54 protein-coding genes and 1 riboswitch (2 of these 55 cut by a window edge) are annotated in these 57,671 nt (G+C 49.5%); of the genes, 38 read left to right on the top strand and 16 right to left on the bottom strand.

Annotation, left to right across the window (positions count from 1 at the left end; translation table 11 throughout):
• Positions 1-410, bottom strand: the 5' portion of a protein-coding gene (locus ACKA06_RS00575) for a MarR family winged helix-turn-helix transcriptional regulator (RefSeq protein WP_411158823.1). Its footprint begins 28 nt before the window's first position; the window shows 410 of its 438 coding nt (coding positions 1-410); it begins with the start codon at positions 408-410; its stop codon lies off the left edge, out of view.
• A 165-nt stretch (positions 411-575) separates the two neighbouring features.
• On the opposite strand from ACKA06_RS00575, the gene ACKA06_RS00570 reads away from it, so the two are divergent.
• The gene (locus ACKA06_RS00570; protein ID WP_411158822.1) at positions 576-863 is read left to right on the top strand and encodes a hypothetical protein; all 288 of its coding nucleotides are present in this window, start codon (positions 576-578) and stop codon (positions 861-863) included.
• Positions 864-966: 103 nt separating this feature from the next.
• Positions 967-2,061, top strand: a complete 1,095-nt coding sequence (locus ACKA06_RS00565) for a flavin monoamine oxidase family protein (protein WP_411158821.1) — start codon at positions 967-969, stop codon at positions 2,059-2,061.
• Positions 2,062-2,121: 60 nt separating this feature from the next.
• Here the strand turns inward: ACKA06_RS00565 and ACKA06_RS00560 are convergent, their stop codons facing one another.
• A complete protein-coding gene (locus tag ACKA06_RS00560; protein ID WP_411158820.1) occupies positions 2,122-2,301 on the bottom strand; it encodes a hypothetical protein in 180 nt (59 codons plus the stop codon).
• Positions 2,302-2,536: 235 nt separating this feature from the next.
• Here ACKA06_RS00560 and ACKA06_RS00555 point away from each other — a divergent pair, with 235 nt between their 5' ends.
• Positions 2,537-2,773, top strand: a complete 237-nt coding sequence (locus ACKA06_RS00555) for a glutaredoxin family protein (RefSeq protein ID WP_064567661.1) — start codon at positions 2,537-2,539, stop codon at positions 2,771-2,773.
• A 38-nt stretch (positions 2,774-2,811) separates the two neighbouring features.
• Entirely contained in the window at positions 2,812-3,945 is a 1,134-nt protein-coding gene (locus tag ACKA06_RS00550) for an MBL fold metallo-hydrolase (RefSeq protein ID WP_411158819.1), read from the top strand.
• 273 nt (positions 3,946-4,218) lie between these two features.
• Here the strand turns inward: ACKA06_RS00550 and ACKA06_RS00545 are convergent, their stop codons facing one another.
• A complete protein-coding gene (locus tag ACKA06_RS00545; protein ID WP_411158818.1) occupies positions 4,219-4,791 on the bottom strand; it encodes a TetR/AcrR family transcriptional regulator in 573 nt (190 codons plus the stop codon).
• A 162-nt stretch (positions 4,792-4,953) separates the two neighbouring features.
• Here ACKA06_RS00545 and ACKA06_RS00540 point away from each other — a divergent pair, with 162 nt between their 5' ends.
• Entirely contained in the window at positions 4,954-7,011 is a 2,058-nt protein-coding gene (locus ACKA06_RS00540) for an efflux RND transporter permease subunit (RefSeq protein ID WP_197670136.1), read from the top strand.
• A 2-nt stretch (positions 7,012-7,013) separates the two neighbouring features.
• Positions 7,014-8,804, top strand: a complete 1,791-nt coding sequence (locus ACKA06_RS00535; RefSeq protein ID WP_411158817.1) for a YhgE/Pip domain-containing protein — start codon at positions 7,014-7,016, stop codon at positions 8,802-8,804.
• On the opposite strand, the gene ACKA06_RS00530 is transcribed toward ACKA06_RS00535, so the two are convergent.
• Positions 8,797-9,006 (bottom strand): hypothetical protein, encoded by a 210-nt coding sequence (locus ACKA06_RS00530; RefSeq protein ID WP_411158816.1) that lies wholly within the window; start codon positions 9,004-9,006, stop codon positions 8,797-8,799. The genes ACKA06_RS00535 and ACKA06_RS00530 overlap by 8 nt on opposite strands.
• A 144-nt stretch (positions 9,007-9,150) precedes the next feature.
• Between ACKA06_RS00530 and ACKA06_RS00525 the strand changes: the two genes are divergently transcribed.
• The 4 genes from ACKA06_RS00525 to ACKA06_RS00510 all read left to right on the top strand — a co-directional run bounded on the left by ACKA06_RS00525 (position 9,151) and on the right by ACKA06_RS00510 (position 12,091).
• On the top strand, positions 9,151-9,591 hold the full coding sequence (locus ACKA06_RS00525) for a cell wall hydrolase (RefSeq protein ID WP_064567651.1): 441 nt from the start codon (positions 9,151-9,153) through the stop codon (positions 9,589-9,591).
• Positions 9,592-9,755: 164 nt separating this feature from the next.
• Complete coding sequence (locus ACKA06_RS00520) at positions 9,756-10,061, top strand: PadR family transcriptional regulator (RefSeq protein ID WP_214873111.1); 306 nt, start codon at positions 9,756-9,758, stop codon at positions 10,059-10,061.
• A gap of 11 nt (positions 10,062-10,072) precedes the next feature.
• Complete coding sequence (gene chrA / locus ACKA06_RS00515; RefSeq protein ID WP_411158815.1) at positions 10,073-11,281, top strand: chromate efflux transporter; 1,209 nt, start codon at positions 10,073-10,075, stop codon at positions 11,279-11,281.
• Between the two features lie 411 nt (positions 11,282-11,692).
• Positions 11,693-12,091, top strand: coding sequence for a DoxX family protein (locus tag ACKA06_RS00510; protein WP_411158814.1), 399 nt, complete (start codon positions 11,693-11,695; stop codon positions 12,089-12,091).
• 60 nt (positions 12,092-12,151) lie between these two features.
• On the opposite strand, the gene ACKA06_RS00505 is transcribed toward ACKA06_RS00510, so the two are convergent.
• Positions 12,152-12,502 carry a VOC family protein gene (locus tag ACKA06_RS00505; protein WP_411158813.1) on the bottom strand — a complete coding sequence of 117 codons (351 nt, stop codon included), beginning with the start codon at positions 12,500-12,502 and terminating at the stop codon, positions 12,152-12,154.
• A gap of 185 nt (positions 12,503-12,687) precedes the next feature.
• Between ACKA06_RS00505 and ACKA06_RS00500 the strand changes: the two genes are divergently transcribed.
• The gene (locus ACKA06_RS00500) at positions 12,688-13,806 is read left to right on the top strand and encodes an NADH-dependent flavin oxidoreductase (RefSeq protein ID WP_411158812.1); all 1,119 of its coding nucleotides are present in this window, start codon (positions 12,688-12,690) and stop codon (positions 13,804-13,806) included.
• 49 nt (positions 13,807-13,855) lie between these two features.
• On the opposite strand, the gene ACKA06_RS00495 is transcribed toward ACKA06_RS00500, so the two are convergent.
• Complete coding sequence (locus tag ACKA06_RS00495; protein WP_032085701.1) at positions 13,856-14,635, bottom strand: TerC family protein; 780 nt, start codon at positions 14,633-14,635, stop codon at positions 13,856-13,858.
• A 510-nt stretch (positions 14,636-15,145) separates the two neighbouring features.
• On the opposite strand from ACKA06_RS00495, the gene abc-f reads away from it, so the two are divergent.
• Positions 15,146-16,780, top strand: coding sequence for a ribosomal protection-like ABC-F family protein (gene abc-f / locus ACKA06_RS00490; protein ID WP_411158811.1), 1,635 nt, complete (start codon positions 15,146-15,148; stop codon positions 16,778-16,780).
• 269 nt (positions 16,781-17,049) lie between these two features.
• Here abc-f and ACKA06_RS00485 read toward each other — a convergent pair whose 3' ends face one another.
• Complete coding sequence (locus ACKA06_RS00485; protein WP_032085703.1) at positions 17,050-17,757, bottom strand: DNA alkylation repair protein; 708 nt, start codon at positions 17,755-17,757, stop codon at positions 17,050-17,052.
• A 287-nt stretch (positions 17,758-18,044) separates the two neighbouring features.
• Positions 18,045-19,010, bottom strand: coding sequence for a helix-turn-helix transcriptional regulator (locus ACKA06_RS00480; RefSeq protein ID WP_198258773.1), 966 nt, complete (start codon positions 19,008-19,010; stop codon positions 18,045-18,047).
• Between the two features lie 113 nt (positions 19,011-19,123).
• Here ACKA06_RS00480 and ACKA06_RS00475 point away from each other — a divergent pair, with 113 nt between their 5' ends.
• From ACKA06_RS00475 to ACKA06_RS00455, 5 genes are all read left to right on the top strand, one after another.
• Positions 19,124-19,957, top strand: coding sequence for an SDR family NAD(P)-dependent oxidoreductase (locus ACKA06_RS00475; protein WP_197671570.1), 834 nt, complete (start codon positions 19,124-19,126; stop codon positions 19,955-19,957).
• A gap of 441 nt (positions 19,958-20,398) precedes the next feature.
• Entirely contained in the window at positions 20,399-20,827 is a 429-nt protein-coding gene (locus ACKA06_RS00470; RefSeq protein WP_411158810.1) for a DUF6526 family protein, read from the top strand.
• Between the two features lie 60 nt (positions 20,828-20,887).
• A complete protein-coding gene (locus ACKA06_RS00465; protein WP_411158809.1) occupies positions 20,888-21,814 on the top strand; it encodes an ABC transporter ATP-binding protein in 927 nt (308 codons plus the stop codon).
• Complete coding sequence (locus ACKA06_RS00460; protein WP_411158808.1) at positions 21,811-22,902, top strand: ABC transporter permease; 1,092 nt, start codon at positions 21,811-21,813, stop codon at positions 22,900-22,902. The genes ACKA06_RS00465 and ACKA06_RS00460 overlap by 4 nt, the downstream gene beginning before the upstream one ends.
• A gap of 106 nt (positions 22,903-23,008) precedes the next feature.
• Positions 23,009-23,686: a YdeI/OmpD-associated family protein gene (locus ACKA06_RS00455; RefSeq protein WP_411158807.1), complete on the top strand. Its 678-nt coding sequence runs from the start codon at positions 23,009-23,011 to the stop codon at positions 23,684-23,686.
• Between the two features lie 117 nt (positions 23,687-23,803).
• Here the strand turns inward: ACKA06_RS00455 and ahpF are convergent, their stop codons facing one another.
• The gene (gene ahpF / locus ACKA06_RS00450; RefSeq protein WP_411158951.1) at positions 23,804-25,336 is read right to left on the bottom strand and encodes an alkyl hydroperoxide reductase subunit F; all 1,533 of its coding nucleotides are present in this window, start codon (positions 25,334-25,336) and stop codon (positions 23,804-23,806) included.
• A 12-nt stretch (positions 25,337-25,348) separates the two neighbouring features.
• Positions 25,349-25,912 carry an alkyl hydroperoxide reductase subunit C gene (gene ahpC / locus ACKA06_RS00445; protein ID WP_032085709.1) on the bottom strand — a complete coding sequence of 188 codons (564 nt, stop codon included), beginning with the start codon at positions 25,910-25,912 and terminating at the stop codon, positions 25,349-25,351.
• 878 nt (positions 25,913-26,790) lie between these two features.
• A riboswitch (Lysine riboswitch) is annotated at positions 26,791-26,966 on the top strand.
• A gap of 118 nt (positions 26,967-27,084) precedes the next feature.
• Here ahpC and lysA point away from each other — a divergent pair.
• Positions 27,085-28,371 carry a diaminopimelate decarboxylase gene (lysA, locus tag ACKA06_RS00440; protein WP_411158806.1) on the top strand — a complete coding sequence of 429 codons (1,287 nt, stop codon included), beginning with the start codon at positions 27,085-27,087 and terminating at the stop codon, positions 28,369-28,371.
• A 55-nt stretch (positions 28,372-28,426) separates the two neighbouring features.
• Here lysA and ACKA06_RS00435 read toward each other — a convergent pair whose 3' ends face one another.
• Positions 28,427-28,888, bottom strand: coding sequence for a GNAT family N-acetyltransferase (locus ACKA06_RS00435; RefSeq protein WP_411158805.1), 462 nt, complete (start codon positions 28,886-28,888; stop codon positions 28,427-28,429).
• Positions 28,889-29,295: 407 nt separating this feature from the next.
• On the opposite strand from ACKA06_RS00435, the gene ACKA06_RS00430 reads away from it, so the two are divergent.
• Positions 29,296-29,691: a VOC family protein gene (locus tag ACKA06_RS00430; RefSeq protein WP_032085712.1), complete on the top strand. Its 396-nt coding sequence runs from the start codon at positions 29,296-29,298 to the stop codon at positions 29,689-29,691.
• 147 nt (positions 29,692-29,838) lie between these two features.
• Positions 29,839-30,453, top strand: a complete 615-nt coding sequence (locus tag ACKA06_RS00425) for a LysE family translocator (RefSeq protein WP_411158804.1) — start codon at positions 29,839-29,841, stop codon at positions 30,451-30,453.
• 439 nt (positions 30,454-30,892) lie between these two features.
• On the opposite strand, the gene ACKA06_RS00420 is transcribed toward ACKA06_RS00425, so the two are convergent.
• On the bottom strand, positions 30,893-31,084 hold the full coding sequence (locus ACKA06_RS00420) for a hypothetical protein (protein ID WP_411158803.1): 192 nt from the start codon (positions 31,082-31,084) through the stop codon (positions 30,893-30,895).
• 153 nt (positions 31,085-31,237) lie between these two features.
• Between ACKA06_RS00420 and ACKA06_RS00415 the strand changes: the two genes are divergently transcribed.
• From ACKA06_RS00415 to ACKA06_RS00370, 10 genes are all read left to right on the top strand, one after another.
• Positions 31,238-32,485: a M24 family metallopeptidase gene (locus tag ACKA06_RS00415; protein ID WP_214873127.1), complete on the top strand. Its 1,248-nt coding sequence runs from the start codon at positions 31,238-31,240 to the stop codon at positions 32,483-32,485.
• Between the two features lie 206 nt (positions 32,486-32,691).
• Positions 32,692-33,621 (top strand): cation diffusion facilitator family transporter, encoded by a 930-nt coding sequence (locus ACKA06_RS00410; protein WP_214873129.1) that lies wholly within the window; start codon positions 32,692-32,694, stop codon positions 33,619-33,621.
• 129 nt (positions 33,622-33,750) lie between these two features.
• A complete protein-coding gene (locus ACKA06_RS00405) occupies positions 33,751-34,119 on the top strand; it encodes a YkvA family protein (RefSeq protein WP_032085717.1) in 369 nt (122 codons plus the stop codon).
• Between the two features lie 156 nt (positions 34,120-34,275).
• On the top strand, positions 34,276-34,701 hold the full coding sequence (locus ACKA06_RS00400; RefSeq protein WP_214873131.1) for a DMT family transporter: 426 nt from the start codon (positions 34,276-34,278) through the stop codon (positions 34,699-34,701).
• Between the two features lie 18 nt (positions 34,702-34,719).
• Positions 34,720-35,415: a Crp/Fnr family transcriptional regulator gene (locus ACKA06_RS00395; protein ID WP_214873133.1), complete on the top strand. Its 696-nt coding sequence runs from the start codon at positions 34,720-34,722 to the stop codon at positions 35,413-35,415.
• A 12-nt stretch (positions 35,416-35,427) separates the two neighbouring features.
• On the top strand, positions 35,428-35,910 hold the full coding sequence (locus ACKA06_RS00390) for a DMT family transporter (protein WP_411158802.1): 483 nt from the start codon (positions 35,428-35,430) through the stop codon (positions 35,908-35,910).
• Between the two features lie 149 nt (positions 35,911-36,059).
• Positions 36,060-36,386 (top strand): DnaD domain protein, encoded by a 327-nt coding sequence (locus ACKA06_RS00385; RefSeq protein ID WP_032085721.1) that lies wholly within the window; start codon positions 36,060-36,062, stop codon positions 36,384-36,386.
• 181 nt (positions 36,387-36,567) lie between these two features.
• Positions 36,568-37,047, top strand: a complete 480-nt coding sequence (locus ACKA06_RS00380) for a DUF2975 domain-containing protein (RefSeq protein WP_032085722.1) — start codon at positions 36,568-36,570, stop codon at positions 37,045-37,047.
• A 10-nt stretch (positions 37,048-37,057) separates the two neighbouring features.
• Positions 37,058-37,279, top strand: coding sequence for a helix-turn-helix domain-containing protein (locus tag ACKA06_RS00375; RefSeq protein ID WP_071616965.1), 222 nt, complete (start codon positions 37,058-37,060; stop codon positions 37,277-37,279).
• Positions 37,280-37,324: 45 nt separating this feature from the next.
• Positions 37,325-38,146 (top strand): DUF817 domain-containing protein, encoded by an 822-nt coding sequence (locus ACKA06_RS00370; RefSeq protein ID WP_411158801.1) that lies wholly within the window; start codon positions 37,325-37,327, stop codon positions 38,144-38,146.
• A gap of 322 nt (positions 38,147-38,468) precedes the next feature.
• Here the strand turns inward: ACKA06_RS00370 and ACKA06_RS00365 are convergent, their stop codons facing one another.
• Positions 38,469-39,230, bottom strand: a complete 762-nt coding sequence (locus ACKA06_RS00365) for a DUF3891 family protein (RefSeq protein ID WP_032085724.1) — start codon at positions 39,228-39,230, stop codon at positions 38,469-38,471.
• A 166-nt stretch (positions 39,231-39,396) separates the two neighbouring features.
• Between ACKA06_RS00365 and ACKA06_RS00360 the strand changes: the two genes are divergently transcribed.
• From ACKA06_RS00360 to ACKA06_RS00330, 7 genes are all read left to right on the top strand, one after another.
• Positions 39,397-39,621 (top strand): hypothetical protein, encoded by a 225-nt coding sequence (locus tag ACKA06_RS00360; protein ID WP_032085725.1) that lies wholly within the window; start codon positions 39,397-39,399, stop codon positions 39,619-39,621.
• 15 nt (positions 39,622-39,636) lie between these two features.
• Positions 39,637-40,293 carry a hypothetical protein gene (locus tag ACKA06_RS00355; RefSeq protein WP_411158800.1) on the top strand — a complete coding sequence of 219 codons (657 nt, stop codon included), beginning with the start codon at positions 39,637-39,639 and terminating at the stop codon, positions 40,291-40,293.
• Between the two features lie 787 nt (positions 40,294-41,080).
• On the top strand, positions 41,081-48,667 hold the full coding sequence (locus tag ACKA06_RS00350; protein WP_411158799.1) for a carboxypeptidase regulatory-like domain-containing protein: 7,587 nt from the start codon (positions 41,081-41,083) through the stop codon (positions 48,665-48,667).
• Positions 48,668-49,343: 676 nt separating this feature from the next.
• Positions 49,344-50,027 carry a Dph6-related ATP pyrophosphatase gene (locus ACKA06_RS00345; RefSeq protein ID WP_411158798.1) on the top strand — a complete coding sequence of 228 codons (684 nt, stop codon included), beginning with the start codon at positions 49,344-49,346 and terminating at the stop codon, positions 50,025-50,027.
• Positions 50,028-50,203: 176 nt separating this feature from the next.
• On the top strand, positions 50,204-51,250 hold the full coding sequence (locus tag ACKA06_RS00340; RefSeq protein ID WP_411158797.1) for a lactonase family protein: 1,047 nt from the start codon (positions 50,204-50,206) through the stop codon (positions 51,248-51,250).
• A gap of 139 nt (positions 51,251-51,389) precedes the next feature.
• Positions 51,390-52,229 (top strand): MBL fold metallo-hydrolase, encoded by an 840-nt coding sequence (locus ACKA06_RS00335; RefSeq protein ID WP_411158796.1) that lies wholly within the window; start codon positions 51,390-51,392, stop codon positions 52,227-52,229.
• Between the two features lie 159 nt (positions 52,230-52,388).
• Positions 52,389-53,522, top strand: a complete 1,134-nt coding sequence (locus ACKA06_RS00330; protein WP_411158795.1) for a zinc-dependent alcohol dehydrogenase — start codon at positions 52,389-52,391, stop codon at positions 53,520-53,522.
• A gap of 60 nt (positions 53,523-53,582) precedes the next feature.
• On the opposite strand, the gene ACKA06_RS00325 is transcribed toward ACKA06_RS00330, so the two are convergent.
• Both ACKA06_RS00325 and ACKA06_RS00320 read right to left on the bottom strand, forming a co-directional pair.
• Positions 53,583-54,098 carry a DUF3231 family protein gene (locus ACKA06_RS00325; RefSeq protein WP_032085731.1) on the bottom strand — a complete coding sequence of 172 codons (516 nt, stop codon included), beginning with the start codon at positions 54,096-54,098 and terminating at the stop codon, positions 53,583-53,585.
• A 234-nt stretch (positions 54,099-54,332) separates the two neighbouring features.
• Positions 54,333-54,824 carry a lactoylglutathione lyase family protein gene (locus ACKA06_RS00320; protein WP_032085867.1) on the bottom strand — a complete coding sequence of 164 codons (492 nt, stop codon included), beginning with the start codon at positions 54,822-54,824 and terminating at the stop codon, positions 54,333-54,335.
• Positions 54,825-54,948: 124 nt separating this feature from the next.
• On the opposite strand from ACKA06_RS00320, the gene ACKA06_RS00315 reads away from it, so the two are divergent.
• Positions 54,949-55,290 carry a winged helix-turn-helix transcriptional regulator gene (locus ACKA06_RS00315; RefSeq protein WP_032085732.1) on the top strand — a complete coding sequence of 114 codons (342 nt, stop codon included), beginning with the start codon at positions 54,949-54,951 and terminating at the stop codon, positions 55,288-55,290.
• A gap of 405 nt (positions 55,291-55,695) precedes the next feature.
• Here the strand turns inward: ACKA06_RS00315 and katG are convergent, their stop codons facing one another.
• Positions 55,696-57,671 carry the 3' portion of a catalase/peroxidase HPI gene (katG, locus tag ACKA06_RS00310; protein WP_411158794.1) on the bottom strand. The gene runs 247 nt beyond the window's last position, so 1,976 of the gene's 2,223 nt are visible here — the last part of the coding sequence; the start codon falls outside the window, past its right edge — the gene reads right to left on this strand; it ends in the stop codon at positions 55,696-55,698.

Below are 57,671 nucleotides of genomic sequence, written 5' to 3'. Positions count from 1 at the left end.
GCCTCGTGCAGCATTCTGCTTAAGTTAAGGCTGAAATCTCTTCCCAATGTTTCGGAATAATCATCGAATAGTTCCTTGATTGAAACGCGGAACTGGCTGTACATTTCTTCTCCTTCTTGTGTCAGGGTGATAAACGTCTGTTTTCCGGACATCTTCCTTGAGACGAGTTGTTTCTTTTCGAGCTTATCGATGAAGCGGGTGCTGGTCGAAGGAGCAATCGACAGTTTCCGGCACAGCTCTTTCTGAGTGATTTCCGGATGGAAATGAACAACCATGATCATATAAAAATAGGACGGGGCCAGCTCACCGGCATCAAGGAACTTTTCAGCCAGTTTAGTAATATTGCGCGCAAAGCGGCTGGCGGTAAAATATAGACAATGGATAAGGACTTCTTCTTCTTCGTTTTTCAAGACCTTCACCTCTTTCATTTGCATATACAAATTAACATGGATCAAAATACATTGTCAACATGGAAGGTTGATTCCTTCCTCAAGTCTCTACACAAAAACGAGTTTTGAAACTATATAGGGGGAATCAGCCTCCTCCCAGTGGTATGTAGTAGAGAGGTGATTTCCATGTTTAAGAGATATTTACGCTTTAATATAAAATTATTTCCTCTATATCTGGGATTGGCATTCATGTTGATGATAGCCATCTTTTTCGGCGAGGATGGCGGTGAGTTTCTGGAAGGGGCGTCAATCGCCATCGTACAGCTCAGCTTCATTGTCCTTATTCCTAATATTGTTTATATGTTTCGGCATAGGAGGGAATCAGGAAGTTTGATAGGACTGTTGGGGATGATTCCCGTCATTCCGGTGCCGTTTGTCCTGATCGCTATTCTGTTAAAAGTCTTGTATGTATAGATGAAGTGCGGTGGGACAGTTCTCTTCCTTTGTACTTCATAAGGAAATCTGATAATCTGCTTTCATATAAGAATCAGGTAATTGTAAATAAGGAGGTTGGCAAATGAAAGATCCCATCATTATTGTTGGAGCAGGACTGAGCGGACTCAGGGCGGCTTCCCTGCTTATAGCAAAAGGAATCCCATGCCGGGTTTTGGAAGCACGCGGCCGCATCGGGGGCAGGGTATTGAGTGAACCCGCAGGTAACGGTCCTGACGCGGGCATGTATGACCTGGGCCCGACTTGGTTCTGGCCGGAGCATGAGACTTATATTAAGAATTTGATTAGTGAACTGGGCATACCGGTGTTTGAACAGCATACGGAAGGAGCCCTGCTGTTCGAACAAACGGAAAGTCAACCTGCAGAGCGGCATGTGCTGCCCGCTGGTGCTGTTGAAAAATCAATGCGGATCGAAGGGGGAGTGCGGACGCTCATAGAAGCCGTGGCAGAGACCCTTCCTGAGGGAACTGTCGAATTGCATTCATCAGTGAAGGCCGTTCAAATGAGTGAGGAAGGGACTGTCGAGCTTAAAGTGGAGCAGCCTGTTGGAGAGAAGAAGATCCGTGCAGCCGCCGTCATCCTGGCCCTGCCCCCGCGGATAGCAGCCGGGAAGATTGAGTTCTCACCCCCGCTCCCCCGGGATCTTTCAGCCAGCCTGCTGGAAAAACCGACGTGGATGGGCGGTCATGCTAAGGTTGTGGCTGTGTATGACCGGCCATTCTGGCGCGAAGAAGGTTTATCAGGACAGGGCATGAGCTGGGCAGGTCCCCTTCAGGAAATCCATGATGCCTCGCTTCCTTCGGGGAATGGTGCACTCTTCGGTTTCTTTGGGATTCCAGCGGAGACACGCAGGGAACTAGGGAAGGACAGGACGCTCCAGCTTGTTCTTAACCAGCTGAAACGGCTATTCGGTCCGGCTGCGGAAAAACCGATCGCATTGTTATATAAAGATTGGTCCGCTGAGCCGCTGACCGCTGTTGAGGAAGATGCCGAACGGATGGCGGCCTTTCCGGCATACGGTCCCCCGGTGAATGCGGGGATCTGGGAGAAGAAACTATTATTTGCCGGGACAGAAACCTCCCTGGAACACGGCGGGCATCTTGAAGGGGCACTTCGTTCAGCAGAGCGTGCTGTAAAGGAAATAAGGGAGTTGGAATAAATACAAGGGCCTGAACGCAGGAGCATCATCCACGTTCAGGCCCTGCTTTTATGCTGCGGTTCAGAAATGACGAGTGGAACCGGCAAGCTGTTCCAGCCGGTGCACCTTCCGGCTTAATCTATAGACCGTACGATCAAGCTCATGAATCTGTTTTTCCAGCATTTCCAACCGGTAGGAGCAGACATTTGCGGAGTATTGCCTCGTGCATTGAGGTCTGAATTGATAATATTCGAAATACATATCTAATAGTCACCTCACTAATATGGAGTCATCGGTCTTTCTAAAAGGGTATTCAAATTATGGTAAGAGAGTATGGGCATTTAGAGAAAATCACGTTCACAAAATCTTCAACTTAAATCGTTGACATTCTATAAAATACCAAATAAAATACCTGTAGGGGTATAAAAAGAACAGAAAAAATTCCCCGCTTAATGAAGGCTAATGAAACTAATCAAAATAAAAGGAGAGATCCATGATGAATCAAAACGTAACGGTTTACTCGACAAATACTTGTCCTTACTGCACCATGATGAAAAACTTCCTGAGCGGTCAGGGGATTCCATTTAAAGAAGTGAATGTTCAGGAAGACCCTGTGGCAGCAAGGAAACTAGTTGAAACGACTGGGCAGATGGGTGTGCCGCAGACTGAAGTGAACGGACAGTGGGTACTGGGCTTCGATCCTAATAAAGTAATGGAACTGTTGAATAAGTAAATTTTTTTATAAAAAAATATACTGGAGGGGGTAAAATGATGACTGTGAAAAAATGGACGGCTGCAGATGTGACTGAAAAGATGTTGAATAAAGAAAACCTCTTTATCCTGGATGTCCGCAATGTCAGTGACTTCGAGGATTGGAAGATTGAAGGAGAAAACTTCGATTATTTGAATGTACCTTATTTCGAGCTGCTTGATGGTGTGGAAGAAATCAAGTCGAAGCTCCCATCCGACCGTGAAATCCTTGTTGTGTGTGCGAAAGAGGGGTCTTCGATGCTGGTTGCTGACATGCTTGATGAAGAGGGTATCGAGACAGCCTACCTCAGCGGCGGGATGAAATCCTGGAGCGAGCATCTGCACCAAACGAAAGTCTATGAAGATGAAAAGATCAAGGTCTATCAGTTTGTCCGGGTCGGAAAAGGCTGCTTATCGTATATGGTCGTTTCCGATGACGAAGCACTGATTGTAGATCCGGCGAGATTCGTAGATCAGTATATGGAAGCTGCAAAGGCTGAGGGTGCGAAAATCACCCATATCGTGGACTCACACCTGCACGCCGACCATATTTCAGGCGGGAAGGAACTTGCCGATGCAACAGGCGGATCCTACTATTTGATGAAGAGTGAAGGAGCGGTCTTTGATTTCAACCCATTCGAAGATCATGAGAAAATCGTGTTCAAGGACATCGAACTTGAAGTACTCGCCGTGAAGACACCGGGTCATACGCCAGGGAGTGTATCGTTCTTCGTGAATAAGAAACTATTATTCTCCGGCGATACAATCTTTGTCAGCGGGCTCGGCCGACCCGATCTCGGAAACAAGGTCAGGGAATGGGCGAATGACCTGTACAACACGGTCTATACAAAAGTGTCCGGGATTGCGGATGATGTCATTGTCCTTCCATCCCACTATGCAGACTTCGATACGGAACTGAATGAAGACGGATATATCGGCGACACATTAGGGAATATCAGGACGCGCAATGAGAAGATGTTCACCGCTTCCCGGGAAGCATTCCTTGATGACGTGGAGAAATCCGCAAGTTCAGTCAAACCGCCAAACTTCGAAGAAATCATCATGATCAACCGCGGAGTGCAGGATGCTGATCGTGCGCGGAAGCAGGAGCTTGAAATCGGTCCGAACCGCTGTGCGGTTCATCATACGGATTGATTTGGTTGAAAGGAAGAAGGGTGTCCGTGGGATGCCCTTCTTTTTTTTTGGTAAAGATTATTCGACACGAAGGGCGCAATTATTGGCGGGAAGGGCGCAATTTTTTTATGAAAGGCACAATAAAAAAATAAGGGGTGCAATTAATCAAATGAGAGGTAGAATTCCATCGACGAAAGGCACAATTATCTGCAAGTGCCTTCTCCATCGCCTTATTACCGACGTGTGAGGGCCGGTTTCAAAGGCCGGCTGCCGGTTTTTCATGATTCACCGCTCTTACCGCACCCCCGACAACCCCCGATTAATAAAATGATGCAGTATCCCCGCCATCTCCCCGGGTGTTTTATCCATCCCGTTCTCCAGCCAATTTTTAATCACATGAATACTTCCGCTTACCATGAACATATTGATGTATTCATAGGTTTCTTCGTCGATCGTGCCGTCGGTGATCCAGTTCTTGAAGATGAATTCGTGGGTGATCCCCATGCCTTTTTTCAAGAAATACATATCGGTGTTCTCGCTGAGGAGAATCTTGCAGATGCCGTTTCTGTCTGCGAGGAAATCGAATAGTTTTTCGGTCATTTGCAGGGCTTCCTCTTCTTTTGAAAAATTATACCTGCCTAGTGTTGCGACAAGGTCTTCGATGAATTCTTCTTCGATCGTTTCGAGCAGCTCGTATTGGTTCGAGTAGTGGGCGTAGTAGGTGGAACGGTTGATGTCTGCCGTTTCGCAGATTTCTTTGATGGTGATGCTTGAAATTGATTTTTCCTGAAGCAGCTTCAGTAGGCTTTCTTTTAATACCATGCGGGTGTATTGTTTACGCCTGTCCATTTTTGAAGTCATCTTCATGTTCCTTTCTTTCCAATTTCATCCACGGCGTCAGTTATCCGACATGCCGCTGAAGAGTGTTGGTTATAGAACATAGACTACTCAACTGTCCGTTGAATATCCAACACGGTGTTTATTATAATGATAAGGTGAAAATGTTGGAGAAACAAGTGAGGTTGAGAAATGACAAATATTGCATCGTGGATCATAAAGCATAAGAAGGCTGTGCTGATCGTGTTTGTGTTGTTGACGATTTTGTCTGCGGCGGCGCAGTTTTTTGTGAAGGTCAATTATAATATGGTCGATTACCTGCCCGATGATGCCGAGGCGACGCGGGCGATGGAGACCATGGAGGAAGAGTTTACCGGAGCGGTGCCGGATACCCGGGTCATGGTTACCGATGTGTCGATCCAGGAGGCACTCGCCTACAAGGAAAAACTGGAGGCGATCGACGGAGTAACTGACGTCATGTGGCTCGATGATATGGTCGACCTCAACACTCCTCTTGAGGTGGCGGACCGGGATACGGTCGAGAATTACTATAAGGACCGGAATGCGCTGTTTTCAATCAGTGTGCGGACCGGTGATGAAGTCCGGATCACAGATGAGATCTATGCGCTGATCGGGGAAGAAGGGGCGATAGCAGGGGAGGCGGCCAATACAGCGAACTCCCAGAAGATGGCCGGCAATGAATCGATGTATGCGGGGATGTTGCTCGTTCCACTGATCATTCTGATTCTCGTCATCTCGACGACTTCCTGGGTCGAACCGTTATTTTTCCTAACGGCGATCGGGGTGTCGGTTCTGATCAACCTCGGGACGAACATCTTCCTAGGGGAAGTGTCGTTCGTGACCCAGTCGGTCGCTCCGATCCTCCAGCTGGCGGTGTCGCTCGATTACGCGGTGTTCCTTCTGCACAGCTTCCAAGATTACCGGAAGGAAACTGATAATCCGGAGGAAGCGATGAAGCTTGCGATGAAGAAGTCATTCCCGGCGATAACGGCGAGTGCGGCGACGACTTTCTTCGGATTCATCGCCTTGACGTTCATGGAGTTCCAGATCGGGTCGGACCTTGGCGTGAACCTCGTAAAGGGGATCGTCCTGAGTTTCATCAGCGTGATGGTATTCCTGCCGGCGCTGACGCTTGTTTTTTATAAATGGATGGATAAAACGAAGCATAGGAGCTTTGTTCCTGACTTCAAAGGAATCGGGAATAAGGTTGTCAAATTGAAGATTCCGAGCCTGATCCTCGTGTTCGCGATCATTGTGCCGGCTTTTCTTGGGCAGACGAACACAAAGTTCATCTACGGTTCGGGTGAAGCACCTGAAGACACACGTGTCGGCATTGACTTTAAAAAGGTCGAAGAGGCATTCGGTGAGACGACTCCGATCGTCATGCTTGTCCCTAAAGGGGATACGGCGAAAGAGAAAGAGCTCGTCAAGGATATCGAGAACCTCGACTATGTCACGGGCGTCATGGCGTATGTGAGTCAGGTGGGGACAGAGATTCCGCCTGACTATCTCGACAAGTCGATCACCGATGAATTCTACTCGGAAAATTACAGCCGGATCGTCATCAACACAAATCAGGGTACAGAAGGCGAGGTCCCTTTTTCAATCGTCGAAAAGGTGAAAAAAGCGGCCTCCGATTATTACGGGGATGATGCCCTTGCACTTGGCGAAAGCGTGACGCTGTATGATATCAAAAATACGGTCACGAAGGATAATGTGGTCGTCAATGTGCTGACGGTCGTGACGATTGCGCTCGTGCTCCTGTTCAGCTTCCGGTCGATCACCATCCCGATCATCCTGCTCATCACGATCGAATCGGCGGTCTGGATCAATCTGTCGATCCCGTACTTTACGAATACGCCGCTCGTGTTCGTCGGCTATTTGATCATCAGTACGGTGCAGCTGGCCGCGACGGTCGACTATGGCATCCTGTTCACGGAAGCGTACACCCATTACCGGAGGGAGATGACTGCTAAAGAGGCCATCGTGAGGACGCTAGATGAAAAGACATTCTCGATCTCGATTTCGGCGGCGATCCTGTCGAGTGTCGGCTTCATCCTTTGGATCACGTCATCCAATCCGATCGTCGGATCCATCGGGCTCTTGATGGGAAGAGGGGCACTCCTCGCGTTCATCATGGTATTGTTCGTACTGCCGGCGATGCTTCTGGTATTTGATAGATTCAATAAGAAAACAACGTATAAAGCAAATTATTATGAGGAGAAATGATGATGAGAAAAAAACGACTGACCTATAGTGCGCTCGCATTGATGCTGTTCTTGCCTTCATTTCTGAGCGGGCCTGTCCAGGCTGCAACGGAAGGGAAAGTGTCGTCGAAGGATGAAGTGGTGTATGCGACCTTGACCGCGGACGGCGGCCTCGATCATATCTATGTCGTGAATACGTTTGATGTGGCACGCGCCGGTAAGATCCTCGACTACGGACGGTACAGCAGTGTGAAGAACCTGACCGACCTTAAGGAACTGAACCAGGAAGGGCAGAAAATCGAAATGGAAGCCCCTGAAGGGAAATTTACATATCAGGGCAATATGAGTGAAGAGACGGAGCTTCCGTGGGATGTGAAGGTTTCCTATATACTCGATGGACAGAAGGTGGATCCCTCTGAGCTTGCCGGAAAGAGCGGCCATCTTGACATCAACATCGATACCGCTGAAAATACGAGTGGAGACTCTGTCTTTTACGAAAATTATTTACTGCAGGTATCACTGAGCCTCCCGAATACGTATGAGAATATCAAAGCGGGGGACGGGATGGTGGCGAATGCCGGCAAGAATAAGCAGGTCACATTCACCGTCATGCCCGGACAAGAGAAGAAGCTGACAGTGGAGGCGGATGTGAAGGACTTCGAATTCAAAGGTGTCGAAATCGCCGCGGTCCCGTCCACGCTTCCAATTGATACGACAGGGACCGAGGGCATGACCGATGATATGTCCGAATTGTCCGATGCAATCGGCCAGTTGAATGACGGCGTGGTCGAGCTCGAGGACGGGGTATCACAGATCAATAACGGTGCAGCAAGCCTCCAGGATGGATCCGCCCAGGTGAAAAATGGACTCGGGGAACTGAACGGATCGTCGTCTCAATTAGTCGGTGCGTCAAGTTCGATCCGCGATGCGCTTGCAACCATTAATAAGTCCCTTTCCGGGCAGTCGGCAGAAGTGGACTTGTCCAGCCTGTATGAACTGCCTGCGGGGCTGAATCAGCTGGCTGGCGGACTGAATGAAACGGCAGCCGGAATGACGAAGCTGAAGGATAATTATTCGCAGGCATATGCTGCGCTTGATGCGGCGATAAAGGGGATTCCGGCAAGTCAGGTGACGGAAGAAGAAATCGCTGCCCTGCGTGAGAACGCCGGGAATAAAGAAGTGGTCGATAAACTGGTAGCTTCCCATGTTGCTGCCCAAAAGGTAAAAGGGTCCTATGACAGCGTAAACCAGGCGTTTGCCGCGGTCGAGCCGTCGCTGAATCAAATGAACGGTGCGGTGAAGGAAATCAGCGGTCAGCTGACGTCGATCTCGAACAATCTGTCCTCTTCCCTGAAGAAAACGGACATGAGCGGACTGGCGGAACTTCAAAAAGGACTGAGCCAGCTGTCCGGCCAATACGGGGAGTTCCACTCAGGACTTGTGAGTTATACAAACGGTGTCGGTGAACTGTCCTCTAACTACGGGAAGCTCCATTCCGGAATCTCCGAGCTTGCCGGCGGGACAAGTGAACTGTCAGGCGGGGTGAACGAGCTCCATGACGGTACGTCTGAATTGCATCAGGAAACAAAAGACCTTCCTGAAAAAATGCAGGCTGAAATCGATAAGATGCTGGCAGAATACGATAAGTCTGATTTCAAACCGGTCTCCTTCGTGTCTTCTGAGAATAAGAAAGTTTCCTCTGTGCAGTTCGTGATCAAGACGGAGAGCATCGAGAAGGAAGAAAAGAAAGTCAAGAAGGCGGACCCCCAGGAAGAGAAGGGGTTCTGGGAGTTGTTTTTGGATTTGTTCAGGTGAGATAGGTGAGGGTTATTTTGGGTGCGGTGCCGGGATGAGGTGCCAGGCACAGATAGGTGGTTTTGTGCCAGGAACAAATGGTGTGTTTTGTGCCAGGAACAATCAGGGTTAATTGTGCCTGGAACAATCCAGGCGATTTGAGCCAGGCACCACTTAAGTGCTCCGAGCCAGGTTCAGACACCGCAGATTGAGCCTGGATCATTTACCCCCCTCATCGGAAAAAAAACACTAATAAACAGGGACTGCATTTCCAACGGAATCTGCAGCCCTGTTTTTTTACACATCAATATAAGATTCCGGACATCAACCCATTCTTTCTTCATACACTATTTCTGAGGTGAAAATTATGCCAAGAGTGAAATATACAGATGCGGACGTTGCGTTGATGGCCAGGATGATGAGGGCTGAAGCTGAGGGTGAAGGGAAGCAGGGCATGCTGTATGTGGGCAATGTCATCGTAAACCGTGCTGTGGCGGATTGTCTGGATTTCAGAGATGTCAGGACCATTCGGCAGGTCATCTTTCAGGTGCAGGGCAGTAATTATTCGTTTGAAGCGGTTCAGAAGGGGAATCTTTTTTATAACAGGGCGAGGTCGGTTGAGAAAAGGCTGGCGAAACAGAACCTGGATTACTGGAGGCAGCACCCGGGTAAATATGCCCTTTGGTATTTCAATCCGTATGCACCGTGCCCGCCGACATGGTACGGGCAGCCGTTTGCAGGTCAGTTCAAGAATCACTGCTATTATGAACCGGCAGCAGGGACATGTGCGAGTGTGTATAGAGGCTGAAGAAAAGGAGCTTTCGTTTTTCAACGGAAGTTCCTTTTTTAGGTTGGAATGTTACGTCTGTGTAAAGATATGTGGAAAGAGTTGAATCGGAGTTTAAGATGGGATAAAATCATAATCGAAATTCGATATCGAAATTAGATAACGAATAGTGGGAGGGATTTTTTATGGAAAATAAAGTACTGCGGAAACTGTTCCTGGGATTCATCCACATTCATATCCTTCACCATGCGAAAGAGGAGCCGGTCTACGGGTCCTGGATGGTGGAGGAACTCCATGAGCACGGGTATGATATCAGCGCCGGGACACTCTATCCGATTCTTCACGGCATGGAAAAGGACGGGCTCCTCTCCAGGGAAGATGTCAATGTGGAAGGGAAGATCCGGAAATATTACCGCACGACCGATAAAGGGGATACCGTCCTGCGGGAAGCCAGGGCGAAGGCTTATGAGCTCTTTAAAGAAATCAAGTAGAAGGAAGGTGTTTGAAATTGAATCAACAGCTTAAAGATAGAAGCAGATGGTCGGTACTGCTTGAAATATTATTCACGTCCACCAAGCTTGGACTGACTTCTTTTGGCGGACCTGTGGCTCATCTTGCTTATTTTAAGGATGAGTATGTGGACAGAAGGAAGTGGCTGACGGATAAGACGTATGCAGATCTGATCGCATTATGCCAGTTCCTTCCTGGGCCGGCGAGCAGCCAGGTGGGGATTTCGATCGGCATGCTGCGCGGGGGGATCCTGGGAGGGATCATTTCATTCCTTGGATTTACATTGCCTTCGGTGATTGTACTAGTGATTTTTGCACTGCTTTACCAAGCTTTTACGCTTGGAGATGCAGGGTTTATCCACAGTTTGAAGGTAGTCGCGGCTGCCGTTGTACTCCATGCATTGATCGGCTTGGGGAAAAAACTGACACCGGATAAAAGCAGGATTGCGATTGCGCTTGGGGCAGCGGTGATCATGCTGGTGGCTCCATCAGCGTGGATCCAGATCTTGATTATTGTGGCTGCCGGCCTGCTGGGGTGGAAACTGTTTAAGGATAAGGCTGAATCAAAGATCGAGCCGTTCCACGTCAGTATTTCGAAAAAAACCGGATTGGTCTCGTTATCTGTATTAATCGGATTATTAATCTTTCTTCCAATTTTGAATAACACCTTCAACAGCAGCCTGCTCAATATCTTTGATGTCTTCTTCAGGGTAGGGTCACTTGTGTTCGGCGGCGGACATGTGGTCCTTCCGATGATTGAAAGGGAACTCGTTCCGCAAGGTCTGCTGTCGGCTGATGAATTCCTGGCAGGTTACGGAATGGCACAGGCTGTACCAGGTCCATTGTTCACGTTTTCGAGTTATCTTGGAACGATGATGGAAGGTATTGCAGGGGCTGCGGTAGCGACGGCGGCGATCTTTCTGCCTTCATTCCTGCTCATTGTGGCTGCACTTCCTTTCCTGAGCGAGCTGCGAAAGCGCGCCGCATTCCAGGGAATCCTTATGGGGGTGAATGCCAGCGTGGTCGGAATCCTGCTCGCTGCATTTTATGATCCAGTGATCAAAAGCTCGATTCTTGATGGTTCGGATTTTGCACTGGGTGCGGTTTTATTCGCACTGCTGAATGTTTGGAAAGTCCCTGCCTGGATGATTGTGATCATCGGGGTTGCGGGCGGATATATTTTGCAGGCACTTGGATTTTAATACCGGTGGACCCCTTGCCGTGGCGAGGGGTCTTTTTTTTTATAAGGTTCTTTTCGTGTACTTTTTTGCTATACAGACAAGAAAATAGCGATTTTCGGGTTGTCCGTCGAAGATTGAGAGCAAAGAGACCACGTAATCAAGCTGCATTCAGGTTATAAGCCTATATACGAAAAGCAACAATCATTTAGAAAACAGATGCCTTTTATAAAAATAGTAAAACGCCCATTGACACTTGAGATGGAATGATGTAAAATTATCTCGTATTCAAGATATTTAATTTCAAGATAGTTTGTCAGGGATCGGACACGGCAGACAGAGGGGCTGAATCTGTTCAAACACGTTTACATGCAGTTATAAATTTTTTTGGGTGAATATCTCGAATTCAAGATAAATTATTAGGAGGAATGTAAAATGTTAAGTTTAGGATTATTGATTATTCGTCTGGTCATTGGTGTGTTGTTTATCGGTCACGGAGCGCAGAAGTTGTTTGGATGGTTCGGGGGTCATGGCTTGAAGGGAACTGGCGGCTGGTTTGAATCGATCGGGATGAAGCCTGGGGTTACGCTGGCTCTGCTTGCAGGCCTTTCAGAGTTTGTTGGAGGATTGTTGTTCGTACTTGGACTCTTGACTCCGCTTGCAGGAATCTTGATTGCAGCAACCATGCTGATGGCGATCATCAAGGTGCACGGACAAAATGGAATTTGGGTGACGTCCAACGGCTATGAGTATAACCTGACGCTGATTGCAGTGGCAATCGGGGTTGCCTTGATCGGACCGGGGCAATATGCGTTGGATGCAATCTTGTTCTAATTAATTCATGAAAAACTCGCCATAGGATTGGCGAGTTTTTTGCATAATATGATAATTCCCCTATTTCTCCCAAAGCTCGACCAGCCTGCCGTCCGGATCCTCAATCCAAATAAACGTTCCAAACTCACTTTCCTCTTTTTCCTTCACAAGGGAAACCCCGATATGCCCGAGATGTTTTATCATATCGTCCATATTATGTACTTGGAAATTCAGCATCACTTGTTGATCGGTTGGAAAATAACTTTCATCTTCTGTAAAAAAGGAAAAGATCGTCGCGTTTTCCGGTTCGGGTTTGATGACCGTCCCATTCCAATTATCATCAATATCAATCTTCAATACATCACTGTACCACTTCTTCACTACATCTAAATTCTTCGATCTCCAAAATACCCCTCCGAACCCCTTTATCATTTTGCCCAACTCCTTTCTGTCATCTTCTTTCATTGTACATGAGCACCATTTCCAAATGCATAATTCTTTTTCCTTAAAACCAAATTAAAGCATGCACAAGCCCGCACATCGGATAAGCAGATAGTTGGTCAAAAATATGCTCATCTACTATGATAGCTCTTGAACAACTTGAAGGAGGCAAAATCATGAACGGAAAATATAAAGAACTGTTATCTCCATATACATTTAAAAACGGAGTCGAGTTGAAAAACCGCATCATCATGGCGCCGATGACTAATTTTTCATCGGACGAAGACGGGAATGTGACGGACGCTGAGGTCGAATACTATGCGCGCCGTTCGAAGGATGTCAGCATGGTTATCACCGCGTGTACGAATGTGACGGCGAACGGGAAGGGGTTCCCGGGTGAATTCGGAGGCGATTCCGATGAGATGATCCCAAGCCTTGAAAGACTAGCAAAAGGTATAAAGGATCAGGGTGCGAAAGCGGTCCTTCAGATTTTCCACGGAGGCGTGCAGTGTCCGCCGGATCTTGTGGACGGGGATGTTGTAAGTGCGAGTGAAGTGAAGGATGAAAACGGTGAGAAAAAAGCACGCGCATTGTCCGAATCGGAAGTGGAAGAAATCATCGAAGCGTTCGGCGAGACGACACGCCGCGCAATCGAGGCCGGCTATGACGGTGTCGAAATCCACGGTGCGAACGGCTACCTCATCCATCAATTTTTCTCTCCAATGACGAATCAGCGTGAAGACCGTTTCGGTGGGAGCCTTGAAAAACGCATGGCTTTCCCGCTTGCGATCGTTGAGAAAGTGAAAAGTGTTGTCGCGGAACATGCCGACCCATCTTTCCTTGTGGGATACCGTTTTTCACCTGAAGAGCCTGAAGAGGAAGGTTTCTCGATGGGGGATACGCTGGCATTGGTCGATACACTTGCCGATAAAGAACTGGATTATCTCCATGTTTCCCTTTTCGAGTTCTTCTCAACACCAAGAAGAGGTGTGGAGGATACCGAAAAGCCGCGGATGGACTATCTGATGGAAACAATCGGCGACCGTACGCCTTTAATCGGGGTAGGTTCAATATACTCAGCTGAAGACGCATTGAAGGCATTCGGGACCGGTGTGCCGCTTCTGGCGCTCGGCCGTGAACTTATCATCGATCCGGACTGGGTGAAGAAGATTGAAGAAGGAAAAGAAGATGAGATCGTGACGGAAATCGATCAGGAGAAACAGAAGGAACTGGTTGTACCGGATCCTCTGTGGAATGCAATCATCAATACACCGGGATGGTTCCCCGGGGTGTAAGATGTAACAAGAAAATGGCCTGTCCTCTTTGAGAGGGCAGGCCATTTTTTTATTTCATCAGTTCTTTATCTTTCAGGTTCTTGTTGCTTGGTGCGAACCAGCCGAATAGGGCGATGCCCACGAGGACGCCGTAGAAAATCAGGGTCCAGAGTGTGCTGTGCGGGAAGTCATGGGCCAATACATGGATGTCTTCATGTGCAAGCGTGATGACGGCAAGCTTCACACCGACCCAGGCAACGATCGCATAAGCGGTTGTCTCGAGTGCCGGGCGTGTTTCAAGAAGTTTCACGAACCATGTTGCTGCATACTTGATGAGGATCAGGCCGGCGATTCCGCCAAGGACAACGATCAGGAATTTACCTCCGTCCATACCTCCGAAATCAGGAAGCGGTGAATCTGGGAGTCCGAGGGCAAGTGCGACTGCAGCAAGGATCGAATCAATCGCAAACGCAAGGTCGGCGAGGGCGATCTTGCTGACTGTCGGCCAGAAGCCCTTTCCTTTTGCTTCTTCTTCCGTGTCTTCCCGTATATTTTCATTTTTCTTACCGAACTTAGCCTTGATTACGTGCTTTAATCCGAGGTAAAGCAGGTAAGCGGCACCGATCGCCTGGATCTGCCAGACATTGGCGATGAACGAAATCGCAAACAGCGCACCAAAACGGAAGGCGAATGCCAAAAAGATTCCGTAGCTGATGGCTTTTTTCTTCTGATCATCAGGAAGGTGCTTCGCAATGACAGCAAGGACAAGCGCGTTATCCGCTGATAACAGGCCTTCAAGGCCGATAAGAATCAATAATGTCCAACCGTATTCTAACCAAATCGAATCCAATAATAACTCTCCTTTTCACATGAATATACCGTGCGGGTCCACCCTGTTAAATGGGGTTGTCCACTCTGACTGGGGTTACATTCCGCACATTGATCGTAAACTTTCTGAAAATAATTCTCCAGAGTATATCTTACCACTTATCTTGTGCTTAAATCTTCTCTGAATTGCAATTTATTGAAGAAAAGTTTTTAGCGGGTGAGAAGGCAGGCATATGCCTTATTTTCTTTTTCCTTTTGCCACATTCATGGATTCCGTGGTATAGTATAATTACTAATAAATGACAGGAGTGATGGGTGGACGATGAAGAACTAATCTTATTTTCGCGATGAATTGAAATAGATTGATTTCAACTCGGGACCAAAATAGGATTAGTCTGCCCATTTTTAAAGATGCTGCAGGAGCTATCACAGGGATAGCTTTGTTTGCGTACGCGACAGGTACGGCTAATCCTTCCAGATCAACTGGGAGGATTTTTTTAGTGTCCTCCTTTTTCGGAAAGGGGAAGATTTTATGAAAGAACTGCTGAAATTAGTGAATGTGGGATATGAGATAGTGGATGAGAAGTTATTTGAAGGTTTGAACGTAAGTGTGCAGGAAGGGGACGTGATCGGGATCATCGGCCGGAATGGTGCAGGGAAGTCGACGCTCCTGAATTTGATTCATGGCGATATTAGGCCGGCGGAGGGTCGGATAATCCTGCTGGAGGACGGCTTGAACATGGAAATAGTCGTTCAGGAATCGGAGGACTATTTTTCAGATGGGGGTTCGGCAGAGGAAGTGAAACTTCTGGAAAAATGGCAGGTGCCCGCGCATGAATACACGCATTTGAGCGGCGGGGAGAAGCTGAAGGCAAGGCTTGCGAAAGGATTTGCCGGAAGTGCAGATCTCTTGCTGCTTGATGAGCCGACGAATCATCTGGACGGAGAAAGTTTATCCTTATTGAAAAAACAAGTCAGGGAATACAGGGGCACCATCATCCTGGTGTCGCATGACCGCCACTTTCTCGACGAAGCGGTGACGAAGATCTGGTCGCTTGAACATGGTGGCCTGATCGAGCATAAGGGGAATTATTCAAGTTATATGGAAGCGCGTGATCAGAAGCGGCTCGCGCAGCAGCGTGAATATGAGAAGCAGCAGAAGATGATGAAGCGGATCGAAAGTCAGATGCGGGAGCTCACTTCCTGGTCGGAGAAGGCGCATGCACAGTCGACAAAGCAGGAAGGATATAAGGAGTTCTACCGTGTAAAAGCGAAGCGGATGGACAGCCAGGTGAAATCGAAGCAGAAACGGCTGGAGAGGGAGCTTGAGAAAGCGAAGGTCGAACAGGTGGAAGAGGATCATGTGGTGAGGTTTTCGATCAAGTCCCAGCATAAAAAGGGCAAGAGGTTCCTTGAAGTGAAGGACCTGTCGAAGTCCTTTGGCGGGAAGGCTCTATTCAGCAGAGCCAATTTCACGATCCTCCACGGCGAGAAAGTGTCGATCACCGGACCGAACGGGAGCGGGAAGACGACTTTGCTGAAGATCATCATGGGGCTGGAAGAATCTCTTGGCAATGTGTGGGTTTCACCTTCTGCCGGGATCGGCTATCTGACCCAGGAGGTGTTCGATCTTCCGCTTGATGAGACGCCTGCGCAGCTTTTCTACAAGGAAACATTCGAGGAAAGGGGCCGGGTGCAGACACTCATGAAGCACCTTGGATTTACAGCGGCTCAGTGGCAGGAACCGATCCGGGATATGAGCATGGGCGAGCGGGTGAAGTGCAAGCTCATGAAGTATATTTTGGAAGAGAAGGATGTATTGATCCTGGATGAGCCGACGAACCACCTTGATCTGCCTTCGCGGGAACAGCTGGAGGAGACGCTGGCTCAGTATGACGGCACGCTGATCGTCGTATCGCATGACCGCTATTTTGTGGAAAAGACGACGGATGTGAAGATCGTGATCGAGGATGGCAGGGTGCTTAAACAATTGAGTGAGCCGGCTGCCGTGCAGGATGATGCGCGGGAATTGAAGTTGAAGCTTGAGACGGAAAGGCAGGAAGTATTGGGGCGGCTCAGTTTCATGGTGCCGGGGGACGCGGAGTATGCGGAGCTGGATGCGCGGTTTTTGGAGTTGACGAAGAGGATTAATGGGTTGAAGCGTTAGCTTGGATTGGATAGGTAGCGGTTTGGTGTGTCATGTTAGATGGAGAAAATTCGACATGAAGGGTAGAATGATTCAGATGAAGGGCACAATTAACTGATTGAAGGGCGCAATGAGGATGGGGAGAGGCCTAATAATTGAATAAAGGGTGCAATTATCCGATTATGGGGCAGAATCCGCATTAATTAGCCATTTTTCAAAAGACATTTAACGTATTAATATAAAAAAACACCTCCGATTCAGGTGTTCGGAGGTGTTTTTTACTTGGATGGTCAGCAGATGCACGTCTTCCGCTTCAGTCCGACACGATCTTTGTCCACAATCTTCTTGATATATGTTGTAGCAAGAGGCACCTTGCATGCGGTATTTCCCACGTCTACATGAACCTTCCCGATCGACTCTGCAACACCCAGTGCTTCCTCATGAAGGGCCGGGACATAGCTTCCGACTGAAATGACAAAGCCGTTCATCACATAGCGTACGCGGTTCCGCTCATTGTGAACAGAGTTCTTCGCCCGGTTCAGGAGCACCCTGATTTCGTTCAAATCAAGCTCCTCATCCGGTGTGATCGACAGATAATTTGAGTAGGTGCTCCAGCCGCAAACGGCCATCATCTCTTCATCCGAATCCATCCATTTCTTCGCAAGCTCCCTCGCATAATCACTTTCTGCGGCAACGCCGGCAACCGTGTATTCCGCAAGCATATACCAGTTGGCTTTTTCCGCCCAGTCTTCAAGCGTTTCTTTTGAGATAAGCTTCGGGTTGACGGAGAGACCGGCCAGATACATGGCATCGTGATTGCCGGAATCATAAAGTTTGAGGGCAAGTTCATGATCCTTTTTTACGTATTTGACCAGCTTTTTCAAATCCCCGACCTTTACACCGAAAAACGGTTCTTTCGCGCCGTGGTTCATAAAGATCCGTTTTGTCTGATCCGAGCCGAGTTCTTCGAGTTTTTGCATGATTTCCTGGTAGGTCATCGTTTTCGCTCCTTAAAAGGGAATATAGTAATAATACGATGGAAACTATTGGAATCCTTTCACCCACTGCCAAACGGCTGATAAAGGAAATTCGACAATCGGCACGATTATCGTGATTTTGGCACATATATCAGGATACCGGCACGATTATTTAAAAAGAGGCACAATAAATCAGATTCCGGCACAATTATTCTGTAGGGGGTTAAACCGAATTGACGCTGCTTCCAGCCTATTCAGCAGCGTCCAACCCCGTGGTTAATCCTTTTTTTCGAGAAATAAAAGTTCCACTAATCCTCCCGATAAAAAGCCGCCGTCCTCTCAGCCATCTCCAAAATCCGGCTGCCCAACCCTACAGGCTCGACAACTTTCAGCTGATCCCCGAAACCGAGCAAATAGCCCAGGGCTTCATTTTCCGTATCGAACGAAAGTGTAACGGGTACCCGCCCCTCTCCGTTTTCTGCACCAACTTCAAGGACCCGTGCGAACCGGCCGCTGAAGGTGAGCCTTGAAACGACGGCTGCGGCTGCCTCCACCTTCACTTCATAGCTGGGCAGGTTCTTGATGAAGGCTTTGGTTGAAGAATTCCAGTATTCGGCGAGGGCGAAGTCAACCGGCCGGATGAATGTTTCTTCGAGGAGTTCGGCGTGTTGGATGCGCGACGCCCGGTAGTTCCGGATGTCTCCGTTATCCTTGGCTGCGATCAGATACCAGAGGTCGCCTTTGGCCACGAGGCCGAGCGGGGAGACAATGCGGTCGGCGGTCTTTCCGTCTGCCCGCTGATAGGTGATCCTTAATTTGCTTTCTTCCCATATTGCTTGTTTCAGAACTTCGAACGAAGCTGTTTTTTCCTGCTGCCTGCGCCAGGAACGGGTGTCGATATGGATCCGGTTCCAGACGTCCTTGGCGTTTTCGCGATAAGTCGATGGCAGGGAGGCAATCAATTTGTTCCTTGCTTCCGAGGAGATGCGGGTCAGGCCGAGATCCTCGAGCAGATGTGCGGATGGTGAAACGAAGAGTGCCTGAATTTCAGCTTCCTTCAATCCGGTCAAATCAGTCCTGTAATTTTCAAGCAGCGACCAGCCGCCGTTTTTCCCCCGGTCCGCAACGACGGGGATGCCAGTCCCGCTTAATGCATCCATGTCCCTGTAGATGGTCCTTTCTGATACTTCGAGCTCTTTTGCCAGTTCCCCAGCGGTCATCCGGCCGTGTGACTGCAATAACAGCAGGATGGAAATCAGTCTGTCGCCTCTCATTTCGTTCACCTTTTTCTTGAAATTTATTAATTTTATTTAATTAAATATGACACTTGATGTCAAGAATACAATCGTATAATGAGAGTATCTTGAAGATGGAAGGAATGATGGACATGAAATCATTATCTGGAAAAGTGGCACTCGTGACCGGAGCGAGCCGGGGAGCGGGCCGTGGAATAGCGATCGAGCTTGGAAAAGCGGGGGCGGCCGTGTATGTGACGGGCCGGAGTACGAAAGGAGACGCAACCAATGATTGGCCGGGTACGATTGATGATACGGTTTCTGAAATTGAAGCGGCAGGCGGGAAGGCTGTTGCGGTCCGGTGTGACCATACGATCGATGCGGAAACAGAAGCCGTCATCAATCAGATACGAGAAGAACAGGGGAAGCTGGACATTCTCGTTAATAATGTATGGGGAGCGCATGATATCGGCGTGGAACCGGGGGCTTTCTGGGAGCTGCCTCTTGCCCTTTGGGATAAGATGTTCACCGCGGGTGTGCGGGCTCAATTGGCGACGAATCATTATGCGATCCCGCTGCTCCGCGAAAATCGGGGAGGGGTCATCTTTCATACCACCTTCTGGGATGAGGGCAGGTACACCGGACAGTTTTATTATGACCTGGCAAAAAATGCGCTTGTCCGGATGGCGTATGGTGTGTCGGAAGAATTGAATGAGGATGGGATTGCTGTCCTTGCCGTTTCCCCCGGATTCATGAGGACGGAACTGGTCCTGAAGCATTTCGGGGCGGATGAAGAGAATTGGAAGGAGTTCGAGGATTTGAAGCAGACCGAGTCGCCGCGCTATATCGGACGGGCCATCACGGCACTCGCGGGTGACCCTGACGTGATGGAGAAAAGCGGGCAGGTATTTAAGGCTGGTGACCTTGCGAAGGAGTACGGCTTCACTGATATTGACGGGCGGTATGTCGCGCCGTTTACTGTATAGATTATGGCACAGGTGCCCGGTTTCGGAGGCCCGTCCTTTACCACTTTGATGTGATGAAGGATGGGCCTTTTTTTATAGTGGAAATTCGACAAGTGGCGCAATTATCCGGGAAGTGGCGCAATTAACAGGAATCCGGCGCAATTATCGCCAAAGTGGCGCAATAAAATGGAAACTGGCGCAATTATCCGGGGAGTGGCGCAATTATTCAGTAGCGGGCACAATCATTAAAAGAGGAGGATTCTGTGAAGTCCAAATCCTTCTCTAAATGCAGCAATCTTTCACGAAATCCTCATGACCAGCTCATATTCCATAAAAAAAAGACCTATAACGGCCGCTTCACCACATGATTTCGACCCAACCAGCGCGTTCTTTTTTTGTCACATTTCTCCAATGGCCCACCAACTGGTATATAATGAAACTATCACGTTTCAGGAGGTACATATGAAGCAGCAAAACTATGAAAATCACAGTAAGATCGATCCGGTGTATCACTACGGGATATCCCTGTTGTCGCTTGCGACATTCATTTTGTCGATCATCTTTTTTGTGAAAAACGTTGCCGAAGAAACACTGCTCAGTTTCATTGTGCTGTTTGCGGCGGTTACATTTCTATTGATCATGGCAAAACTGAGATTATATGCCCTGCAGCTGCAGGACCGGATCATCAGGACCGAAGAAAATTTTCGTCACTACCGTTTGACGGGGAGGGACCTGGATCGCCGTCTGTCAGTAAAGCAGGTGATTGCACTTCGTTTCGCACCGGATGAAGAGTTTCCGGGGCTGGCGGCACGGACGCTGGATGAGGATTTATCACCAAAAGACATTAAGAAGGCTGTGCAGAATTGGCGTGCAGATCATCATCGTGTATAGACAATCTTAGACTGCTCAATCAATACGGGGCGGTATGTTTTTTAGAAAAGGAGGTTCATTATGCCTGAAGAAGTAATGGTTGATGTAAAGAATCTAGTCAAGCGGTACGGGACATTCACGGCTGTGAACGGGGTCGTGTTCCAAGTCGAAAAGGGAGAGATCTTCGGCCTGCTTGGTCCGAACGGGGCCGGGAAGACGACGACGATCGAGATGCTGGTCGGCCTCCGGAAGCCGGATGAAGGGACGGCAAGCCTGTCCGGTCATGATGTCCGGAAAGAAGTGAATAAGGTGAAGGAAGTGATCGGGGTCCAGCTCCAATCGACCTCATTATTCGAGCTGCTGAAGGTGGAGGAGATCCTTCATTTGTATGCGAGTTTTTATCCGAGTCACGTGGATATAGACGGTTTGATCGAAGACATGCTCCTGACCGAGAAGCGGCGGGACAGGATCAAGGGGTTGTCAGGCGGTCAAAAGCAGCGGCTGGCGATTGCGCTTGCGTTGATACATGATCCGGCGATTGTGTTCCTTGATGAGCCGACGACCGGACTGGATCCACAGGCGCGGCGGACGCTGTGGGATATCGTGCTTCGCTTGAAGGAGCGCGGGAAGACGGTGCTTCTGTCGACGCATTATATGGATGAAGCCCATGTGCTCTGCGACCGGATCGGCATCATGGATCAGGGGGAGCTGATTGCGCTCGATACGCCTTCAAATCTGGTGAAGACGCTCCAGTCGTCGAGTACGGTCGAGTTTTATCTGAATGATCCTCCTGAACAGGCGTGGTTCGGGAAAATGGACGGCGTGAAAGAAGCGGCGGTCAAGGATACATTCGTACAGCTGTATACAGATGATTTGCAGCTTGCGCTGACGTCGCTCATTGAAGTGTCGGCGGCACACGGATTTGAAATCAGGGATCTGCAGACCCGGCAGGCGACTCTCGAGGATGTCTTCATCCATATGACAGGAAGGAGGCTGCGGGAATCATGAGAGCTTATTGGCAGCTGACACTGGCACAATTGCGGATTTTTGCACGGAACAAACAGGTCCTCTTCTTTACTCTTCTTTTCCCGGTCATCCTGATGCTCGCGCTCGGTTCGTTCGTAGGCGGAGGGAATACGATGTCGCTCACCGCAGGGATCGTGGACAAGGATGATACCGGACAATCGAAGGATTTGATTGCTCTTTTTGATGAAAATGAGGGGATTGAAACCTCCGAGTACAGTTCGGTAAAAGAAGGGAAGCAAGCCGTCGAGAACGGTGATATCCAGCTTCTGATCGAGATCCCGAAAGGCTACGGGGACAGCATCGAAGCCCGGGATGGAGCCTTTTCCGTACCTGTTTATTATAATGAGAAGAACCTGACCACCGCCGAGCTCGGCCTTACGGTGGTGAACGGGGTCATCGATCAGTACAGCAAGGAACTTGCAGGTTACGAGCCGCTGGTGACAGTCGAGAAGGTGGGAATCGAGGCGCTGAATATCCGCTATATCGATTTCCTCGTTCCTGGGATCGTCGCAATGATGATCATGAGCAACAATATGAACGGTGTCGCCGGACAGATTTCGGCGTGGCGCGAGCGCGGGATCCTGCGCCGGATGCAGGGGACGAGACTGAAGGCATCAACGTTCATCGCAGCCCAGATCACGGCGCGCCTTTTTCTGAACGGGACACAGGCACTGCTTGTCGTCCTCATCGCGAATCTTATCTTTGACATCAATGTTGCAGGCTCGTGGCTGGCGCTGATTTTCTTCATCGTGCTCGGGACGCTTGCGTTCATGGCGCTGGGCTTCATCATCGCCGGGATGGCGAAGAATCCTGAAAGTGCGGGGCCAATCGCAGGTTTTGTGTCGTTTCCGCTTTTGTTCCTCGGAGGTGTGTTTTTCCCGATCAACAACATGCCGGATTTCATTCAGCCAATCGTGAAGATCCTGCCGATTGCCCATCTCGCTTCAGCACTCCGTGAGACGATGAACCTCGGTACATCGATCATGGCGCTCGGTACCGAGACGCTCATCCTGGGTGCATGGCTCGTCGGCGGGTTCATGATTGCGAGCTGGGTGTTTAAATGGGAATAGAGGGGTGTGCAAGCCCTGTCTTCGCTTAGGCGGCCAGAGTGAGCCGCGGGGACAGGTCCCTTGACCCAAGGGGGCTGGCATGAATTTTAGAAAAAGGAGCCTTGTTATGAACTCAACCAAACCGGTTACTGAAAAATTGAATTTTGACAAATACCCTGATAAGCTCATTCTCAACCTTCCGGAGGATATCGATGACTTCAGCGGGGTGGACTTTGATGCAGGCATTGAAAAAGACCAATATGATCTCGTGTTTATTTTTGTATTCGATCTAAAAGAGTTTGCGTCTCGTTTGAAGGAAGTGGTGGAAAAGGGATTGGTGAAGGATAACGGCTATCTGTACTTTGCTTATCCTAAAAAGAACAACCCGAAATACGATGCGTACATAGAGCGGGACAGCATCTATAATGAAAATCACTATGATGAAGATGGATATGTTCACGGAAGCAGCCTCAAATTCTCGAGGATGATCAGCCTGAATGATGTGTTCACTGTTGTGGGCATGAAGGCGGCGCCTAAGAAAGCGAAGAAGTCTGAGAGTGCGAAAAAGAGCCAGTCTGTGGATGATTATATCGCTCATATTGAAGATATTGAAACATATTTGGGCGGTAATGAAGAGATAGCGGCTTTATATGCAGGGTTGACGCCCGGGTATCGAAAGGATTGGGCGCGCTATGTTTACAGTGCGAAACGGATAGAAACGCAGGAAAAACGCCTGAAGGAAATGGAGACGGTCCTCGCTGAAGGGTTTAAGACGATGGATTTGTATAGAAGGCGGAATAAATAGTTGCTTGAAAAATGGGTCGGGTAACCTGTCCCCGCGACTACCGAGCCCAGCCGGAAAACCACGGCCCGGACCCAAAAAAGCCGCATCCTGCAATCAAACAGGATGCGGCTTTTGCTATCAATTACGGATAAGGTAGTCGAACGCGCCCAGTGCAGCGGTCGCTCCTGATCCCATTGAGATGATGATCTGGTTGTAGGCACTGTCTGTGCAGTCTCCGGCAGCGAATACGCCTGGAAGACTTGTAGAGCCGTGCTTGTCAACGACGATTTCACCGAAGCGTGTACGTTCGATGGTTTCGTCGAGCCAGTCTGTATTTGGTACAAGACCGATCTGGACGAAGACACCTTGCAGTTCGATGTGGTGTTCCTCATGTGTATCACGATCGGTGTAAGTGATTCCGTTCACCTTGTCGGCTCCGGTGATCTCCTGAGTCTGTGCGTTCGTGATGACTGTCACGTTCGGAAGGCTGTGAAGACGTTTTTGCAGGACGTCGTCCGCTTTCAGTTCCGAGTTGAACTCGAGAACCGTTACGTGGTTGACGATTCCGGCAAGGTCGATTGCTGCTTCGACACCGGAGTTACCGCCGCCGATGACCGCTACGTCTTTGCCTTCGAATAATGGACCGTCACAGTGAGGGCAGTAGGCCACACCTTTGTTCTTGAATTCCTGTTCGCCAGGGACGCCGATATTTCTCCAGCGGGCACCTGTCGAGATGATCAGGCTTTTACTCTTAAGGACTGCGCCGTTTTCAAGTTCAAGCTCGATCATGTCTTTCTTTTCAAGGCGCTTGGCACGCTGAAGGTTCATGACATCGATGCCGTAGTCCTTCACGTGTTCTTCAAGGCTTGCGACAAGCTTCGGTCCTTCCGTCTGCTTGACGCTGATGAAGTTCTCGATGCTCATCGTATCAAGCACCTGGCCGCCGAAGCGTTCAGCTACGATCCCTGTGCGGATTCCTTTACGTGCTGCATAGATCGCTGCACTGGATCCGGCAGGTCCGCCGCCGACAACAAGGACGTCGTATGGTTCCTTGTCAGATAGCTCGCTGGCATCAGGGCCTTCAACGATTTTCGCAAGGATCTCTTCAATGGTCGTGCGTCCGCCGCTGAAGAATTCAGCGTTCAGGTAGACGGATGGAACGGCCATGATGTTCTTGTATTCTACCTCTTCCTTGTACGCAGCACCGTCAATCATCGTATGAGTGATGTTCGGGTTGAGCACACTCATGATGTTGAGGGCCTGTACAACGTCAGGGCAGTTATGGCAGCTCAAGCTGACATACGTTTCGAAGTGATGTTCGCCTTTGATGCTCTTGATCTGATCGATGACACTCTGGTCAACTTTCGGGGGTCTGCCGCTGACTTGAAGAAGGGCAAGCACCAGTGAAGTGAACTCATGTCCGAGCGGGATACCGGCGAAATGGACCCCGGTATCCTCCTCTCCGGCACGATTCACGCTGAAGCTTGGTGTTCTTGGAAGATCAGCTTTTTCGACAGTGATCCTGGGGGACATGGAAGCAATCTCTTCAACGAGAGCCACCGTGTCCTTAGATGTGACATCATCACCTGCAGAGACTTTCAGGACGATGTCGCCCTCAAGCATCTGGAGGTACTGTTCCAATTGTGCTTTAATATCTGCTTCGAGCATGATTTACTGCACTCCTTATAATTTACCAACTAGGTCAAGGCTTGGCTTAAGTGTTTCAGAACCTTCCTGCCATTTAGCCGGGCAAACTTCGCCTGGGTTGTTGCGCACGTATTGTGCCGCCTTGATTTTGCTGATTAGGATATCTGCATCACGGCCGATGCCGCCAGCATTGATTTCAACTGTTTGGATGACACCATCAGGATCGATGATGAATGTTCCGCGGTCAGCAAGACCGTCTTCTTCGTTCAATACTTCGAAGTTGCGGGATACTGTTTGAGATGGATCCCCGATCATCGCGTATTTGATTTTACCGATTTTTTCAGAGCTGTCATGCCAGCCTTTGTGTGTGAAATGTGTATCTGTAGAAACGGAATATACTTCTACGCCAAGGGCTTTAAGAGCCTCGTAGTTATTTTGAAGGTCTTCAAGTTCTGTAGGGCATACAAATGTGAAGTCTGCAGGGTAGAAGCAGAAAATGCTCCATTGACCTTTCAGGCTTTCGTCAGTGACAGTGATGAATTCACCATCTTTGAATGCTTCTGCTTTGAATGGTTTTACTTCTGTTCCGATTAAAGACATAGTGTAAATTCCTCCTAAATGATTGTAGTGATGTGATTGAGAATTATTAATACTTTATAATAATTCTAATTCGATATTCATTATTATATATGCAGGTGAAAAAGTCAAGGAAGAAGATCGTTTATTTTGCAAAAAATGCAGTTTGGTGTCGTGAATGGATGTTATGGGTTCTTCTCCCTTGTAGCGGATGCTTTTATAAAATAAGCAACGAGGATAGTTTACCCCATTCTGGATGATTGAATCATGGGAAAGCTTTCGTTAGTATAGGAAATTCGCAGGGCGCAATTGTTTTTTTATAAGGTGCAATGATGAAATGAGGGGTAGAATTATGTTTTTGAAAGGTACAAATAATATTTGAAGGGTAGAATAAGTTATTTGAGAGGCACAATTCCGGTATGAGGCAGGAAATTGACAGAATAAAGAAGCGGTTATAATGATGAAGGGCTTAATAAATAAGTGAAAAGGCATTATTTTTAATAGAAAGGCATTACGTTCTTCTCAATCATAAAAGAAAATACCCCTCTGCTTCCGAATAGAGGAAATTCGACAAGAAGTGCACAATTATTTTTTTATAAGGTACAATAATCCGATGAAGGGTAGAATTATGTACTTGAAAGGTACAAAAATCCCTCTGTAGGGCAGAATAATCTATCTGAGAGGCCTAATTCCAATGTAGGGCAGAGTATAGCCCGGTAAAAGGATAAGGTTAGGATAATAAATGGAACACTTTATATGTAAGAAGGCAATATTTTTATAAAAAAGGACAACTTTCTTCTCGATCCCCAAAAGAAAACGGCCCGCGGCCCGAATAGGGGAAATAGATTGACAATTTTTCAGCACCGGTGGTATAGTTGCTGTACAAACTAATAAACTTACTCTCTGATAATAGAGGCGCGAGAATGAGGAGTAGCTTTCCTGAGGATGATGGATCCCGGGACGGAAAGTGAAAGGCAGATCGCCGAAACGGGAAACAGCCAATCGGTTTCCTGTTGGGCTGGCATTGAACAAGTGTCAGACTGTCACAATGGTCACGTTGTGGAGAACTATTGAAGAGATGTTAATACAGAATTCTTCAGAACGTTCTTCGTTTTGATCAGGAAACCGTATGAGCATCGCTTCATACGGTTTTTTTGTGTAGTTTTTTTCGGAGGGGTTTCAGGAGGAGATTCAAGATGACAGCAATGACAACGAATGTACAGGGACAATTGGAGATCGGAGGGGTGAGCACAGGCGAGCTGACGGCAGCGTACGGCACTCCGCTGATGGTCTATGATGAGGACATGATCCGCCGCAATGCACGCGCGTTCCGCGAGTCGTTCATCGAGAGCGGGCTTGAGTTCCAGGTGGCGTATGCGAGCAAGGCATTTATGTGCAAGGAAATGGTACGCCTTGCGGAAGAGGAGAATCTGTCGCTGGATGTCGTGTCCGGCGGGGAACTGTATACGGCTCTCGAAGCGGGATTCCCGGCTGGACGGATTCATTTTCACGGCAACAATAAATCTGAGGAAGAACTCGTGATGGCGCTTGAAGCAGGGATCGGCTGCTTTGTGGTCGACAGCTTCCTTGAGCTTGAGCTTCTGCATGAGCTGGCGAAAGAGCGGGAGCAGCAGGTGAATATCCTGCTCCGCGTGACGCCGGGAGTCGAGGCCCATACACATGACTACATCATGACGGGGCAGGACGATTCGAAGTTCGGCTTTGGCATTTCGACCGGACAGGCCGACCGCGCAATGCAGATCGCCCTTTGCAAGCCGCATTACAATGTGCTCGGGATCCACTCGCATATCGGGTCGCAGATATTTGAACTTGACGGATTCCAGCAGGCGATCACCGTGCTGTCCGATTTCCTTCAAAGTGTGAGGCTCGAGTGCGACGTCACACTGCCGGTCCTGAACATCGGGGGCGGTTTCGGGGTGCGTTATACGGAAGAAGACAAGCCGCTTCCAATTTCCGAATATGTAAAAGCGATCACGGACTGCGTGAAGGAAAGCTTCGGAGAGAACGGGTATCCGCTGCCGGAAGTATGGGTGGAGCCGGGACGCAGCATCGTCGCCGAGGCAGGAACGACGCTCTATAAGGTCGGATCCAAGAAAATCATTCCTGACGTGCGCACGTATGTGTCTGTCGACGGTGGGATGACCGATAATCTTCGTCCGGCTCTTTACGGGGCGAAATATCATGCGGTGCTGGCGAACCGACCGAATGAGGAATGCACGGAGCTTGTCAGCATTGCCGGGAAGTGCTGTGAGTCAGGTGACATGCTCATCTGGGATCTGAAGCTTCCGCCGGTGAACTTCGGCGACACCCTGGCTGTGTTTAGTACCGGTGCCTACGGATATTCGATGGCTAACAACTATAACCGGATCCCGCGTCCGGCTGTTGTGTTTGTGAAAGACGGGGAGTCGCGCGTAGTGATCGAACGGGAAACGTATGCGGATCTGGTGAGACTCGACCGTTAAAACGGAAAGAACCTTTGCCGGGTTGGAAGGCAAAGGTTCTTTTTTTAGACAGGGGTCAGAGGATTTCCTTCTCCATCACCACGTTGGTGGTCTTGTATCCGATCTTTTCATATAAGCCCCGGGCAATCTTGTTATGTCCGAATACGTGCAGGCCGATTTTGTTCATCCCGAGTTGTTTCGCTTTTTCTTCAATTGCCTGCATGGTTTTTTTGCCATAGCCTTTTCCCTGGTACTCATCTTTGATCCGGATATCATAGATAAAGCCTTTCTCAGGGGATTGTCTGGCAAGCCATATGATTCCTGCCCCTTCATTTTTTTCGTTCAATATCGTGAATAAGTAGTTGTTTTCGGAATTCTCGCCATCCGGGAGAAGATTACTGAATTCATCTTTCGCTTTTTGCAGGGATTCTTCTTCCTCCCAGTTTCCCGCCGAGACTTTTTCCTTCGCATAGTCAGCGACTGCAGTATCCAGATATCTCTGGAATTCATCTGTGTTCATCTTTTGTAAAGTCACCATATTCAGTTTTCCTCCTTGATAGTACATAATTTCTTGAAAATCCCGATTCAGCGGCTGTACACCTAAAGCAGGAGTAAAGATACCCCGCCAAGGAGCAGAAGTACAGTAACAGTAAATAGCGCGATTTTTGTGAAACAGTTAGATTTATGAAAGATCCTGAAAAACATGGTCAACACCTCACTCTGTATATTTTACAGCTACTATAGATACGTTTGATGGGAGTGAAAAGATTCAGGATTATGAAAGTTGGTCTCTATCTACAGGTAGACAACAAGGTTGTCAGGAGGGATTCCATTCTAGGAAAAGCTTCCAATCTACCATTGTACAGCATGTACAAAATCGTTTACTATAAAGAGGCAAACTGATTTATCAGAATTATGAAATTATTGATTGACGGAGGGGAAACAATGGGACGGATGGTGCATTTTGAAATTCATGTAGAAGATGTGGAAAAAGGGAAGGAATTTTACGGAGAGGTCTTCGGCTGGAAGTTCGAGGACTGGAGTGAATATGCGGGGATGCCTTATTTCGGGGCGGTGACGGGTGATGAGAGTGTGCCCGGAATCAATGGAGCAATCATGAAACGTCAGGGACCGCGCCCTGAGGCAAATCAGCCTCTGAACGGGTATTCCTGTACGATGGGTGTAGAGGATTATGATGCAGCAGAGAAGAAGATCCTTGAGCTCGGCGGTAAGGTGGCCCTTCCTAAACATGCGCTTCCCGGCATGGCCTGGCAGGGTTATTACACCGATCCGGAAGGGAATATTTTCGGGGTCCATCAGCCGGATGAGAATGCGAAATAAGTAAATGATGAGAAGCACCTTTCCCTTCGTGCGTGACATGCACCTGGGGAGGTGCTTTTTTATTTGAATTTTTTAAAAATTTATTATCACCAACGTTCCGGCCGTGTTAAAATAAATGTACTTTTTTATCAGGGGGTATGAGATGTCATGAATGATTTTCTTACGTTTCTCTTGCTTTCATTGTTTGTCGTGATGAGTCCGGGGATCGATACGGCCCTGCTGACGAAACGGACGATTTCCGACGGAAAGGGCGATGGCTTCAAGATGGCCCTCGGGATCGCGTCTGGCTGCCTAGTTCATACGGTTGCGGCCGCGTTCGGATTATCCGCCATCCTGATGAAGTCGGCGGCTGCCTTTGAAGTCGTCAAGTATGTCGGGGCCGTCTATCTGATCTATCTTGGTGTGAGTTCTTTTGTGAAGAAGAAAGAGACAGCTGCTGAAATGGAAGACACGATGCCTGCGGTGAAACGGTCTGCGTTCAAGCAAGGGCTGTTTACCAATGTATTCAATCCGAAAGTGGCCGTCTTCTTCCTGACATTCCTGCCCCAGTTTGTAACCGGACAATCCCAGGCAGCCGGGCAGCTTGTGCTGATGGGAGTGGTCTACAGCCTGCTTTCGATCGGCTGGTTCTTTGTCTACGTCTTCTTCATCAACTACCTGCGCAGCTGGCTCATGACGCCGAGCGTACAGAGCTGGATGGAAAGAGCGACAGGCGCCGTCCTCATCGGATTCGGATTAAAATTGGCTTTTGAAAAAAGATAAAGATATGAGGTTGACAAGAATGACTCAGTCTAAGGGAAACCCAAACTTATTTGCATTTTAAGGTCAAATAGGTTTGGGATTTTTTGGTTTTTTTTTACTGTGAGCTCAATATCCAGCTTGTTCCAGCGGTTGATTGGAGTGCAAGACGAAGACTCCTGCGGGAAAAGCGTGTTAGGTGAGACCCCGCAGGCGAAGCCGAGGAGGCTCACCAACCGCCCGCGGAAAGCGAAGTCTTGCACGGAAATCATGAGCGGCATAAATGGACTACACATAAATTGGGGATCTGAAGCTTGTAGTTTTATTGTTTTTTCAAAGCCTTATTTCTTGTTATTCAAAATAGTAAAAATCAAAAACGATATCAATAGTAAGAAGACGACCCCCACCCCAAGGAGCAGATCAATGATCATGTCCATTTTATCAACCTCCATTTCAGGAAGCGCTACTTTCCATCTTGCATATCTTCTTCTTTCATTTCATACAGTTTCGAGAAAAACAGGGTCAGAAAGGCGGCCAGTACTACAATACCTATGCAGACTGCCAGCGGAAAATCCCACTTGATATAGGAAGCGGACGAGGCTCCCAAGATCGTGATCCATTCCAGCGCTAAAAATGGTTTGATGAACTTTTTCATTTGGATTCCCCCATATGTCTTTGTTCGGGATAAAGGTTTATTTTCCTCCATACGATTAGACGGACCGGACCATGGGGAAGTTTTCTTTTAAAAGGAAATGTCCGGACTTTGTCGAAGGATAATAGAAAGAGAGATACGTGGAGGAGATGGACCATGAAGAATGAATCGCTGTCTTTGATTATGCCGCTGAAGAAGAGGGAGGAAGTCGGGAACCGCTGGCTGTTCCACCGCTTGAATACACTCTTGCCGGCTTTGATGAAGAAGCATGAGCTTGATATGTGGATTGTGACCGGACGGGAGTATCATGAAGATCCGCTCCTGAAGACGCTGTATCCTGCTGCGATCGACAGCTCGAGGAGACTGACGATATTGGTCTTCTGGCTGGATGAGGCCGGCCAGTTGAAGCGAGGCGCGATCCACCCGAATCCCAGCTTTGAGCCTTTTTATGAAAGGATCTGGAACAGGGCGGAAGGGGATCAGTGGGAATGCCTGAAGAACACGGTGGAGATGTGCGAACCGGAAAGAATCGGGTTGAATGTGTCGCACTCCTTTGCTGCCGGGGACGGACTGAGTCATACCCACTATGAACATCTGCAGATGGTCTTGAGTGAATACAGAGACCGGTTTGTGAGTGCGCAGCCTCTTATCGTCGACTGGCTGTCGGTGAGGAGCGGTAAGGAAATGATGGCGTATCCTGCGATTGCTGAACTGGCGAGAGGGATTGCGGAGGAGGCATTGTCTGCAAGGGTCATCCATCCTGGGATCACGACGACGGAGGATGTGGTGGACTGGATCCGCCAGCGGGTGCTGGATCTCGGGCTCCAGACTTCTTTTTACCCGACTGTCGACTTGCAGCGGAAGGGATCCGAGATGGACCGGATCGAGGGGGAGATCATCCGCCATGGCGATATCGTCCATTTGGATTTCGGGATCCTTTACCTGGGACTGGCCACCGATACGCAGCAGCTTGCCTATGTGCTGAAACCGGGGGAAACGGAGGCACCGGAAGGGCTACAGTCTGCGTTCTTCACGGCCCTTCGGATGGAAGATATCCTGAGCCTCCACATGAAGGAAGGGAAAACGGGGAATGAAGTATTCCGTTCGGCGATGGCGGCTGCAAATAAGGAACAGATCGACGCGATGATCTATTGTCATCCCGTCGGTCCGCACTGCCACGAAGCGGGGGCGCTCATCGGACTCTATGATCAGCAGGGGGATGTGCCGGTAAAGGGTGACCTGCCGCTGACCGCGAATACATGCTATGCGATGGAATTCAATATCCGTCAGTTCGTGCCTGAATGGGGGCAGGAGGTGCCGATCTATCTGGAGGAGCCGGTGGCGCTTCTGGACGGGAAGGTAGAATATATGGCGAAAAGGCAGATGGGATTCTATTTGATATAGGGTAAGGATGCAAGCTTGAAGGCCCGTCCCTCGCTGCGGTGATGCGTTACTGCAGCGAGAGACGGACCTTTTTTTGTATTGTTTGACAATGGGTTGGTATGATTTTATAATGTGTATATATGATTACATGTTCATATATATTATATATGAAACGGATACTATACGTTTAGTAAGTTGGAAGAATAGGAAGGACAGGAGGAAATGGAATGGGACACGATCATGGACATGACCACACACATGGAGCGAATAAGAAGGCATTATGGATCAGTTTTATCATCATTACCGGCTATATGGTTGTGGAAGCCGCCGGCGGGTTTCTGACAAACAGCCTGGCGCTATTGTCCGATGCGGGGCATATGCTGAGCGATTCGGTGTCGCTCGGGATCGGGCTGCTTGCCTTTACACTCGGCGAGAAAGTAGCGGATTACAGCAAGACATACGGGTACAAACGGTTTGAAATCCTGGCCGCCGTTTTTAACGGGGTGACGCTTGTTCTTATCTCGATTTATATTTTTTATGAGGCATATCACCGCTTCATGGAACCGCCGGAAGTGGCGTCGACCGGGATGCTGATCATAGCTGTCATCGGCTTGATCGTCAACATCGTAGTTGCCTGGATGCTCATGCGCGGCGATACAGAAGAGAATCTGAATTTAAGGGCGGCATTCCTTCACGTACTGGGTGATCTGCTCGGGTCTGTCGGGGCGATCATTGCAGCACTGCTGATCATGTTCTTTGACTGGGGATGGGCCGATCCGCTTGCGAGCGTGATTGTGGCCGTACTCGTGTTGATCAGCGGCTGGAGGGTCACGAAGGATGCAGTCCACGTATTGATGGAAGGGACACCTAAGAATGTGGATCTTGATGAAGTCATCAAGACGGTAGAAAGCGTGGAAGGGATCGAACGCATCCATGACCTTCACGTCTGGAGCATTACGAGCGGCCAGAACGCCCTTTCCTGTCATGCGGTTGTCGACGGGAGGCTGACGATCGGTGAATGCCAGCGGCTTCTGCGTACGATTGAGCACAAACTTGTGCATAAGGGGATCGGTCACGTGACCATCCAGATGGAAAATGAGGATCACCCTCATGAGGATTCGCTGATGTGTGGGGCAACCCACGATCATCAACATTAATGGCAGTTCCCCGTTCCCGGTCGGAGGTAAATTGATGCCCCTCCAAATGCTATAAAATTTGTCTAATCACGGCAAAGCTTCTACAATAGGAAGCAGCAGATGTGTTTTCATATTGGAGGTGGAAGGGAAATGAACGATACGGAGAAACACTTTTCAGAAGAGAAGTTTTGGGGAAAGTTAAAAAAGTTTGGATTGAAAGCAGGTCACTCGGTCGTTTATACCGCGCTTCTTCTTTATTTTGTGCTGCAGAAGCCGGATGTGCCGAAGAAGGCGAAGATGGTGATCATCGGTGCCCTCGGCTATTTTATCCTTCCGACGGATTTGATCCCGGACATGGCGGTCGGTGTCGGGTTTACGGATGACCTCGGTGCGCTCGGCGTCGCTTTGCTGCAGGTCGCGATGTATATCGATGACGAAGTGAAGGCAAAGGCGAAGGCCAAATTGACGGACTGGTTCGGTGAGAATGTGGATACGTCCGAAGTGGATAAAAAAATATAAAAACGTTTGAAGGCCCGTCCCTCGCCGCGGTGATGCTTTACCGCAGCGAGGGACGGGCCTTTTACTATGATGCAGGAATGGGTATGCTTAGGACATATGTCCTTTTGTGAAATGTGATTCTCCTATTTAATATAGTTCAGAATAGGAGGATGTAAGATGAGAGGTGCACTTTTTGCGCTGCTTGGGGGTCTGTGCATCACCATGCAGGGCATTTTCAATGCAAGGATGAGCGACGCGATCGGCGGGTGGCATACGACGTCCATCGTCCATCTCGCTGCCTTTACAATCGCCATGCTGATTTATATAAACGTAAGAGATGGAAAAGGGAAAAGTTTCAGGCAGGTGCCGTTCCTTTATTTGATCGGCGGTTCGTTCGGCGTCGTCGTTGTGTTTTCCGAACTGACGGCGATCCATATGATCGATCCGGCACCCGCCATAGCCATCCTTCTTGTGGCACAGATCGGGACGGCCTTCGTCATCGAATCGCGGGGCTGGTTCGGGGAACGGAAAGTACCCGTGACGCGAAGGCAGGGAATCGGACTCATCATGATGCTTCTCGGGGTGGTCTTTTTCCAATTGTAAAAGAAGGAGTAAATGATTGTGAAAGAAGTACAAAACGTACAAATCGACGATTATATAAAAGGAACGGAACTCGGGGAATTGTTTCCTGCAGGTTTCAGGAAGCATCTGCACGTCTACTCTTTTGAAAAAGGGGACGTCCTGTTTTCGACAGGGGATCAGCTTGACGAGCTTTATTTCCTGATGAAAGGGAAAATCAAGATCTTCACCCACACACCGGAAGGGAAGCTGCTCATCAACCGGTTCAAACGTCCCCCGGCATTGATCGGGGATGTGGAATATTCACGGGGAAGCGCGGTCATCAACTCAGTCGAAGCCGTGACGGACGGGGAGTTCCTCGCCCTCCCCTTCAAGGATTTGGCTCGGCTCGAAGGGGAGCATCCTGCTGTCATCCGGTTCCTCTTCGACACGATGGCGCATAAGTTTTACACGGAAATGCACGCAACGAGCATGCATATGCTGTATCCGGTCGAAGTGAGGCTGGCGAGCTATCTCTTGTCGATTTCCGCAGTCGGGGAAGGAACCGTGTTTCACGGAGAGATGAAGACAGCCAATCTGACAGAACTGGCCGAATGGATCGGGACCAGCTACCGTCATCTGAACCGGGTGTTAAAGAAGATGGCTGCGGACGATATCATCGGGCGTGAGAATGGCTCGATTAAAATAAAAGACTTGAAAAAACTCAGTATCCTGGCAAAAGGAAACATCTATGAGTAAGGAGGTGCTGCAATGTTTGGTGCAGGTTTAGCGGTGATCGCGGGCATCTTGATCAGCCTGCAAAATGTATTCAATGCACGGGTCAGTGAAAAAACGGGACCGTGGGCAACGACGACACTCGTGCTGGGACTCGGCCTTGTCTGTTCTCTGCCCGTTTTTTACGGAGTGGAGCAGCGGAGCCTGTTTGAGTTCGGGGATGTGAATCCCATTTATTTATTCAGCGGGGTGTTCGGTGTCGGGATCGTCTTCTTCCTGATGAGGGGCGTCACCCTGATCGGCCCTGCGTATGCGATTTCGATCGCACTCATCTCGCAGATTGTGATTGCATTCGTCATCAACACAGGCGGATGGTTCGGTTTCGAGGCAAGTTCCCTTTCCTGGCAGAAGCTCACAGGGATCGCCCTTTTGATCGGCGGCGTGCTCTTGTATAAATTGGAGAAACCGAAGGAAGATAAGCCTGAGGCTGCGGTTGAAGAGGAAAGATTGAGGGCTTGATGAGGAATGCCATCCACCTGCTTCAATACAGCAGAAATCAAGGGTAAATGGATGGTATATTAAGTTTTTATAAAAGAAGCATATTTGACCTTGTAAGTACCTTCTTTTACCATTATAATTGGAACAAGCTTTGGAAAGGAGGTTTTCAAATGAATTTGAAAAATTTAAGCGAAGAAGAAAAGAATTTGATCTACAGCGCGGACCCTTTCCAAATGACGCAAACCATTTTAAACAGTAATCTGCGGGGTCTTGAAAAGATCTCGATCGAATCGATAAAAAGCATGAACCTGCTTCCGGTGGAGGTGGTGAATGTCCTTCTTGTTTATTTTTACAGTGAATATGCTGGACAGGTGTATAACAGGAATGACTTGAAGAGGCTGTATCATCTCTGGGCTTCGGCCGGGATCAGGACGTATGAGGATGCCTTGGAGATGACGGAGAGGGATATTCACTCTGAATTGGGCTATCGCCCTTAAAAGGGTTCCGCAAAATTGAATCAATTATTGATTAAGCATTTCCGCAGAGGGAGATGCTTTTTTGTTTTATAGAAATTATACCTGAAAACTAATTGGATTAAAGTAATCAATAATTATTTATTGTAAATCAATAAATAATATGTTAGATTCAATATGAGATAAATGAGTGAGGTGTTTTTTTATGAAACGGGAAACGCTGTTTTTGAAGGTCGTTTTATTCTTTATGGGACTCCCGGTACTTGCCTTGTGCCTGTTTGTACTGCCGGAGATCGCCGGATTTTTCGCAGAACTGAATCCTACGCTGGATTATTTACAATATCCCTTTTTGATCGGGTTGTATATCACCGCGGTTGTGTTTTTCGCGGCGTTGTACCAGACGTTCAAGCTTCTCGGATATATCGACAGGGATGAAGCATTTTCGGATTTATCGGTAGGGTCGTTGAAGGTGATCAGAAACTGCGCGGTCACGATCGGCGCCTTTTATTCGCTGTTCATGCCGCTCATCTATTTGATGGCGGAGAAGGATGACGCGCCGGGCATCATCCTGATCGGTCTGGTCATCGTCTTCGGATGCATGGTCATTGCGGTATTTGCGGCCGTCCTGAAGAAGCTGCTGAAGAATGCCATTGAAATAAAATCAGAAAATGATTTAACGGTCTGAGGTGAATGACATGGCGATTATTATCAATATAGACGTAATGCTTGCGAAACGGAAAATGAGCGTGACCGAACTCTCGGAACGGGTCGGGATCACGATGGCGAATCTGTCGATCTTAAAAAACGGCAAGGCAAAAGCGGTCCGGTTATCGACATTGGAAGCGATCTGCAAGGCACTGGACTGCCAGCCGGGGGATCTCTTGGAATACAGGGAAGATGGGGGAACGGAGGAGTAAGCTTACGGCTGCTCCTCCGTTTAAAAAAACAAGGAGGCAAAAATCATGAGAGCATTCAAACAACTCGTCCGGTTTGGCTGGGAGCAGGCGCTGTCCTGTTTGTTTCCTATCGTCATTTTTGCGTCGCTTGCACTGACGCAGGTGATTCCGCTGCCATTCCTGCCGCGGTATGACTGGCTTCTGATCATCTGCCTCGTGATGCAGTGGGGGATGCTGCGGTCGGGGCTTGAGACACGTGATGAACTGATGGTCATCACGCTGTTTCACCTGATCGGCCTTGCACTTGAACTGTTCAAGGTACATATGGGGTCGTGGGCCTATCCTGAGGACGGGTATTCCAAGATTTTCGGGGTGCCATTGTATAGCGGATTCATGTATGCAAGCGTGGCAAGCTATCTCTGCCAGGCGTGGAGGCGGCTGAAGGTGGAGCTTGTGAAGTGGCCGCCGTTCTGGACGGTTGTGGCCCTTGCCGCGGCGATTTACTTGAACTTTTTCACCCACCACTTCTGGATGGATATGCGCTGGTGGCTGTGTGCCCTGGTCATCATCGTGTTTTGGAAGTCGTGGGTCCTGTACGAGGTCGGCGGCAGGAAATACCGTATGCCGATTGCGCTGTCGTTCGTACTCATCGGATTTTTCATCTGGGTCGCCGAGAACATCGCCACGTTCTTCGGGGCATGGGAATACCCGAACCAGGCTGATGCCTGGAGTCTTGTCCATCTTGGGAAGGTGAGCTCGTGGCTGCTTTTGGTGATTGTGAGTTTTCTGATTGTGGCTTCGTTGAAACGGGTCAAGGGGGGAGAGCGCGTTACTGGGGATATCGTCAGGCTTGTCGGGAGTGGAGACGGGGGTTCTGCGGTAAAGTAGGTGCTTGGTTTATATACTGATTAAAGCGTATAGGCTGATTTGATAATATATTTCTGTTTTTGATAATATAATTGGATTTTTGATAATAAACTGTCCAGTTTTGATAATATGTAAGTTTAAATGCGTGGAATCAAGCCTCATGTGGGGGTGAACTACATCAAAGATGACGGATTTACGGTGGATGAGCCCATTTTACTCATATTTTCAGTTGAAAAGGACAAATAAAGAAGGCGTGCGGGATTGATAAGCCCTTCATGAAATCCGCCGTTATCCTGAAAAAGCTCTCCTGTTTAATAGGAGAGCTTTTTCATGAGGGAAGCATTTATTTGAGTATACGAAAGGACTTTTCCTTCATTTCGGCCGTTTCGTAGGCAGCGGCGATTCCTTTTTCTTGGATGGCTGTTTTTGAGACGTTCTTAAACTTTAATGTGACCGAAAAATCGGTTTTGAAGGGGAATGTCCCGACACGGATTTCTTTGTCGTTTAGCCACTCCCCGTCTAGGCGCCCTCCTCCCTCATTGAACAATTCCGTATTTTTGAATCCATCTTTGAACCATGGGTGCTCTTCTTTTTTGGTGACGCCGGGTTCATTCAGACACATATACAATGACAGGTCATCTGAGAATTGAAGCAGCAGAAAATGCTGGTGAAGCAGATCTTCATCGAGCCTTGGGAAGAGCTTCTTCAGCCTCCCCTGACGTTTGCTTTCCTCGTTCATGAAGGCGATGCAGTCAGGCTTTTTCGATATTGTAAAAAAAGAGTGGAAATGCATGCTGCAAAGAAGGGCGGCATAGGGGCTCACCTTCTCGATTTCGTCAAGGCCGATACTGTAGAAGGCCATTTTTGGCAGTAACGGATAGTCTGAAAAAGTATAAGGGATATCGTCCCCGTCGTTCCAGATCGGTGTGTCATCGAGTCCGATCCAGCTGCGGTCGTGCTGATACGCGGCATACGTCATTTCTTCAAAATGCTGGTCTGATTTCAGGAGACTTGTGTTGAAATTCTTTACGATTTCACCGGACAGGAAGGCATGGTCATGTTGTTTGATCATGATGAAGGAGTCTTGGGTTTGGCGGATGATCATAGGTTGGCCGTGCTCCTTTCTGCGGGAGTTTTGATACTATGATTATATCAAATGGGGGTTGGTTTGAAAGATTGGATTCAACGATTCATAAATGATGAAAGCGAATAGGAAAATTATGCTAAACTAATGGCAGGCGTTAAATTATCCGTACGAAAGGATTAATAAAATGAGAGCTCTCAAGGAAAAATTCATTTACTTTATTTTTGTGATATTCATTTTTATTGTTCTGTGGAAGATGACGGCTTCGCTATGGGATGCTTTCATACCCTGGAATTATAAAACGGATCTGATCGGCCTGTTTGTGGTGATTCCTCTGCTGGCGGCCGCTGCCTTTATTATAGCGGGTGTCATGTTTAAAGTAATCAAGAATTCAAGAAAAATAGAGAAATAGAGAGGAGAGGGGAAGATGGTGAAAAATAAGTTCGCCCTGATGGTTTCTTTCATGCTGCTGGCGATTCCGATGATTTTATTTTTTCCGTTTCCGGATAATGAGGAATATATGACGCGGTCGGAGTTCATGGGGCTGCCGATTGAGACGTGGAATGGTTATGTGCCGCTCGGGGTCGCGGGGGCTGTTTTGTTTATCGCTGCGATGATTTTGTTGGTCATCGGACTGAAGAAGTATCGGGTCCGGGGAGTGTTGATTGTCTCTTTCAGTTTTGTACTCCTGCCCTATGTCCTTATTTGGCTGTATCAGGAAACATTTGCACAGGGCATTTATGCCGTTTCGTATGACGGCGAAGGATCATGTGTGTTCGAACGGGCGGCTGAAGAGGAAATGCTGAACGGGGAATGCAAGCTGAATTTACATAATCACAGTGGTGAAGAGACGACGGTGGAGGTGGAGTTCATCGATACCTACATTCCGGGAGAGGAAGCCAGGATGGAGTCCTTGATGAATGTGAATGGTCCTTATGTCATTACGCTTGGGGCGAATGAGAAGAGGAGCATAAAGCTTGAAGAGCTCCTTGATGTATCACGTTTACCTAAAACGATTGACGGCGGGTCTTTTTCGAATGTTCAGGTTAGGTTGAAGGATGGGGAGGAGAGCAGGATTTTATAGACACGGCCGGCTGGTTTGGTGGCTCGGGTACATAAACTAAATCCACCTCTGGTTGTTTTTTGATTTCATATGGTGTTGCTTATAAACCAAGCATTGATCCTGGCTTGGTTTTTTGTTCTGGCTGTTTTCTAAAAGTTTGTTTTTTTTCGTACATAGGACAGTAGTTGGGATGAAGCTTGTCAACGCACTCTTTTCGAACTCAAGCTTAAACAAAGACAGACGTACAACCCTAAAATACCCAATTTCCGGTATTTTCTTGCATGTAAAGCAACAAAGTATGCGAAAAGAGCTTTTGTTTTAAATCATGCTATTTGAAAAATCATTTGGGTAATCACTGGTTTTGGATGAGAAATCGTATATTTTGTCTTCTTCACCGGCTGAATCAGATTTTATTGTTAAGGAGGCAGGGGGATTTATGGGTGAATATTATCAAATCCGGTCACTAATTCTTCAAAAGTTCATTATATTTTCAAAAATCCCAATATATTATCAAAACGGTTTAGAAATCTGTTCCTGGGTGCTGGAGCTAGATATATCCCACTGCGTTATGCAACTCAGTCAATGATTTGGGCCTGACCCGCTGACCGTGCCCTGTAACATTCGTGAAAGGAATGGGGAAGGTGCCAGTATGCCTGTGCGGGTCACTGTACCTGTCCCCTCCGATCCGCCTCACCTCTTTTCACCTGAGTTTCTCTATTTTATTTAGTCACATGGCCGGGGCAAGTTTGTCCTCTTTTTAATAGAATACTATAACTAAAAAAATTCATTTAAAAGGAGGAGGATGATTGTGCCATTTCCCAGTAATGGTCAATTTACCCCTATACTTCTAGGAGGGGCACCGCTATTCGATGTAACAGGAGATGAAAGTCCTGCGTCTACGGATATTGTAGGCAATTCGACGTTTCCGGCAGCGTACGTAGCATATGATGGAGAAAATGTGTATTTCAGGATCAGGTTGAATGCCGATCCGCGTAACAATGCATTGACGAGCTTCAGGAATTTCGCGTGGGGGGTGCTCATCAATACGACTGGTACGGCAGGGACATATGACTGGCTTTTCAACGTGGACGGTCTGAATAACCGGGTCAGTCTGATACGGAATACTGTGAAACTCGTAAACTCTTGGAATGATCCTGCCGAGGGGACGGGAGGCGGTAATCCCAACTATGCACAGCCGATCACAAATTTCGACTTTGCGAGGGTGACACCAGCCGATTCAAACTTCGGCGGTAATCCGGATTTTTTCATTGATTGGTTCCTGCCGGCGAGTGTTGTATTTTCTTTCCTTGGGATCGATTCATCATCTCAAATCAGGATTGTCGATTTTACTTCAGCAAATGCAAATAACTATAACAAAGATTCTCTCAGGGTTGAGGAAGGATTTTCGTTTTCAGGTGCAATCAGTGATCCAGTGACGCCTGATCAGGCGGATGTCAGGGCAAGGCTTAGAGCGGTGAAGACCTTGAATACAGGACCTTCTTCCGTCTTGATCGGCCAGCAAGCAACATGGACGGGGACAATCACGGTCCAGAACACCGGTCTTTCCTCGGCGACAACCATCATTGCAGAAAATATCATTGGACTGGATACCGTCAATTCGTTTACGGTGAATTCGGTTTCACAGGGGTTGATATCGTATCAGCCATCGAGCAAAACCCTTACCTGGAACATCGGGAATCTCGCTCCTGGGGCGACGGCTGTCCTGACGTTTACGGAATCGGGGGCCTTCACTTCTTCAGGATCCCGTACGCTCGACCGGGTCCAGGCTTCTGGATTTGACAGTTTCAGCGGAAATGCAATCAATTCAAACTCTGCCCCGGTGAATGTCACTGCCCAGCAGGCAGCCGCAATCGACGGGACCATTTCGGATGCAGCGTCCGGCCATGTACTTCCGGGAACGACGGTCAACTTGCTGCAGGGTATGACTTTGATAGCGTCAATCGTTACGAATGGAACGGGATATTATTCCTTTACAAACCTTGTGCCGGGAAATTACACGGTACAGCCGGTGAGGACAAATTATGTGACGGGTACCGCAAATTTGACGGCCGTCTCCGGTACGACCCAGACAGCGAACATTGCGCTAGTTCCTCAGCCCAGTTCGATTTCAGGAAATATTTCGAGCGGCGGTGCCATTGCAGGCGCGATCGTGAGCCTCACCAACAACATTGGGGTAATCATCGATACGACAGTAACAGATGGTGCAGGAAATTACAGTTTTCCTTCCGTGGCCCCGGGTGCCTACAACGTCGGTGTCGCCGCCGCGGGGTATCAGTCTCAGGTCAAAACAGTCATAACGGAGCCGAATCAGGCTGCCGTCGTCAACTTTGGTTTGATTGCAAATCCGGGTTCAATTTCAGGCACGATCCGGAATGCACTCAATTCCGCGGCTATTGCTGGAGCGGATGTTGAACTTCTGAATTCTTCTGGGGTTGTTTTGGCCCTGACAACGTCAAACGGAAGCGGGCAGTACTCGTTTGGAGGACTTGCGCCGGGCAGCTATCAAGTCAGGGCAAGTGCAGTGAACTTCGGAACTGCGATTGCCTCCTCGACCGTTACGGCAGGGAGTCCGACCACGACGGATGTCTTCCTGCAGCCAGACGCCGGTTCTCTTCAGGGAACAGTCCGCGATGCCGGAACTCTGACTGCCATATCAGGCGCCACCGTCCAGGTGGTCAACAGCCAGAACGTTCTTGTTGCCACAACGTTGACCAACGGGAGCGGACAGTATTCGGTTATCGGACTGGTTCCGGGATCCTATTCGGTGGTTTTCCTGGCTGACGGCTTTTCCAGTCAGGCAGTGGGTGCCGTCATTACCTCGAACACGCCGACGACGGTCAATGCAGATCTTTCAAGGCTTGCCGGTACGTTGACGGGTGTTGTCCAAAACTCCGGAGCAGCAGGAATTGCCGGTGCACTGGCCACTGTTTTCCAAAATAATATCCAGATCGCCGCGGTGAACACAGATGAAAACGGGACATATACCATTTCAGGACTCGCGCCGGGAACCTACACGGTCGTTTTCTCAGCAGAAAACTATCAGTCAGCGACGGTGGGCGCGATGATCGAGAATGGTCAGACCACCACGCTGAATGTGACGCTCGCCGGATCACCGGGAAGGTTGAACGGAACGGTTCTGGATGAAGCAAGTAATCCAATTTCGGGAGCGACTGTGAACGTCCAAATCAGCACCGGGACAGGAATCATCATTGCAACTGTCGTTACCCAGAACGACGGAACTTATGCAGTAGAAGGGCTTGCCCCCGGGTCGTATTCGGTTGTTGCTTCGGCTGTAAACTATCAAACGGCGGCCAAGGGGGCCGTCATAAACTCAAACAGTACTACGACAGTTAATTTTATCCTTGCCGCCGATCCAGGTTCTATTACCGGGAAAGTTACGAATGCACAATCAGGTGACCCGATTTCCGGGGCTAATGTCCAGGTCAGTATCCTCGATTCAAGCGGGGTCGTCGTTGCTTCCATATTAACGGATAGTCAAGGAGATTATGCAGTTAACGGCCTGGCGCCTGGAGGATATACTGTCCAGGTATCTGCACCAGATTTCCAAACGAACAGTACAACGGTACAGGTCCAATCCAATCAAACATCTACAGCCAATGTAGAATTGGTGCCGAATCCAGGTGCCATCACAGGTTCGGTCGTAAACAGTGTTGGAGGGGCCCCGATCCCTGGGGCAGTCGTCAATATCGTCAACAGCAGCGGCATCCTGATTTCCACGGCCCTGACCAATCAGGACGGAATATTCATGGCAGAAGGCCTCGCACCTGATACCTATACGGTCCTTGCCTTTGCTGATAACTTCCAGAACGGTTCCATCGGAGCTGTAGTTGTTTCTGGATTGACGACTCCGGTTTCGGTCGGTCTTGTTTCGAACCCGGGGGCCATAACGGGAACGGTCTCCCCAGTCGTGCAAAATACGATCATCCAGCTCCGGGATGCCAATAATATCCTGATCAATGCAGTACCGGCAAACAGCGACGGGACTTTCCAGTTCCTTAACCTGGCGCCGGGAGTCTTTGTCGTTACAGCGACTGCACCTGGTTATGCAGCCAGCCAGGCAGGGGCGACGGTATCGGCTGGCCAGACTTCCAATGTCAGCTTGACAATGCTTCCGAATCCAGCTTCTGTTTCAGGGACGATTTTTGATCCCGGCGGAGATCCAGTCGGAAATGCCGTAATTGATATCCTTGATCTGAATGGAGTGGCCGTCGGAACAGGCGAGACCGATGCCGATGGGCACTATACGGTCGGCAATCTTCCGCCGGGAACGTATAATGTGGTCGCAAATGCACCGGACTTCGGGCAGGCAGTCGTCGGTGTTACGCTGCAGCCGGGCGAGGGGAAAACAGGGGTCAACCTTACGCTGAGCCCGGACCCCGGTGCCTTGAACGGACAGATCACGAATCGCTTGACAACCGAAATCATTCCTGGTGCAACTGTTGTTGTGACGGACAGTGTGACCCAGCTTCCTGTAGCATCGACCACGACCACCCTGTTCGGGAACTATACGATTACAGGACTCGCGCCGGGATCGTATATCATCACGGCAAGCAAGGCTGATTTCACGACGGAACAGATCGGTGCACTCGTCACCAGCAACCGCTCGACCACTGCCGACCTGTCCCTCGTCGCGGATCCGGGTACGGTCTTAGGATCTGTTCTTGATACTAACGGTAACCCGATTACAGGAAACGATATCCGCATATCAATATACAATGAAAATAATATCCTTGTTGCAAGTCTGCTCGCGAATTCAGACGGCACCTATACCGTTCCATCGCTCGCCCCGGGAACGTACTTTATCACCGCCACTGCCCCGGGATATGCCGTATCCACCGTTTCAGCCGTCGTCAATTCGAATCAGACGACCAATGTGACAAACCGGCTTGCGTCCAATCCGGTCACACTGACGGTTTCGGTGGTCATCCAGGGGACTTCGACGCCAATTGCAGGGGCAAATGTCACTGTACGCCACTCCAATAACCTTCCTGTTGCCTCGGGGTTGACAGATGACTCAGGTCTCATCACATTCACGAACCTGCCGGCAGGGACGCTGACAGCAGCGGCAGACGCCGTCTCGTTTGGAACTGACACGGCGACCGTGATCGGAGTACCGGGTGATGTTTTATCAGCTGAGCTGAGGCTTGTTCAGAATCCGGGACAGATTTCGGGGTATATCACGAATTTAACAACAGGAGCCTCAATTCCGAATGCCGTGATACAATTATATAATTTCGCAAATGTCCTAGTCGAGACGACACTCTCTAACCAGTTCGGTGAATACGCGTTCTCTGGTGTCTCTCCAGGAGGATACACCGTTGTGGCGAATGCAGCCGATTTCGGTCCAGAGACGGCTGGAGCCAATGTTGCATCTGGGCAAACGAGCTTATTGAGCTTTGCGCTGTCACCGAATCCGGGAATCATTGAAGGCTATGTCCGAAATGCGGTGAACAATGTGCCGGTTCCGAATGCTACAGTGACGGTACGTGATCTATCTGGCACAGGCCCTGTTATCTATACTACCGTGACGGATGGAAATGGTTTCTTCCGGACTACTGCCCTGTCCCCGAGGGTTTACGTACTCGTGGCAGGCCGGTCCGACTTCGGAAGCAATGCAATTTCAGCAGAAGTAATCAGTGGACAGACCACCGACGTAACGATCTTTTTGACACCGAATCCAGGAAGTCTGAAGGGGACAGTCCGGGATGCTGCGACGAACGAGCTCCTTCCTGATACACTGATCCGCGTGATCGACAGTACGGGTGTGGTGATCCGGAACGTCCAGACGGACATAAACGGCGAGTATGTCATTGCGGGGCTTGCCCCGGGTAATTACACAGTGACCGCCGTCAATCCGGATTACCAAGCTGAATTATCCGCAGTGACAATTGAATCCAATACCGCAGCCACACTGAACTTCCGCCTTGCAGGAAATCCTGCTGTCTTGAGCGGGGTCGTCACGGATGCGATTACGGGTGCACCTCTTACGGGGGCCGTCATCGAAGTGGTATTCAGCGGGACGGATACACTCGTCAGGAGGGTGCTGACCGATGAGAACGGATTTTATCTTATCGAAGGGATGCAAGCAGGAACGTTCGATGTAAAGGCCACACTGCAGAATTATGCAATCAATGTGAACACCGTATTTTTATCGCCTAACGAAAGTGAAGTATTGAATATCGCACTCATCCCGTTCCCAGCAGCCATCGAGGGGACAGTGAGGAATGCGGTCAATAATGCACCGATTCAGGGAGCGCTCGTTTCGGTACTGTTGCCGAACAGTGATGTGGTGATTGCAAGCATCATCACTGGATCGGACGGGACGTACCGGTTGGAAAACCTGCCTGCTGGATCATATACCGCCGTCATCACCGCTTCGGGATTCGCGAATGAAGTGATCCCGGTCATACTCACCCCGAATGAGACCGAAATGGTGAATGCGTTCCTTGATCCAAACCCGGCAGGAATCAGGGGGACAGTCACCAATGCCAACACATCCGCCCCAATACCGGGTGCCCTGATCCGCGTTTTTGATCTCGACGGGGTGCTCATCACCAGCACGTTGACAGAAGCTGACGGGGCCTACCGCCTTTCCGGGCTTGCTGAAGGAACCTACACGGTCATCACCAGTGCAACAAGCTTTGGGGACAAAATTGATCTTGTAACCCTATTCAGCGGTGAAACCGAAATCCTCAATGTGGCTCTTAGTCCAGCCGCTTCGACGCTTAGGGGAGGGGTAAGGGTCGCAGGAACAAATGAGCCGATTCCGGGTGCACTTGTCCAGGTTTTCCGGATCGGAACTGAGATCCCGGTTGCTTCCGTCCTGACAGACGGAAACGGCGGGTATGTGATAACGGGTCTCGAATCGAGGGAATACAGGGTGGTGTTCTCGGCAGACGGCTTTGCGAGCGATGTCTACCGGATCTTACTCCGAAACGGTGAGGACCGGACGCTCAACGGATTCCTCGGTACGAATCCGGCCTTAGTCAGGGGCCGGGTGACAGATGTGGTGACAGGCGAACCGATCCTCGGCGCAGCCGTGGTGACGGTCGTGTCAGGAAGCGGCATCATCATTGCTTTGACTCTGACCGATCAATCTGGGAATTATATCCTGAACAGCATGCCCGCAGGAGAATACCAGATCATCTTCTCTGCAGAAGGATATGTGACCAATACAGTTGAGGTCACGTTGAGCGCAGGAGAAATCCGCACCCTGAACCAAGCCCTGCAGCCGAACCCGGCGACGTTCAGGGGGACGGTTAGGGATGCCGGAACCCTTCTGCCGATTGAAGAAGCGCTGATCCAGGTATTCCTTCCGGACGGCACTTTCCTCGGATCCACATTGACTGATCGAAATGGAAACTATGTCATCACGGGTCTCCCGGGCGGGGAAGTGGTCGTGAACGCGCGCGCCGCAGGACGGCAGGCGCAAGCAAGAAGCGTGTTCCTCGTCCGCGGGGAAACCGCCATCGTCAATTTTCTCCTGGAAGACAATCCTGCATCAGTCTCAGGATTCATCACGGATGCATTAACCGGCCAGCCGATCCCGCAAGTGCTGGTGAGGGTTTATCCGATTGGATCACAGGTGCCGATCCGTTCGACATTGAGTGATGTGAACGGATTTTATATCCTGACCGGGCTGCCGGCGGGAAGCTTTATCATTAGGTTCTCGTCACCAGGGTACCCTGATCGGGAAATAGAAATCACCCTCTCTGCAGGGGAAAACCTGAGACTGGATGTCACACTTGGAGAAATACCGCCTCCGTCCACTCTCAGAACTGAATGCATCTCGGCCGTAAAGGTATATGACTGGGTAATCGCAACTGTTCGCAGAGAGGAAGACGTACCGTTATCAGCAGATTGCATGTTGTTTGCGGAAGCAGTATTTGAAAGAGGGGGAGCGGTCATCCCTGAATGTTCATTGTCAGCATCAGATGCAGAATGCCGCCTCTTTTCATTCAAAAATGGCCGGCCGGGGACTGTCGTAATCGAAGGTACGGCGAGACCGGTCATCACTCTGAATGCGGGAGGCGAAGAGGAAGGGGCATGCAGCTTCACCGTCCCGGTATATTGGCAAAAAGAAATCGCGGTCTGCCTGCCGGAAGGAATGGATTCCGGAAACATTAACTGCTCCGTAGTCGATGTCAAGTGCATGGCCGGCAGGGGGGCGGTCACCTCCCGGAGTGTCGGACTTCAACTGCTTGTCTGCCTCGAAGTGGAAATCATCGACGACGTCATCATAGAAGTCCTGACGCAGCCGTGCATGCCGCGGAGAGTAGTGAGGACCGAACTTTCTGATGATACCCGGTGTATATGGGAATCTATGCTGGACTGTAAGAGGGAAGAAATATAATAATGATTTGTTTTGATGAGTCCAATTATTGATTGGGCTCGTTTTTTTTATGAATTAAGTTTAGAACTTGCACATCGCAGACTCCGCTGGGTTGAAGACCATGGGATCTTGTCATTTGATCCGGGTGGGGATTGAAAGCGGTGTTTTTTTGCCGAAGGGAGAAATTAAATTGTCAACGGACACAATCATTGAATATAAGGGTGCAATAATGCAGATTTTTAGTAAAGGGAAAGTCTACAGTTAGAAGCACAAATCTCAAAGGAACGCCAAATCATAGGGCTTCTGCGTCAATTTACAGGGAATCGGGAACAACCGGGCGTCAGCTGACGATGAATATGATATTATTTTGATAGAGTAAACGAGTTTTTAATAAAAAAAGGCTATTTTCTAATAGATTGTTGCTTTCCGTAAGTAGGCTTGTAACCTGAATGCAGCTAGTAGACGGGCAGTTTTCGAACTCAAGTTTAAACTAGAGACAGACTGACAACAAGAAAATAACCAAGTTCGGGTATTTTCATGTCTGAGTAGCACCAAAGTATGCGAAAAGAGCCTTAAAAGAAGACAAGTTAAAGGGTTTGTTAAATGGTTTGACAAAATTATTTAGAGATTCCCTTTAATGCCTGGCTGTCTCCGGCTAATCAAGGGAAACAGAAAATCAGATAAAGGAGGACTCAACATGAAAACAGCAATCGGATTCAGCGGCGGGAAGGATTCCACGCTTGCACTCTATAAAATACAGCAGGATCCCGCATATGAAGTGGATTCACTGTTAGTCACCATGACGGAAGGATTCGACCGGGTGTCGATCCACGGCGTCCGGCACGAACTGCTGAAACATCAGGCGGATTCGCTCGGGATTGCGCTCAGGGAAGTGTGGATCCCGGAAGGATGCACGAATGAGGTGTATCAGGAACGGATGCAGCAGGCGGTCTCGGAAATGCAGGCCGACGGGATCACCCATATCGTATTCGGTGATATCCATCTGGCGGATGTACGCGCATACCGGGAAAAGATGATGGAAGGGACGGGCATCACGCCTATCTTCCCGCTATGGGGACGACCTGTCGGGGAGATTTCCCTTGATTTCATCGACCTCGGCTTTCAAACCGTCATCACATGCGTCGACATGGATCAGATCGACCGCTCCTTCGCCGGAAGGGTCTATGATGAGTCCTTGATAAAAGATTATCCGGTCGCGAGCAGAGATATCTGCGGCGAAAACGGCGAATTCCACTCCTTCGTATTTAACGGACCGAACTTCAAATCTCCAATAAAATATGAGCTGGGTAAAGAGAGGATCACCCCGGACCCCGGCACAGAACGCGACCGCTTCCTATTCGTGGACATCATTCCGAACTAGGCGGGCCGGGGGGACAGGTACCGCGGCCCGGCTGCCATTCAAGCGGTAAGCATAAATAAAGCGCGTCACCCGGGAAAATCAGGCGGTCCCATTTTCATACCGCCTGATTTTTTTGTTATAGTAAGGAAAGAGTGAATGCGTCAATTTTTAAAAAGCGCACAAGGAGTGTTTACACAATGACAAAAATGATTGGATACGTTGGTACATATACGAAACAGGAAAGTAAAGGCGTGTATCAGTTCACGCTGGATACGGATAAAAAAGAAATCACGGATGTGCAGCTTGCCGCTGAAGTGGACAACCCCACTTATGTGACGGTGAGCGGAGACAGGAACAATCTTTATGCTGTATCCAAAGAGGGCGAAAACGGCGGTGTCACGGCGTTTGCGATTGAATCTGAAACGGGGTCGTTAGAGAAATTGAACAGCGACAGCACACCTGGCGCGAATCCATGCCACGTCAGCGTCGATCATGAGAGCCGTACCGTTGTGGCTGCGAACTATCATACGAAGATGATTGAATCCTGGCTGACGAATGAAGATGGCTCCCTGAAAGAGCTTGTTTCAAGCATCGAACATGAGGGATCCGGCCCGCATGAAAGACAGGAGAAGCCCCATATGCATTATGCAGGTTTCACTCCTGACGGGAAGTACGTCATCGGAATCGACCTCGGGAGCGACCGCATTTACACTTATGCCGTCAATCAAGGTGAGCTAAGGGAGGCTGCCGTATTCGAAACGAAGCCGGGGAGCGGCCCGAGGCATATTGCGTTCCATCCGAACGGGAAATTTGCTTATGTGATGACCGAGCTAAGCTCTGAGGTGCTTGTGCTGCACTATGATGAACGTGACGGCAGCTTTTCTGAGCAGCAGTATATCCCGACGATTCCTGAAGATTTCAATGAAACGAATGACGGAAGTGGGATCCATGTATCCCCTGACGGTCACTATGTGTACGCCGGCAACCGCGGACATAACACAGTGGCGGTCTTCAAGGCCGACCAGGATTCCGGCCAACTGACATTTGTGGACTGGACTTCGACGGAAGGAAACTGGCCCCGAGATTTTGTGATGGACCCGACAGGCGGATTCCTCGTCGCGACCAATCAGAAATCGAACACGATGGCGCTGTTTGCGAGAAACGAAGAAACCGGCAAGCTGGAGCTTCTTCAATCAGGTGTCCAAGTACCAGAGCCTGTATGCGTGAAATTCCTGGATGCCTAAAAATGAATCTGCCCGGCCCGGTCCATGTACCGCGGCCGGGCTTTTTTTGAAAAAAAGCACATAATCACACGGAAGAATGTGGATAGATAAAGAGACAGGCAGGCACTTCTTCAGAACGAAAATGAAGGGGGCTATCTCTTTGAAGCCATTGGATAATGATTTTTCCCAATCACATCTTCCTTTTTTCAGCGTGAAAAGTTGTGAGGGAAGGGAAGTATGCAGGGATGTCTATTATTGGACGAATCAGATTGTGAATGTGTGTTTTTACGGTGAATCGGGGTCCCGTGACTGGGTGCTGATTGACTGCGGGATGCCTCATTCGAAGGAAAAGATCATGGAGGCGGCAGAAGCTCGTTTCGGACACGACGGGAAGCCGAAAGCGATCCTGTTGACGCATGGGCATTTTGACCACGTCGGAGCGCTCCAGCCTCTATTGGAGGAATGGGATGTGCCGGTGTATGCGCATGAGCTCGAAATCCCCTATCTGAACGGAGAGCGGAATTATCCGAAGGGAGAGCCGACGGCAGACGGCGGGCTGGTCAGTGAGTTGTCCCCGCTTTATCCCCATCACGGAATCGATGTATCGGGATCGGTCCGGATGCTTCCTGATAACGGGGATGTACCATTTATGCCGGGATGGAAATGGATCCATACGCCTGGCCACACACCGGGTCATGTTTCTTTTTACCGGGAAGCGGACGGCGTGCTGATTGCCGGCGATGCATTTGTGACGGTGAAACAGGAATCACTGTACCGTGTGATGGTCCAAAAGAAGGAAATCAGCGGTCCGCCGCGTTATTTTACTAGTGATTGGGAGGCTGCGGAAGCGTCTGCAGGGAAATTGGCAGCCCTGCATCCGAAGACGGCCGTGACGGGACACGGCGAGATGATGGAAGGCGGGGAACTGGAGCGTTCGCTGAAGATGCTCGTTGACCGGTTTGATGACTTGGCGCTGCCGCCGAACCGGAGATCTCATTGAGAATAATCGCTTCCCCTCTGGGGACAATATGAAAAAATCAGGCCCTCTTCAAAGTCGAAGGGGGGTTATTTTTCGAAAAGCGGGCTGTTTGGGAGGCGTCTGGGTGATGGTGGATGAGACCGGACCCACCCTCATAACATCCTGGAATGGAGGAAGATCATGAAAGCAGTCACGTATCAAGGAAAGAATTCGATTGCCGTCAAGAAGGTGGACGACCCGCGCATTCAAGATTCAGAAGATGTCATTGTCAAAATCACATCAACGGCGATCTGCGGGTCGGATCTGCACCTGTACAAAGGGAATTTTCCGCTGCCGATCGGGTATGTGATCGGACATGAACCGATGGGGATCGTGGAGGAAGTCGGGAATGACGTAACGAAAGTGAAGAAGGGGGACCGCGTCATCATCCCCTTCACGGTGGCCTGCGGACATTGCCCGTACTGTGAACAGCATCAGGAAAGCCAGTGCGATCACTCCAACCCCCATTATGATTCAGGGGGACTGTTCGGGTACTCCGAGAAATTCGGCAACTATCCAGGCGGACAGGCTGAATACCTGCGGGTTCCTTACGGTAATTACACACCGTTTCTGGTACCGGAGAATTGCGAGCTGGATGATGAAAAAATCCTCTTACTGTCCGATGTCCTGCCGACCGCTTACTGGAGCGTGGAAAATGCAGGCGTGAAAAAAGGGGATACGGTCATCGTCCTCGGCTGCGGTCCGGTCGGGTTGATGGCGCAGCAGTTTGCGTGGAAAAAAGGGGCGGAACGCGTCATCGCGGTCGATTATTTCGATTACCGCTTGCAGCATTCAAGGAAAATGAACAAGACTGAAACCTTTGACTTCACCCAGTACGAGGACATGGGCGAGACGCTGAAGGAGTTGACGAAAGGCGGGGCGGACGTGGTCATCGACTGCGTCGGTATGGACGGGAAGAAGTCTCCGCTTGAGTTTGTCGAGCAGAAACTGAAGCTTCAGGGCGGTACAATCGGCCCGATCCAGATCGCCACGAAGGCGGTGCGCAAATGCGGAACCGTGCAGCTGACCGGGGTGTACGGCGGACTCTACAATATGTTTCCGCTCGGCCCGTTTTTCTCCAGAAACGTCACGTTGAAAATGGGGCAGGCACCGGCAAGGGCCTATATGGAGCCTCTGTATGAAGGGATCGTCAAAGGAGAAATCGATTCAACGTCGATCATCACTCATTCATTGAAGCTGGAGGAAGCGGCGAAGGGGTATGAGTTGTTCAATAAGAAGGAAGATGATTGTATCAAGGTGATTTTGAAGCCATAAAAAAGGATTCTCAGGCTGCCGGGAATGTTCCGGATCCTGAGAATCTTTTTTTGTTAATGGTTATTCGCAATGTTCATTTTTGTTTTTGTGAAGCGGAGGAGGGATCAACCATCCCTTTTCTTTATTGAGCTTCAGGACTTTTGCCCCGAGTTGTGCTTTTGCCATGTGGAATTGGCCAAACATTGCAGCCACATCTTCACGGATGCTTTGTCCGATGATCGCACTGCAAGCGACGAGACCTGCAGAGATGCTGGCGGATAATGCCGCCGCAATTGCCGGATCCGGCATGCGGGCACCTGTCGGGATATCATCCAGACACGCTTTCGGAGGCTCCGGTGAAGCAGGCGGTAACCCAATCCCATTTTCTTTCAACAGTTTTTGTACCTGTTTGATTTCTTCCTGCCCGGCCTCGATGCTGTCATTCAACAATTTCTTCAGATCATCATCCCCGGCATGGTTGAGCTGCATCTGATAACTTGCAACAGAAGCGTTCGCCGTCATCAAATAGCTCCAGGTACCGAATACTTCACCATAATGAAGAGGCTCTTCCTGTGGATTGCCGCTTAATATACCCATAATCATCCTCCTGATCGTCAAAATTGTGCCACCCTTCAAATACATTTTAAGAGCACAAGGATTATCTTTTCCCAATGAAGACTTATCAATGTATTTGCGAGGTATCTTTTCGATCCGGAGCAAGTGGTAATTTTTAAAGGCAGCCTGGCTTAAACATGTGCTCATTTGTCTAGGCAGGCATTCCCAATTTGGTTGGGTCATCAGTGGGAAGAGGGCTGTTCCGATTAACCTCGATCAGTAAGCCCCTTCAGAATACGTCAGCTCATAACTGTGGGTGTAAATCTCAAAAATATTACCGAATGGATCTTCGACGTAGACCATTTTATACGGCTTGTCATCAGGATAGTATTCGCGGATCGGCATTCGCTGCTTGCCGCCGTTTTGGACGATTTTCTCGACGAGTCCTTCGATGTCGGGGTCCTGAACGCAGAAGTGAAAGATTCCCGTTTTCCAGTATTCAAAGTTATTTTCCGGCTGTTCGTTGTGCGGGAATTCGAATAGTTCGACCCCGATTTTATCGCCTGTTGAAAGATGGGCGATGCGGAAGGTTTCCCACTCGTCACCGAATACGTCGCGGCACATCTGGCCTATGGCTGAATCGTCGTTATGGACATCAGACGGCTCCATGATCGTGTACCAGCCTAATACGTCTGTATAGAATTTCACGGCTTTGTCGAGGTCCGGCACGGACAGGCCGATATGTGAAAAGTTTCTTGGGTATGGCATCATTTTAAATATTCCTCCTTCATTTGTTTGACAATCATAAGTATAGAGGGTTATTCTTCTTCTCAAAAGTATGCACTTTTTGGAGAGATACTACCCAAAAGGTAAGTAAGGAGTGGAGACGGGGATGAGCGATTCGATCACTGTGGATGAAAACGGGAAGCTGAAATGCTCGATTGAATATACACTGGGGAAGATCGGGGGCAAATGGAAGCCCGTGATCCTTTGGCATCTTGCCTATGACGGCACGCAGCGGTATAACGAAATGAGAAGGCTCCTGCCCGGCATCACCCATAAAATGCTGAGCCAGCAGCTTAAGGAGCTCGAAGTGGATGGGCTGATTGACCGGAAGCAGTTCAATGAGGTCCCGCCGAGAGTGGAGTATTCGATATCGGAGAAGGGTTTGACGCTGAAGCCGTTGTTGGAGGAGATGCATCGGTGGGGGACGGAGCAGTGGGGTGGCGAGTAAGCCCAGGGGAATGTTTTATAATTGGGGCTTGACTGTCTTGCGGAGTAACAGGTCTGAGACAGGGGTGACCGCTGGCGATGGCGAGAGGGTTATCCCGCTTGATGCTCTGGTTGCCGGTCTTCAGTAAATTCGCACTTCGGGAACGGCTGCCAGGTAGAAGACAGTATTTTTGCGATTTGATAATATAACTGGATTTTTGATAATAAGTGGACCGTTTTTGATAATATATGTATTCTAGCCCCAGTAAAAAGCCCTCGATATGGTTTGCGGATCGGGGGTGAAGTGATTTTTTATCAATGATTCACCGTTTTTACTTTGTTTTGAAGCATTTTTTGTCTGTTTTGAGTAAAAAAGTCCGGCCCCTGCAGCAGAAACATTCTGCATCGGGGGCCGGACTTTCTTATTTTATTTACACTTCACATCAAACCGGTCTGCATCCATCACCTTCACCCAGGCTGAAACGAAGTCACGGACAAATTTCTCTTTGTTGTCGTCCTGTGCGTAGACTTCCGCGAGGGCCCGGAGTTCGGAGTTGGATCCGAAGACGAGGTCGAAGCGGGTAGCCGTGCGGACGGCTTCACCTGTTTTGCGGTCGCGGCCTTCATACTGGTTGAAGCCGGCCGGTTTCCATTCGATGCCCATGTCAAGGAGGTTCACGAAGAAGTCGTTGGTCAAAGTGCCGACTCTGTCTGTGAAGACACCGTGTGCGGTACCTCCGTGGTTGGCACCGAGTGCGCGCATGCCGCCTACTAATACGGTCATTTCAGGCGCGGACAGGCCAAGGAGCTGGGCTTTGTCGACGAGCATTTCTTCAGGACTGACCGAATACTCCTTCTTCTGGTAGTTGCGGAATCCGTCCGAAACCGGCTCCAGTACCTTGAAGCTGTCGACATCGGTCTGCTCGTGTGTGGCGTCGCCGCGGCCCGGTGTGAATGGAACCGTGACGTCGAAGCCTGCATCTCTGGCAGCTTTTTCGACTGCTGCACATCCTCCGAGGACGATCAGGTCGGCCAGGCTGACGTTCTTGTCCAGACCGCTTTGAAGCTCTTCGAAGACACCGAGTACTTTTTCAAGCTTATCCGGTTCGTTCGCTTCCCAGTCTTTCTGCGGGGCGAGGCGGATCCGGGCACCGTTCGCACCGCCGCGCATGTCGGAGCCGCGGAATGTGCTGGCGGAGGCCCAGGCTGTTTTCACGAGCTCGCTCACGGATAATCCGGAATCCAGGATTGCTGCTTTTAATTGAGCAATTTCTGCGTCGGACAGGTCATAATCGACCGCCGGCACCGGGTCCTGCCAGATCAGCTCTTCATCCGGAACCTCAGGCCCGATGTAGCGCGCTTTCGGTCCCATGTCGCGGTGGAGCAGCTTGAACCATGCACGGGAGAAGGCATCGGCGAATTCATCCGGATTCTGATGGAACCGGCGGGCAATCTTTTCATAATCGGGATCCATGCGCAGGGCCATGTCTGCCGTCGTCATCATCGTCTTCACGCGGATGGACGGATCTTCGGCGTCCGGCGCCATATGTTCTTCCGTCATATCGACCGGTGCCCATTGGGATGCACCTGCAGGACTCTTCGTCAGTTCCCATTCATATCCGAACAGAAGGTCGAAGTACCCGTTATCCCATTTTGTCGGGTTCGTCGTCCAGGCACCGTCGACACCGCTTGAAATCGTATCGCGGCCTTTTCCACTCTTATAGCTGCTGTGCCAGCCGAGCCCCTGTTTATCCATCGTCGCGGCTTCCGGGTCATCGCCGACAAGGGAAGCGTCGCCTGCGCCGTGGGCTTTTCCGAATGTATGGCCGCCAGCGATGAGGGCAACCGTTTCTTCATCATTCATCGCCATCCGGCCGAATGTATCACGGATGTCGCGGGCGCTGCCGAGTGGATCCGGTTCACCGTTCGGGCCTTCCGGATTGACGTAGATGAGCCCCATCTGTACGGCTGCAAGCGGATCTTCAAGGTCGCGGTCGCCCGAGTAGCGGTTGTCCGCCAGCCATTCCTTCTCCGTACCCCAATACACATCCTCTTCCGCATGCCAGATATCCTCGCGTCCGGCACCGAAGCCGAATGTCTTCAAGCCCATCGACTCAAGGGCGACATTCCCGGTGAGTACGAGCAGGTCAGCCCAGGAGATCTTGTTTCCGTACTTCTGTTTGATCGGCCACAGGAGGCGCCGTGCCTTATCCAGGTTGACATTGTCAGGCCAGCTGTTCAGCGGAGCGAAACGCTGTGAACCCGATGAGCTGCCTCCGCGACCGTCACCTTCGCGGTATGTACCTGCTGCATGCCACGACATCCGGATGAAGAATGGACCGTAATGACCGTAGTCTGCCGGCCACCAATCCTGGCTGTCCGTCATCAGGGAGTGGAGGTCTT

Source organism: Rossellomorea oryzaecorticis, from assembly GCF_045897515.1.
GTDB classification, from domain to species: Bacteria; Bacillota; Bacilli; order Bacillales; family Bacillaceae_B; genus Rossellomorea; species Rossellomorea enclensis.
The sequence above is the reverse complement of the archived record's forward strand: the minus strand, read 5'-3'. Positions and strand labels throughout refer to the sequence as shown.

Bases quoted from the DNA above. Each gene is read 5' to 3' on its own strand.
- ACKA06_RS00365 (WP_032085724.1), bottom strand. From the start codon at position 39,230: ATGATCATCCGCCAAACCCAAGACTCCTTCATCATGATCAAACAACAT.
- ACKA06_RS00525 (WP_064567651.1), top strand. From the start codon at position 9,151: ATGCCAAGAGTGAAATATACAGATGCGGACGTTGCGTTGATGGCCAGG.
- ACKA06_RS00340 (WP_411158797.1), top strand. From the start codon at position 50,204: ATGACAAAAATGATTGGATACGTTGGTACATATACGAAACAGGAAAGT.
- ACKA06_RS00505 (WP_411158813.1), bottom strand. From the start codon at position 12,502: ATGATAAAGGGGTTCGGAGGGGTATTTTGGAGATCGAAGAATTTAGAT.
- ACKA06_RS00510 (WP_411158814.1), top strand. From the start codon at position 11,693: ATGTTAAGTTTAGGATTATTGATTATTCGTCTGGTCATTGGTGTGTTG.
- ACKA06_RS00485 (WP_032085703.1), bottom strand. From the start codon at position 17,757: ATGACCTACCAGGAAATCATGCAAAAACTCGAAGAACTCGGCTCGGAT.
- ACKA06_RS00375 (WP_071616965.1), top strand. From the start codon at position 37,058: ATGGCGATTATTATCAATATAGACGTAATGCTTGCGAAACGGAAAATG.
- ACKA06_RS00410 (WP_214873129.1), top strand. From the start codon at position 32,692: ATGGGACACGATCATGGACATGACCACACACATGGAGCGAATAAGAAG.
- ACKA06_RS00390 (WP_411158802.1), top strand. From the start codon at position 35,428: ATGTTTGGTGCAGGTTTAGCGGTGATCGCGGGCATCTTGATCAGCCTG.
- ACKA06_RS00420 (WP_411158803.1), bottom strand. From the start codon at position 31,084: ATGAAAAAGTTCATCAAACCATTTTTAGCGCTGGAATGGATCACGATC.
- ACKA06_RS00325 (WP_032085731.1), bottom strand. From the start codon at position 54,098: ATGGGTATATTAAGCGGCAATCCACAGGAAGAGCCTCTTCATTATGGT.
- ACKA06_RS00405 (WP_032085717.1), top strand. From the start codon at position 33,751: ATGAACGATACGGAGAAACACTTTTCAGAAGAGAAGTTTTGGGGAAAG.
- ACKA06_RS00480 (WP_198258773.1), bottom strand. From the start codon at position 19,010: ATGAGAGGCGACAGACTGATTTCCATCCTGCTGTTATTGCAGTCACAC.
- ACKA06_RS00315 (WP_032085732.1), top strand. From the start codon at position 54,949: ATGAGCGATTCGATCACTGTGGATGAAAACGGGAAGCTGAAATGCTCG.
- ACKA06_RS00470 (WP_411158810.1), top strand. From the start codon at position 20,399: ATGAAGCAGCAAAACTATGAAAATCACAGTAAGATCGATCCGGTGTAT.
- ACKA06_RS00465 (WP_411158809.1), top strand. From the start codon at position 20,888: ATGCCTGAAGAAGTAATGGTTGATGTAAAGAATCTAGTCAAGCGGTAC.
- ACKA06_RS00435 (WP_411158805.1), bottom strand. From the start codon at position 28,888: ATGGTGACTTTACAAAAGATGAACACAGATGAATTCCAGAGATATCTG.
- ACKA06_RS00400 (WP_214873131.1), top strand. From the start codon at position 34,276: ATGAGAGGTGCACTTTTTGCGCTGCTTGGGGGTCTGTGCATCACCATG.
- lysA (WP_411158806.1), top strand. From the start codon at position 27,085: ATGACAGCAATGACAACGAATGTACAGGGACAATTGGAGATCGGAGGG.
- ACKA06_RS00520 (WP_214873111.1), top strand. From the start codon at position 9,756: ATGGAAAATAAAGTACTGCGGAAACTGTTCCTGGGATTCATCCACATT.
- ACKA06_RS00380 (WP_032085722.1), top strand. From the start codon at position 36,568: ATGAAACGGGAAACGCTGTTTTTGAAGGTCGTTTTATTCTTTATGGGA.
- ACKA06_RS00360 (WP_032085725.1), top strand. From the start codon at position 39,397: ATGAGAGCTCTCAAGGAAAAATTCATTTACTTTATTTTTGTGATATTC.
- ACKA06_RS00345 (WP_411158798.1), top strand. From the start codon at position 49,344: ATGAAAACAGCAATCGGATTCAGCGGCGGGAAGGATTCCACGCTTGCA.
- ACKA06_RS00475 (WP_197671570.1), top strand. From the start codon at position 19,124: ATGAAATCATTATCTGGAAAAGTGGCACTCGTGACCGGAGCGAGCCGG.
- ACKA06_RS00540 (WP_197670136.1), top strand. From the start codon at position 4,954: ATGACAAATATTGCATCGTGGATCATAAAGCATAAGAAGGCTGTGCTG.
- ACKA06_RS00535 (WP_411158817.1), top strand. From the start codon at position 7,014: ATGAGAAAAAAACGACTGACCTATAGTGCGCTCGCATTGATGCTGTTC.
- abc-f (WP_411158811.1), top strand. From the start codon at position 15,146: ATGAAAGAACTGCTGAAATTAGTGAATGTGGGATATGAGATAGTGGAT.
- ACKA06_RS00530 (WP_411158816.1), bottom strand. From the start codon at position 9,006: ATGATCCAGGCTCAATCTGCGGTGTCTGAACCTGGCTCGGAGCACTTA.
- ACKA06_RS00555 (WP_064567661.1), top strand. From the start codon at position 2,537: ATGAATCAAAACGTAACGGTTTACTCGACAAATACTTGTCCTTACTGC.
- ACKA06_RS00460 (WP_411158808.1), top strand. From the start codon at position 21,811: ATGAGAGCTTATTGGCAGCTGACACTGGCACAATTGCGGATTTTTGCA.
- ACKA06_RS00550 (WP_411158819.1), top strand. From the start codon at position 2,812: ATGACTGTGAAAAAATGGACGGCTGCAGATGTGACTGAAAAGATGTTG.
- ACKA06_RS00385 (WP_032085721.1), top strand. From the start codon at position 36,060: ATGAATTTGAAAAATTTAAGCGAAGAAGAAAAGAATTTGATCTACAGC.
- ACKA06_RS00355 (WP_411158800.1), top strand. From the start codon at position 39,637: ATGGTGAAAAATAAGTTCGCCCTGATGGTTTCTTTCATGCTGCTGGCG.
- ACKA06_RS00560 (WP_411158820.1), bottom strand. From the start codon at position 2,301: ATGTATTTCGAATATTATCAATTCAGACCTCAATGCACGAGGCAATAC.
- ACKA06_RS00570 (WP_411158822.1), top strand. From the start codon at position 576: ATGTTTAAGAGATATTTACGCTTTAATATAAAATTATTTCCTCTATAT.
- ahpC (WP_032085709.1), bottom strand. From the start codon at position 25,912: ATGTCTTTAATCGGAACAGAAGTAAAACCATTCAAAGCAGAAGCATTC.
- ACKA06_RS00430 (WP_032085712.1), top strand. From the start codon at position 29,296: ATGGGACGGATGGTGCATTTTGAAATTCATGTAGAAGATGTGGAAAAA.
- ACKA06_RS00330 (WP_411158795.1), top strand. From the start codon at position 52,389: ATGAAAGCAGTCACGTATCAAGGAAAGAATTCGATTGCCGTCAAGAAG.
- ACKA06_RS00370 (WP_411158801.1), top strand. From the start codon at position 37,325: ATGAGAGCATTCAAACAACTCGTCCGGTTTGGCTGGGAGCAGGCGCTG.
- ACKA06_RS00545 (WP_411158818.1), bottom strand. From the start codon at position 4,791: ATGAAGATGACTTCAAAAATGGACAGGCGTAAACAATACACCCGCATG.
- ACKA06_RS00415 (WP_214873127.1), top strand. From the start codon at position 31,238: ATGAAGAATGAATCGCTGTCTTTGATTATGCCGCTGAAGAAGAGGGAG.
- ACKA06_RS00565 (WP_411158821.1), top strand. From the start codon at position 967: ATGAAAGATCCCATCATTATTGTTGGAGCAGGACTGAGCGGACTCAGG.
- ACKA06_RS00425 (WP_411158804.1), top strand. From the start codon at position 29,839: ATGAATGATTTTCTTACGTTTCTCTTGCTTTCATTGTTTGTCGTGATG.
- ACKA06_RS00500 (WP_411158812.1), top strand. From the start codon at position 12,688: ATGAACGGAAAATATAAAGAACTGTTATCTCCATATACATTTAAAAAC.
- ACKA06_RS00320 (WP_032085867.1), bottom strand. From the start codon at position 54,824: ATGCCATACCCAAGAAACTTTTCACATATCGGCCTGTCCGTGCCGGAC.
- ACKA06_RS00455 (WP_411158807.1), top strand. From the start codon at position 23,009: ATGAACTCAACCAAACCGGTTACTGAAAAATTGAATTTTGACAAATAC.